Source organism: Streptomyces sp. NPDC048650 (assembly GCF_043199095.1).
Taxonomy (GTDB): domain Bacteria; phylum Actinomycetota; class Actinomycetes; order Streptomycetales; family Streptomycetaceae; genus Streptomyces.
This window is the reverse complement of the sequence record NZ_JBICVM010000021.1, coordinates 1-55,827: the sequence shown is the minus strand read 5'-3', so window position 1 is coordinate 55,827 and position 55,827 is coordinate 1. Positions and strand designations below refer to the sequence as shown.

Genomic DNA, 55,827 nt, shown 5'->3' with positions numbered 1-55,827 from the left:
GTCAGGCCGTACAGCACCGCACGGAATTCCAGATTGCCACGGCGCGCGGACGTGCCGTGTGCAGTGACCCGCGCGTCGCCCTTGACCGCGGCGCTGCAATTCTCCTGGTGCCACCCTTCTCCGAAGCCTTTCTCCTCCAGGCACAGCTGATGCAGGTATCCGGCGCTGTCATCGCCGCCGTGCGCCTTGACCGTGATGGTCTTGCCGACATGGGCCGTGTGCGGCGCCGTGATGTCCACGGCACCTTTGGCGAACGCCGGCGCGGCGGCCAGAGCCACTGAGGCCAGACCCAGCGCACCGATCACAGCCACACGGCCGCCCCTCGTCAGTACCCCGGTATTCTTCGTCCTGGTCATGGACTTCCCTCCCGCGGATCCCCCACCTGGTCAGACCCACCCCTTCACGAAGGCGCCCGGTGCGCCTCGCTGACTGTCCAGATGAGCCGGCCGCCCCGCGCGTTGCCCCTCGCCCGGCACCGTTACTAATTCACGACATAGCCTGCTAACAAGGGCCTGATCCCCGTGAACGGCCACCACATCATTTCTTGGGAAAGGCAGCCCGCCAACCTGCAGCGGTAAGTGCTTCTGGACTGTCGAACACCAAATCCAGGCGCGGCAAGTTCAGCTCTGACACGCCACCAGCTGGCGGGCCTGGGACTGGAATGGGCGTGAATGGCACGGCCCAGGCGTACCGTTCCGCATGAACTGCCGTCCAGAAGGTGCGGTGTTGCCCGTCCCTCGTGGAGACACCCAAGGGTCTGGAACCTTTCGATTCCAGGCCCTTGGGCGTGCGGTGGGGTCAGGTCTGGGGCAGCGGCCAACGGGTAGCGCGATCCGCGGGGCCTGCTGTAGCGCCGGGCGGCTGTGTGGATCAGGTGGTGGTGGAGGCAGGCTGCGACCCAACCGAAGACGCCGCCAGGACACGCCCATCACGCGCCTACCGTGACCACTCCCCCAGCGCCGCCGACTCTCCGCCAAGGAACGGGACATCAGAGCGGAGCAGCCAAGCTGTGGCTCGGGGACTGGGGCCGGAACCGTGGTGGACGGTGAGCTCGATATTGGCCCCGTTGCCGCAGGTCCAGGCATTCCTCGGAACCCCATCGCAGAACCGGACCGTTACCCCGTCGCAGAACCCGACCGTTGTGAGAGGACTTCTGCGACCGGCGACCGGCGACCTGACGAAGCGCCGCGAGGACTCCGCGCGGCGGACGACTCTCTCAACTGGCCACTCACAACTGGCCATTCTCACGTGGTCATCTATGCGGGCGCGGGATGCTGCGGTCCTCGCGGTAGAGGACGTTGGCAAGGGCGATGGCGGTGTGGGTGGCGGGGTGCGGGTCGTGGGTCCGCCAGATGAGGTGGACGGGTATGGGCTGCGCGTCGCGCAGGGGGCGGTAGGCGATGCCGTCGCGGCGGTACTGGGCGGCGGTGGCCTGCGCGGTGAGGCCGATGCAGCGGCCGGTGGCGATGGCGGCCAGCCAGTCGTCGATGTCCTGGGTGTACTCGACGGCGGGCCGTTCGTGTGCGGGCCAGAGGTCGAGAGTGGTGGTGCCGGTGCGTCGGTCGATGGCCAGGGTGCGGCCGGAGAGCTCGTCCAGGCGGATACTGCGGCGACGGGCCCAGCGATCGTCGGACGCCATGGCGACGCAGCGGGTCTCGTGGCCGATCAGGGCGTGGGACCACGGTTTCAGGTCGATCGGGGCGCGGATGACGGCGAGGTCGCACAGCCCTTCGGCGAGGCCGCCGGTGGGGGTGTTGTGTCGGATGAGGCGCAGTTCGGTCTCGGGGTGCTGGTCGTGCCAACGGCGCTGGAATTCGGTGGTGTGGTGGCCGAAGGCGGACCAGGCGTGGCCGATGTGGAGGCGGCTGTGGCCGGTGGTGGCTTCGCGGACGAGTTCGTCGGCGCCGGTGAGCAGGATGCGGGCGCGGGCGAGGACCTGGACGCCCGCGGTGGTGGGGGCGACGCTGCGGCTGGTGCGGTGCAGCAGCCGCACCCCGAGGAGGTGCTCGAGGGCGGCGAGGGTGCGGGAGACCGCGGCCTGGGAGATGCCCAGTTGAAGGGCGGCGTCGGTGAAACTGCCGGTGTCGATGATGGCGACCAGGCACCGCAGGTGCTTCAGCTCCAGCGTCGCCGAGTTCTCCCACTTCGCGTCCATACGCTCAGCGTATAGGTAGCCGTGTGAATGCATTTTGCGTATCGGGGTGAGGCTTCCATCGTGAGGGTATGCATCTCGACTCCTCGCCCTCTCCAGCCGTCGTGGCCCAGGCCGCAGCGCCTCAGGCCGCCGTGTCCGCTGGTTCTGCCGCTTCCCGGCAGTCCGGGCGAGGGGGCGGAGTGGCGCTGATGCTGGGTAGCGGTCTGTCCAACCAGATGGGCGCCTCTTTGGCGGCGCTGGCGTTCCCGGTGCTCGGCCCGGCCGGGGTGGTGGCGGTGCGCCAGTGGGTGGCCGCCGTCGTGCTGGGCGTCGTGGGCAGGCCGCGGCTGCGGCACTTCACCGCGGCGCAGTGGCGCTTGGTGTGGGGGCTGGCGCTGGTGTTCGCCGGGATGAACCTGTCCCTGTACGCGGCGATCGAGCGGATCGGGCTCGGCCTGGCGGTCACGCTGGAGTTCCTCGGCCCGCTGACCGTGGCCCTGGTCGGCTCCCGCCGTCGCCTCGACCTGCTCTGCGCGGCGGCGGCCGCGGGCGCGGTGGCCATGCTGATGCGGCCCACGCCCTCCACCGACTACGCGGGCATCGGTCTGGCGCTGCTGGCGGCACTGTGCTGGGCCTGCTACATCCTGCTCAACCGGGCCGTGGGTGCCCGGCTGCCCGGACTGGAGGGTTCCGCCGCGGCCGCGGCGGTCTCCGGCGCCCTCTACCTGCCGGTCGGCGCCTGGGTGCTGTGGCGACACCCGCCCACGACCGCGGCTCTGGGGTGCGCGCTGGCGGCCGGGGTGCTCTCCTCCGCGGTGCCGTTCCTGGCCGACCTGCTGGCCTTGCGGCGGGTCCCTGCGCACGTGTTCGGGGTGTTCATGAGCGTGAACCCGGTCGTCGCCGCCCTGGCCGGCCTCGTCGTTCTCGGCCAGCACCTCGATGTCCTCGCCTGGCTCGCCATCGCGGTGATCGTCGGCGCGAACACCGCCGCAGTGACCACCGCACACCGTCCCACTACCCGCCGGAGCACGACGGGAAGGTCCTGATCGTCCACGGGCAGCTGCCGGACACATCGGCCAACCGCGTCGCTCCCGTCATCACGCGCGCCTTCAACGGCATGGTCTACGACGCCACCGAATCCGGCGTCGTCGTCCTCGATGCTCGATGCCCGAAGCGGACGCGACGCCGAAACCTCCCCGGAGCTCGCGCCAGTGAGCGCAAACGGCCACCCGGGAATCGCCCTCGGCAAGGACTCCCACACGTTGACGGCCTACCCCGCACGACAGGCTGAAGGTCTCGCCCGGTACCAGGGTCTCTGGTGGTCAGCCGCGCGACCGGCATGTCCAGGGAGGGCACGGCGATGCAGAGACCGGCCGAGGAATCTCGTCATCCGCCAGATGACATCAATCCCCACTTCGCCAGGAGCGACGGGTCCTTCAGGTGCTTGTCTGCGCTCAACCTCAGCGAATCCCAAGCGGCGGGCGACGGCTCCGCTGGCAGAGTTGGCAGCATCGTGATGGATCTCGATGCGGTCGATGCCCGCCAACTGGAAGCCCTGGCGGACAAGAGCAGCAGCGGCCATCGTGGCCAGACCCTGCCCGGTCCGATGAGGGTGGAGCCAGTAGCCGATATCGAGGCCGCCCGCACCGATGCGGCGCATGAGACCGCAGCTGCCGATCACCGCAGCATCTGACGTGATCGCATAGCCGAAGGCTTGCCCGGTCTCCCATTCTTCCTGGTTCCGGGCGAGGAAGACCGAAGTTTGCTGTCTGCCAGGGTCGGCCGCCCAGGGCATCCACGGCACCAGATGGTCCAGGGACTCGTAGATCGCCCGTTCCAAAGCGTCGAGATCGCTCATGCGCCACCGGCGCAACGCAACCTGGTCAGAACTGAGGCATTCGGCAGGCTCTTCCATGCACCGGATGCTCTCGCAGCCCAGCTGAGACCGACAACGCATTATCAGCTGCCCGTTACCCAACCGGGCACGGTCGAAGCCCCTCAGCCAAGAGTGACGTCATTTCTCGTGAACATCTGCGGAGGCTCAGCCCCTCCCTCGCCTCCCAAACCGGTGGACAAACGCTGCTACTTGAAGGGTTCTGGCTCAATTTCTGTGACGCGACCACTCTCAGTGATCCGAGTGGTCGCGCGTGTTCGTCGCCAGCGAAGGGCCGCGAAGTTCATGGGGGCGTGTGCCAGGGTGCTGGCATGACTTCGACACCGGATGGACGCCCTATCCCACCTGCCCACGCTGGCGAGCGCGCCATGCTGGAATCGTGGCTCGACTTTCACCGTGCCACTCTCGCCCTGAAGTGCTCGGGCCTCAAAGACGACCAATTACGGCTGGCCTCGGCTGCGCCGTCGTCGATGACACTGCTGGGCCTCGTCCAGCACATGGCCGAGGTGGAACGCAACTGGTTCCAGCGTGTGTTCGCAGGACTGGACATGCGCGCAGTCTTCGGGGACAGCAACGTCGACGGCTTTGCCGTTGAGGATGGCCGAGGACTCGACGAGGCCATGGCGATCTGGCAGACAGAAATCGTTCGGGGGCGCGAGCTCATCGCTGCCGCCTCGCTGGACGACTCCGGCCGGCTGTCTGATCAGGAAGCCAGCCACGTAGGTGACGGAGGGGTCTCGTTGCGCTGGATCATGGTCCATATGATCGAGGAGTACGCACGTCACAACGGCCATGCCGACCTGATCCGAGAGCGCATCGACGGTGTCGCCGGGGCGTGAAATGCGGCTGGTGACAGTTCATTCGGCTGGCTTCATTCACCAGTAGTGTCGTGACACCATCACCGGGGCTGTTACGACAATAGGACTCTCTTTCTGAGCAGTTGGAAGCCTGCCCGGCCGAACATTTGGCGCTTGAGCATCTTGATCCGATTGACGTGGCCCTCGACCACACCCGAGTTCCAGGGCAGGGTCAGGCCGGCGATCCACAGCGTCGCGGTCGCGATCGATGCCCGCGGCGAGCGTATGGAGGCTTGGCGGGTCGTCCTGGCGAACGGCGTCGAGCCACTCGGGGAGCCGTTCGCCCTGGCGCTCTGTGAGCATCTGGGCGAAGGACCGGACGTGTCCGGTGAGGGCGTCGAGCTCGTGGCAGTTGGCCAAGACAGCTGTGAGCCGGAGTTGCTCGATCTCGTTGAGCGATTCCGGGCGGCTCAGAATCCATCTGGTCACCAGGCGAGGTGCCGGGGGCTGTGCGGTGATCGGCCGGGGTGACGTGCGCTTCCTCCTGATGTAGGCGCTGACAATGCCGTAGCTGCCCTTGTAGCCGAGTGGGACGATCTCTTCCCAGAGCTTCCAGGCGTTGGTGCAGCCCTCGTTCCAGCGGTCGTCGAGGTAGGGCTTGAACTCGTCCAGTGCGGAGGTCCGGTTGTACTGCCACTGCCCTCGGAAGAGATCTTCCGGCCTGGTGGCGTCGGCGAGGCTTTTGACGGTGCGGTGGGTCATGTGGAGTTGGCGGCCGATGGAGCGGCGGCTGTGACCGGCTTCCAGCATCGCGTGGACGGTGGCGTGCCTGGCCCGGATGCGATTGGCGAACCGGTCGCTCTTCCAGGGCGAGGCCGGGGTCTCCTCGGACGGTGCGGGCTCGTCGACTTCCTCCTTGACCGGTTCGGGGCCCAGGACGCGCAGGCACTGGCGGTGGCGGGCGACGGCCCGCTCGGCGGCCTCGCCGAGGTTGTTCCACAAATGCCAGCGGTCGGCAACCTGGACCGCTTGCGGTGCCCCGGCCTTGGCGCCTTCCGCGAAGAACGGAGCTCGGTCACGGCAGACGACCTCGATGCCGGGCCGCTTCGCCAGCCATTGGGCCAGACTGGACGCCTCTCTATCGGGCAGCAGATCCACGGGCCGTCGGCTCTCGACATCGACCAGTACGGTGCCGTAGACACGCCCCTTGCGCGTGGCGTACTCATCTGCCCCGACCACCCGCGGAGCCGGCAGATCCGGCTCAGGCAGCATGCCGACCAGCCGCAGCACAGTACTGCGGCTGACGGACACCCCGAAGACGCACGCCATCCGGGCACCGGCCCGGCCAGCGAGCGCGAGACCGACCGTGGCCAGGGTCGAGCGCAAGCGTTCGGTCCACCGGCTGTATCTCCGGGTCAGCCCCGGCAACTGCTCGACGAACGTCCGTCGTCCGCATGAAGCGTCCGGACAGAAGAACCGACGGACCCGCAGGCATAGAACGACCCGCCGCCCTGCGCTGGGCACATCTGCGGGGAACCGCAGGTAGGAGCTGTGTATCCGGCTCGACTGACACCCGCAACCGGGGCATGCGGCCCCGACCGCCGCGCTGCACGCCTCGATGCGTACCGCCTCGTCGTTCACGTCCACCGACAGCACCGTCACGTCCGCGACCGACGGGAACAACAGCTCCTCCAGCCGGAGCACTTTCTCGTCCACGGCGCCGAACTGTCGGCAACACGAGCATCGTCGCTGACCATTTTCAGGCAACTTCCCGAAGACCGTTGCAAGCGTCAGCCGTCACTCACCGTGCACGCCTCACGGAAGTTGAGCCAGAACCACTTGAAGCGAACGAAGCCACCACGAGGTGTTCACGAGTACCGCTGACCAGGGCACCCCAGAGACCGATGAAGATCGCTTCCCGTCTGGCTGGAGATCGTTTCCCAGCGCTGCGCCGATACCGCTCGTAACGGGTTGGCATTCAAGCGGCTGCGCACGGTGGAGTGGCGTGGTCAGCGAGTGTGGCATGCACCCCGAGCGGGCGGTAATCCGCGCCGACACCGCGGCGGAGTACCGCCCGATCTCCTGGGGGCAGTCGTGAACGAACGGGACGTCCTGCGCAACGAACTTGCGCAGGGGCTACGCCCCATGTCCGAAGGTATCGAGTGGTTCGACGGACTCGGCTTGGAAGAACGGTCCGACGTGCTGCTGTTCCTGCGTCATCACTGTGGCCAGGCGCGCTCTGTCGCCGTGGATGCGCCAGAGACATCCGCCGTGCTGGGCTGCGTCCGACGCAGACGCCCGCAGTGCTGATCTCACGGGGCCGGATCGACATGCAACTGGGAAAGATCGCCGGTCTCACGCCTGTCGACGAACGCCGGAAGGCGTTCAGGCTGCTGATCGCGGTGCTCACAGTCGCCGACGGGCGGCGCCACGAGCGCTTCTGCTCTGGCGGCTGTGGTCACTGGTGGCACCAACTGTCTGCTGCTGACTGACTGCTCACAGCCTGCTTCCTTCCTCACGCCTCACTTCGACGAGCCCATGGACATACTCGGCTGCTGTCGAACCGCGCAGGAGACGGGCGATTGGTGGCCACCCCGCCACCGCGTTTGGCGAGCACGAGCGAGGGTGGCCGCTGTGGTCAGCGGCGCCCCCAGGCGTACTCGAGGTGGGTAGTTTCAAAGGTGGTTTACAAGCCACTGCGCCAAGCCCAGGTTCACGGCGGCAGCCGTGATCAGGGCACAGAGGCGATAGGTCCGGAGCCAACTTCTCATCGCGTGCCGGACCGTAGGACCGCACAATCAGAGCATGACCAACCCTGTCGAAGCGGCCTGGCACAAGATCCTCACCACTGCCGGCTCACCCTGCCTGCCGGAGGGATCACTGCTCCTGGAACCGTTTGCCGAGCTGGTGCGGGTGGCACATGCCGAGCCGCTGCTTCGCCAGCTCTACCCCTGGACCGGTATGTGGGAACTGCACTTCAGCAGGTGCACAGTGATCCGCCCAACCTGGGACATTCCCTACATCGGCACCCGGAGAGACGGCCGGTACTACGTCGAAGGACCGAGTCGGAGCAGCTCACGGATCGCTGAGACGGGCAGCGCATCGGCCGCGGTAGCGATGGTCGTCGATCGCCTGCCGCCACACTGCGGCCCGGCCTTCATCGGTAGTGCGGACGAACTGGCCGCATACGAAAAGGCACGAGACCGCAGGTAGATGCGGGTCCATCGACTGGCAGAAGTAGAACCGGGACCCTAAGCGGCTTTCAGGATTGGCCCGGGCCTGTCTCTTTGATGGGTTCTACGGAATCCACTCCTGGCGGTAGTCGGGGTGCTCGGCGTACGACTGCGCCAGGACATTGAGCGCGTACGCGAGACCTGCATGGCGTGCATCTGCCGGATCCATTGCCTCGTATTGACTGGCAAGCATGTCGATCAGGTCGAGCATCGGCAGGTGGCTGTCGAGGAGGGCCTCGCCGCCGAAGCGGTGGGCCACCTCGGCATAGGCATGGTTGTCCGCCATGTTGCGGTCCCGAAGGAATCTGATGGTGTCGTCCATGAGCTCATCTTCGTGCCCAGGTGAGTACGGCGGCGAGGTGGAGCGCGGCCTGGTAGGCGATGCCGAGCTTGTCAGTTCGCGTGGCCAGACCGCGGCACTGCTTGAATCGGGTGATGCTGCGCTCTACCGCGTTGATCGACCGGGGCTGCCAGCTCCAGCAGCTCGTGCTCGTTCGTGCGGCACCCCGGGGCCGCTGCTCAGGCGATCCATCTCTCACCGTGTCGCTGACGATCCAATCCCACGGCGGAGAACTCGTCCTCTCCGACGCTCGCCACGACGCCCAGCCGTCGAAGTGCCTGCGAGATAGCGCTGCCAGCAGGCGGAAAGGGCCGGCCCTCCGGTGCGTGGAGCGGTCCCAGCGCGATGGTGCCGGCGATCCACACGGCAGCCTGCAGCTCGCCCACACCGCCGAAGTACTCGGCTTCCACGTACGCCACCGGCCCAGCGGTCGACCAAACAGCCAGGGTCTTCTCGAACCGTTCCGGCAGTCGCCAGAACCCCAAAGCTCCTGTTCCGCTGCCGTCCGCGACGGAGTCATAGAGGGCGTCTGTCATCGGCATCAGCGACAGCCCCTGTCCGAGCGACGCCAACCGGGCGGCAGGCAGATTCCGTGAAGCGGCGCGCAGCACCTCGTCACCAGCGATCACCGCTTGCAGGTCATAGCCCACCCCAACGCCCCCCACCGACGGAACCGATATCTTGCCGCACGCGCCCCGTTACCGTCAGGCGACGAGGTCGAAATCCATTCCTGCGAGGACGACTCCTGACTGATCGGGAACCAGCGGAGGAAAGCTCCCACCGATGCATCGCGTTCGTCGGCGACTGAGCGTGGGTGCAGGGGCTCAGCAAGCCTAGGCACGGCGACATCAGGGAAGTCCCTCACCACACTGCGCTCGCGGCAGATCCGCTGGAGCTCGCCGTCCTTGGCGGCCAGGGTGGACAGACGGAGACGGTGATTCTTCTGGAGCCCGTCGAACTCCGCAGGTATCCGCGCCAGTTTGCTGGTGAGCCACGGGTGGAGACTGCACAACCGGGCGATGCGGGCCTCGCGCGGATCGAGGTGCCGGCCCACCAAGACCAGCAAGACCAGCAAGACCAGCAAGACCAGCAAGACCAGCTTCTACAGTTTGGCCGGCGTCGGCATGAACGGCGTTTCCACCTCAACACTCGTTAGACCCACATCAGGAACGCGGGAAGCCGGGTTCTATGCGGTGTGCGTGGTCGCCGGGCGTCGAATCTCAAGGACGACTGCCGTTCCGGCCACGGACCGGTCTTCGTGCATGGTGATCACTTGGCCGGGCTGAAGACGCTGCCACTGCGAGGGGGCGAAAGGCGCGAGTCGCACCGAGGATCGCTCACCAGGTCCCAGGAAGGGCGTGGACTCCGCCCAGAGCGCAGCGATGTTGAGGGCCGGCTCGCCGGTCGGTGTCCGCAATCCGATGTTCCACATCGATCGCAGGACGCCAGCTCCGGAGAAGGACGTTTGCCGGCGGGTCTCGTTGGCCGGGCGGAGGGTGAGGTCTGCTCGGATGATGCCGTTGCGGGTTTCGTAGCAGCGCCAGTGACACCAGGCCGCGCTCTTCTCCAGCTGCATCTGCTCAGCGGCGGTGGCCATGGTTTCCCAGAAGGTGAGCGGAAGCGGGTGGACGTCGCCGAGTTCCTCCAGTAGTTCGAGGGCCACTTCCCACTCGTCATGGGTGAGGTACTCCCAGACGTCATTCACCGTGATGTCGTTCTCGGTGGCGATCTTGTCAGGGACAAGCAGGGAAGCGGCTTCCAGCAGCTTGGGGACATCCATGACCTGATTCTGGACCATGGCCCCCTGATCGCGGCAGGAGGTGCCGGCCGAGTGGACACCGGAACCGGCGCAGCAGGTCGTACCCGTAGCTGCAGCACGACAACGCGCTCGCGTCACCGAGCGACAGATCCCGCAGTACCGCCGGCTCACCGGCTCGGTCTCCCGGTCGGCCGCGATCACGGAGAGAGCCACTTTCACCCGCAGCTGGTGAATCCATCGATCTCCCGTTCAGCCAAGGTACGCGGTGAGCGTCTCTCTTCATGCGTCGTGGTTCTGGCTCAGATTGCGTGGGTCGCGCACCGTGAGTGACGGATGAGCTCCCCTTGGCAGCTTGGGAAGTTGTCACTCCTGCTCAGGTGCCTCGACCGCGCCGTGATCGCGGTTCGTGGAACGGTCACGGTGACGGTTCCACGAACGCTCTCGCTTGCTTCATTGCTCAGCCGGCCGTCGGAGGCAGGTGGCGGCAGAGGTCAGTCGGCGTGACGTGGCGAACGGTGCGAAAGGCGTTGGACTCGTCCTGGCCGGAGCCGCGCCAGAAGCTCCCGCCCCCGACCATCACTACCGCATGTGACCCGCAGCGCCTTTCAGAGCGCCCTTGTCATGAACGTACTGTTCGGATCGGGCTGGTAGTCCGCGAATGGTTCGCAGTGCTGGAACCCGAACCTTTCGTACAGCCTTCGGGCGGGGAGGAAGGACTCAGCGGCGCCGGTCTCCAGGCTCAGCCGTGTGAACCCCATGCCTCGAGCCTCGGCGATGATGTGCTCCAGCAGCTGGGATGCGATTCCGCTCCTCTGCCGCGTCGACCTGGTACGCATCGACTTCAACTCCGCGTGGCCCGCGTCCAGTCGCTTGATCGCACCGCAACCCACCAAGCTGTCACCTTCCGAGACCGGCCAGAACATGATGTCGGGCCTCCGGAGGCTGTTGAGGTCGAGGGCGTGCTTGCTCTCCACCGGCGTGAGGGACCGCATCTGCTGGACGTGTTCGTCAAGGAACCTGGCGATCTCCGGGCCGGAGAGGTCGTCTACCACGATCTTCAACGTGCTCACCTCTCTACGACTCCCGTTGCCGCGGGGAGTCCCACGATCGCGTCGACTGTCAGATCTGCGTGCCGGTGTGCCGTACACCGAGGCTATGTTGATCTTGATGGGTGAGCCAGATCTTTTCGGATCGTCCTGCCGGGCACGGCGTGGACGGGCTACCGCGGAGTGGTGTAGCGATGGTTTCGTCCCTGTGTCCAGCAGAACCGGCAACCGTCACTCGGCGTGCGCGCTCCACTGAAGTTGAGCCAGAACCCGAGTCGTGACGTCAGTTGTTCATGAGATGGGGTGCTGGGCCGTGAAGCCGTGAACGAGGTCATCTCGCCGTCTGGAGGAGTTACTGTTCCGGTCGGCTCCGGAGCTGCGGTGGTGTCGTCGGTCGAGCCGGCTCCTAGAGGCAACTAATGGGTCCGCCAGGCGCCGGCTGGTACACGTACCAGATGACGAACAGTTGCAAGGCCAGCAGTGGTATGTCCAGTGCAAGGGCGCCCAGCGCCAGTTTGCCTTGCCAGCCGTGGCCCACCCATGTACCGCCTCGCCGGGTCCGCCTGGCCACCCACGAGAACAGTGCGAGGGTGAGAATCCCGCAGGTCAGTGAGCCATAGGCAGTCAGGTAGATCTGCCACGTCAGTGGCAGGTCGCCGCAGTGCGCCCACTCTGCGGCGGTGTGCGCGTCATCGGCCCTTCCGTACGCCGCGAGACCGCACAGGCCGAGCAGCGTGAACAGCGGGACCAGCAGTGTGGAGGGCTGGGAGCTGGTGGGTTTGTCGGCCATCAGTACCTATCCCGCCCCTTCCTCAGTTCGTCGTTCGGGCCGGCCTGGTCGTAGTAGATGGTGATGGTGAGGGTGTCGCCGGGTCTGGCTTGGGAAACGATCATTGCCTTCGGCCGGTGTGTGGTGGCCGGAGGCGGCATGGGTCCGCCCCGTTCCCCGAAGCCGGCCCCATGATGTGGCGGGACCGCAGAGTGGCGTCCGGGCGGACCGGAAAGACGAGCGCCGGCACCTCCGGTGCCATCGGGCAACCTTCGGCAACCTTGGGCGACCTTCGGCAACCTTCGGCGCACAGAGCATTGGCGCTACGCGTCCTCCTTGGCGACCATCGCCCTATCGACCGCCAGCTGCTTCGCTGCGACCTTGGCGACCTCGGCGCCGCGTTTGCAGGACAGGTCCAGCTGCGCCAGGGCGGTGGGCGTGGCGATGCTGGGCATGGTGTGGCTGAAGAAGATACGGAGTCGATTGCTCAGATCCTGGCGTCCGCTGACGGCCTGACTCATCATCTGCAGGCCCGCGAATGCGCCGACGTACATCTCAGCGGTCTGTTGTATGTCGACGCTGACCAGTAGTTCTCCGCGTGCGCGTGCTTCGGTGAGCAGCCCGATGACGAAGTTGGTCCAAGCGCCCATGGACTCGGTCCGGTCGAGGTGTTGGGAGGCTTGTTCCGTCGACATGCGCGCGGCCGCCTGCTGGAGGACGTCGTCCCGCAGCTGATGGGCAAGTGCCTGCCCTGCGTCAACGAACTCCTGGAGCTTGCTGGACTGAGGGGCGACCTTGATGTCTACGACCTGCTCTTTCATGACGGCGACGGCCAGTTCCTCCTTCGACTCGAAGTGGTAGTAGAGGCTCCCTTTGGTCAGTCCGGACTCGTCCAGGATCTCTTGGATCGTGGCGGCGTCGTAGCCGCGTCGGTTGAAGACAGCCGCGGCGCCTTCGAGAAGCTGGCGTTTGGTGCGGATTGCACGGTCTTGCAATGCCACGGAGGACTCCCTGATGGTGGGTGGTGCAGAGCCCGCCGGCTTCAGTGACGCCGAGGTGTTCGCGGAGCAGCCCAGGGACTCCCGTGGAACGAGCGATCAAATGTGAACCGGGCGGTAGGTATTTTACAGACTGCCTCTCGGCGGCCTCATTGGGCCTGTGGTGATCGGGACCTGCCATAGCGGCATTGCACCGGACGCACCTCCTGGAGGGAGAGCGCTCGGCGCTGATGTGCCGTCAAGTCGGCAATGACCGATCTTGACGAGCGGGGGCATGTCTTGACGAGCGGGGGCATGCTCAGCGCGGCGTGGTCGCACACGCCGGCTGGTGCACTCCAGGCTTCTCAGGGTCGACCTGATGTGCAGGGCAGGATTCACGACGGGTGTTCCCTGGGGGCGGCCACCCCCCTCTGCGCGGTGTGGATGCCGGGACCGGTCGCCACGATCCCTGACGGCAGCACCGCCCAGCGGCCCATAGCAGCACCCCCGACCACCGCCAGGACGTTGGCGTTGACCGATCCGCTGTCGGCCGGGTTCTGGTTCTGGAGGGCCTGGGCAGACCTGAGAGGGCTGCACGGGGCGGCCGATCGGTGTGAGATGGGTATGACGCGGCCTGCGGCCGTCGCGGTGACCGATCTCCCGGCACCACCGATGAGCTACAGACGCACGTCACACCCTCCCCTGAACTCAGACCGTGTGGTCTGTTTCTTGCAAGCCTCATCCTGAGTGAAGATTGTTTGATCAATCAACGGCGAGTGATTACCTGCATTGGCAGTGCGGACATTTCGGTGGCTGCACCGAGATCGGTGCAGCCACCGAGAACGGACAGGGGACGGACGTGAAGCGGCATTGGGCGTTCAGGGAGTTGTGCAAGGCCCGTCGAGCGGCGCTGCAGCCGGAGGATGTCGGCCTGGAGCCCAGGCCGCCGCGCCGCGGGCCGAAGGTCAAGGGACTGACCCAGGCCGAGGTCGACCGCGCGATGGGCGGCGGCAGCGGAACGTACGGGAAGGTCGAGGCGGGTCTCATACGCCCCTCCCCCGAGTACCTGCTCCACCTTGCCCGGCTGTTGCGGTTCAAGGCCAGCGAGTTCGAACAGAGCCACCTGGACCTGTTCGGGACGCCGACGGGGCTGATGCTCAACCCGGACGCGCACTCCGAGATACCCGCGGCCTACCAGCGGAAGGTCGATGCCCAGCCGCATATGTGCTATGTCCAGAACCGCCGTTGGGAGCCGATCTACTGGAACGATGCGTTTGTGCGGCTGTTTCCCTCACGGCGGGTTCCGGCGAATCTGGCCGAGTGGTGGCTGCTCTCCGACGAGGCCCGGGATCCTGAGACCGGCGTCATGCCGAACTGGGGCCCCGATTGGGGCAGGTTCCTGGTGCCGCAGTTCAGGGCCTCGCTCAGCGCCTTCCCCAAGGATCCCGTCCTGCAGCGCGTCAATGCCCTGGTCACGCGCGATCCTCTCGTCCAGAAGCTGTACGAGTGCGGCGAGAACGCCTACATCCACCCGGATGGCGACCGGCGTCGGCTGCGCCACGGCGAGCTGGGGCTCGGATGGGCGACCCTCTTGTCCGTGACCCCTCAATCGGCGCCGGGCTGCCGCGAGATGACCGTCATATTCGACCCGGACGACCATCCGGCGGCCGACGATTCGTAGGAATTGCCGGTCACTTCACGACGAATGCGCGGTGCCCTTGGGGTGTCCGCGCCGGGCTGTTCCGCATTGTGCGAGCAGAGGGCATGGGCCGGCGTGGAGTTGACCCGCCCTTGGCCCCGATGACCGCCGCACCAGTTCCCACCGACGCCCCGGACCGAATCTTGTCCGGGGCGTTTCCGCTTCCCGGAATCCGACCGCTCCACGGGGCCGGAACGCAGGTCCGCACCTTTACAGATGCGAGCGCACCGCAGATTATCGGAGCGGCGAGTTTCGGACCCCGACAGAGGGCCGCCCGGCTGCCGCCCTGCGCGAGGCGCTGCAGAGCGGCGATGGAAAACGACTCGCACGTGTGCTACGCACCTTCTTCACCCGATCTTCATGAGTGGGTCAAGGGGAGCCTAGCCACCACTCAAGGAGAGCAAATTGGCATTTGTACATCCCCCTGGTGTAGGGGAAGCCCCCTATCTTGTCGAAACCGAGGAACTCGTCGACGTCATTCTGAGGGCGCACCCCGACTACCCCAGGAGAAAGGGGCTGCCGCGGTTCGCGGCCCGGACCGGTGTCAAGACACGGCGATTCATCCGGCCACTGGAAGAGGTGGCGGAGGACGCGCCCTTCGAGGTGCACAACGATGCGGCCGTGGCCGGTGTACTCGATCTGGTTCTCCAAGCCTCACGCCAGGCAATGGAAAACGCATGCGTGAGACCCGAGGACATCGCGACGTTCGTCACCATCCACGCGACCGGGCACGAGCACCCCAGCCTCGCCGATCACGCGGCCGAGCCACTCGGCCTGCGCAGTGACGTGGCGATCGTCCCCATGACGGAACTCGCCTGCGCAGGCGGCGCTCACGCCCTGGCCCTGGCTGCCAGACTCGCCCGTCCTGGGGAGCCGGTCCTCGTCGGCGGAGGAGAGGTGCTCAGCTCGTCGTTCCAGTTGCAGCGCGACGTCGAAGTGGGGCACATGGGGTTCAAATTCCTCTTCGGGGACGGTGGGACCGCCGCAGTGGTCACTGCGGAGCGGCCTGCGGGGCCGTGCCTGGAGATCCTCGATTCCTGGCAGTACCGCCTCCCCGGCTCGCTGGACTTCTACCGCAGTCGCGCCGACCGGTGGGGTATCCACTTCGACTCCACTCCGGAAGCCCTGGCGGCGGTCGGCAAGGTCGTGCCCGAGATCCCGTGGCTGGACGACGACTGGGATCCGCAGTTCGGCATCGTGCACCCGGGCTCGAAACTCATCCTGGACGAGGTCACCGCCCACGGCGGCGCCCCGTACGACGCCCTGCGGTACTCACGGAACGAGCTGGAGAACAGCGGAAACTACGGCGGCCCCACACTGCTCGGCGTGGCCGCACGCGCCTTCGACGACCCGCCCCCGTCCGGCGCCGACGGCGTGGCCATGAGCTTCGGGCCCGGCTTCCGCCTCGAAACCTCGAGACTCCGCTACCTGGCCTGACTGCGCACCGCGCCGAGCCACCGCACCCGCCCGGGGCCCCAGCAGCACTCGACCACCCCGCCCTACCACGCCGGCAGCAGCCGTCCTTTCTGCTGGAGGCACACCCGGCCCAGGCCGGCTCCGGAAACTCTCCCGGAGCCGGCCGCACGCAACATCTCCAGCCGCTACACGTATCCGCTGCCCGCTGTCGCCGGTCCCGGCATCCGCAGGAGTGACAACTCGGCTATTTGACGGCCCACTTCAGCGGGGCCTCGTAGTAGCCCCGGGAGTAGAGGACGTGCGTGGCCTTCTCGCCCTTGGGCACGAGAAACAGCGCGCACCTCGTGTGGTCGTCGCCCTTCTTCCACTGTTGGTCGGGGTCGTCCTCCTTGCAGTCGGCAGGCATGCTGCTCAGGTCGGACCCCATCACGAGCAGTTGCTTGACCGGCTGGGCCCGTTCGGTGAGGACACCCACGTCCGACATCACGTAGGCGCCCTTGATCGGCGAATCCCCGCCGACGAGCTTGGCGTTGACGTACACCCAGGCCGGCACCAGATCCGTGTACTGCATATCGTCCAGCTCTTTGAGGTCGGATTCCTTGCCCATCACCACCCGCTGCGGGGTGATGCGGAACATGCCGTCCTTCCCCCAGCGGGAGAGTTCCACCAGGTGGCGGCTCGGCTGCCCGAGATGCAGCGACTCCTCGGCGGTCTCCGAAGGCTTCCCGGCGGTGTCGCCGTTCGGATCGAAGCCGCTACCGCAGGCAGACAGAAGCAGCACGGCGAGCGCCGTTGCGGCGCTTCCCCGCCGGGCCGCCGCCCGTATGTCCGTGACCATGTGTTCCCCCTCGTCAGACCAATGTCCGGACTCATGGACGGCAAGAGCGCCGACCGAGCCCGCACACATTCTCGACTCTCCACACGGACCCCGGCTCGCCACTGTCGAGTGGAGCCGTAAGCGCGAGGGATATCCGAGCTTCCTGCGCACCCGCATCAGCCGACCGCACCGCGGGTCCCTCTCCGAGGTCCTCCACCACCAGGACGAAGAGATCGCCACTCGTACGGCACTGTCGCCCCTGGACGTGGCAGGTGATGCCGACGCCCTGTTCTTCCTCGGACTCCCTCTGCGCGACGCCTGGAATACCTGCTCGCCGATGCTGACGACGACAACGGAGAACCCACACTGTGGGAAGAGAGGTCGCTTCGATCGGCGGGGTGGACGCGGGCTCAACCGACAAGATCATAAAATCGCGACCCGGTGGTCTCCGTGGGGCCGGTGTCAGAGGTAGGCCCTAGCCTCGTGCTCGAAGGACCAACACCAGCACCCGGAGGGCAGCACCATGGCCTCGATGCCACAGAAGATCACCACTTTCCTCATGTTCGAGGGCAGGGCGGAGGAGGCGCTGACCTTCTACATGTCGCTGTTCGAGGACGCCGAGGTCGTCGACATCTCCCGCTACGGCGCCGACGGCCCCGGCGAGGCGGGCACGGTCCAGCACGCCACGTTCTCGCTCGCCGGACAGCGGTTCATGTGCATCGACAGCCACGTCAAGCACGGTTTCGGGTTCACTCCGGCGGTATCGCTGTTCGTGGAGTGCGACACCGAGGCCGAGCTCGACCGCCTCTACGGCGCCCTCGCTGAACAGGGCGCGGAGCTCATGCCGCTGGGCTCGTACGGCTTCAGCGCCAAGTTCGGCTGGGTGAACGACCGCTTCGGCGTCTCCTGGCAGCTGAACCTGCCCAAGTGAGTGAGTCACCGCTGCTCATGATCAGCCGGATGCGCTCGGACAGCGCTCATGGTCATGTGCGAAATGGCCCTTGGTGGAGGAGCTCATCGTCAGGCTGGGGACGCATGACGTGCACGGCTGCCGGCCAGGAGCGCCGCTCGGTGGACCGTACTGCTGGAGGCGGCCAGCAACGGCATCCGGACGGCCGGGCTGGGAATGCGCTCCTGAGCGTGCAGCACTCCCTTGATCACTGTCGGGTTCGGTTCGGCGAAGAGGGCAGCGGAAAACCGGGCCAGCTCGGCTCCGAGCCGGCGGGCGGATGCACCGGAGCCACGACGCCACAACGAGATCATTTCGGCGTAGTCGGCGGTGCGCACATTGGCCGAAGCGACGATTCCGCCGTGGGCTCCCGCCGCCACGAGCGGTGATATGACGACGTCGTCGCCGCCGAGCACGGCGAAGCCGGGTGGGGGGCAGCCGAGCAACTCCATCGTGGTCGCGTCGATCGCGCCGGTCGCGTGCTTGATCCCGACGATCCCTGGTAGGCGGCTGAGTGCTGCGATCGTGCCGACGCTGAGAGTCTGTCCCGTGCGGTAGGGGATGTCGTACACGATCAGCGGCATGCCCCCGTGCTCGGCCAGCGCGGTGAAGTGCGCCAGTGTCCCCGCTTCACCGGGCCGGATGTAGGGCGGCGCGGGAACCAGCGCCGCAGCCACGTCGCCGGTGGCCGCCAGCTCACGCAGTGACTGGATGGCGGTGGCGGTGTCGTTGGTGCCGACCCCGACGATCAGCGGGGCGCCATGTGCCTGGCAGGCGGCCGAGCAGATGCGCACCACAGTCTGCTTCTCCTCCGCGGTCAACGTGGCCGATTCCGCGGTGGTGCCGAGGGCGACGAGTCCGGAGGCGTCGGCCGACAGCGCATCGTCGGCGAGTCGGGCCAGCGCATCGGGAGCCAGACGCAGGTCGTCGGTGAAAGGGGTCACCAAGGGGACGTACAGGCCGTTGAAGATCGGATCGGGGTTCATGGTCCTAGCCTGGCTCACACCCACCCGGTAGATCCATTTCTGATTTCTACCTTTACGCGTAAGCTGAGCTTATGCTCGATGTTCGTCGTCTCTACCTGCTTCGCGAGCTGGACCGGCGGGGCACGATCGCGGCGGTGGCCGAGGCGCTGACCTTCACCGCATCCGCCGTCTCCCAGCAGCTGGGTGTGCTGGAACGCGAGGCAGGCGTGGCCTTGCTGGAACGCAGCGGCCGGCGTGTGATCCTCACGCCGGCAGGCCGGTCCCTCGTCGAACACGCCGACGCCGTGCTGCAACGCCTCGAGCTGGCGGTCGCCGAGCTGGCCAGCGCGCGGGACGGCATCGGCGGGCCGCTACGCATCGGGACCTTCCCCTCCGCCGGCCACACCATCGTGCCCGCCGCGCTGGCCGAGCTGGCCCAACGGCATCCCGCGCTGGAACCGATGGTGCAAGAGATCGACTCTGCCCGCGTCTCCGACGGTCTGCGAGCCGGCGAACTCGACGTCGCCCTTGTCCACGACTACGACTTCGTACCCGCGTCACCGGACACCACGGTGGACGAGGTACCCCTGCTGGAAGAGCCGATGTACCTGGTCACCAGCACCTCGGCCAAGGACGCCGGCCGCAGCGACACGCTGGCAGAGCTGCTCGGGCCCTATGCCGACGCCCCGTGGATAACCGCACGGGACGGCACGACCGGTCACGCGATGGCCGTACGCGCCTGCCAGGCAGCCGGGTTCCAGCCGAAAATTCGCCACCAGGTCAACGACTTCCGCACAGTGCTGGCCCTGGCCGCCACCGGGCAAGGGGCCGGATTTGTGCCGGAAATAGCCACTGCGCAAAGCCCCGCAGGTGTGGTGTTGACCAAGTTGCCGTTGTTCCGCCGGTCGAAGGTCGCCTTCCGCGCGAGCGGCGGTACTCATCCGGCGATCGCCGCATTCGTGGCCGCGGCAAGAGTGGCAGTGCGCTCTGGGCCCGAAGTTCCACACGCAGAAGGTGACAGGGAAGGACAGCCCTCCCCTCACGCCACCTCGGCCTTGTAGCTGGGCCGGCACAGGATGGCGGTGGCTTCAGCCCGTTCGTCGCGACGGCCGGATACGGGTGCCGGGATCAGAGTGAGCGCGCCTGGTGACGAGTTGCCGGCGAGGTGGAAGTAGCGGGCTAGGAAGTCCCCGGACCGCGCAGGCGGTGCCGTGCTCCCCCACAACTCCCTACGGCCGTGCAGTGGGTTGGTGTCACTTGATGGTGGTGTCGCCGAGGGAAATGAGCATGAGGCGCAGCTTTTGCGCCAGTTCGTCGCATTCCTCCCGGTCGAAGAACTCGAGCATGCGCGCCTCGTTGGCGAGATGGTCGGCCATGTAGGCACGAGTGATCTCGTGGCCCCGCGCAGTGAGACGAATCTTCACCGAGCGCCGGTCCTCGGCGCCCCGCACCCGCTCGACCAGACCCTTGGCCTCCATCCGGTCTATGCGGTTCGTGATCGCTCCGGAGGTGACCATGGCCGCCTTGCGGAAGGCTCCGGCGGTCAGTTCGTACGGGGGGCCCGAACGTTGCAGGGTGGTCAGGACGTCGACTTCGCCAAGCTCCAGGTCTCGTTGGGCCGCGAAGGATCGGAACTCCTTTTCCAGTGCGGAACCGAGACGCTGGAGCCGGCCGAGCACCTGTACGGGCCACAACGCGTCGGCCAAGTCGGGGCGCTCCTGCATCCACTGCTCGACGATGCCATCCACCGCATCGTCACCCGCCCCGCCGTTCACTTCCTTCATGACCTGTCCCCTTCGCGCGCCGAGCCTCCAGAGTATCTCAACGTTGAATCACTTGACGTTGAACTAGTTGCGATGTTTTTATCTCAACGTTGAAATTCTCAACCTTGAACGGATGGAGTCCCCCGTGTCCGCGCCCTTCCTCACCCTTGACGCCGCCGCCCAGGACCGCCTCTTCCGTGAGGCCCGCACCGCCCACACGTTCACCGACGAGCCGGTGACCGACGAGCAGGTCCAGGCGATCTACGACCTGGTCAAGTTCGGCCCGACCGCCTACAACCAGTCGCCGCTGCGCGTCGTCCTGGTCCGTTCCCCCGAGGCCCGCGAGCGTCTGGTCAAGCACATGGCCGAGGGCAACCAGGCCAAGACCGCCACCGCCCCGCTGGTCGCGATCCTGGCAGCGGACAACGAGTTTCACGAGGAACTCCCGGCCCTGCTGCCGCACTTCCCGCAGGCCAAGGACATGCTCTTCGCCGAGCGTCCGGTCCGCGAGCGGTCCGCCCTGCTGAACGCCGCCCTCCAGGCCGCCTACTTCATCGTGGGCGTCCGCGCCGCCGGTCTGGCCGCCGGACCGATGACCGGCCTCGACTTCGCCGGTGTCCAGAAGGAGTTCCTCGACGACGACCACACCCCGCTCATGGTCGTCAACATCGGCAAGCCCGGCGAGGACGCCTGGTACCCCCGCTCCCCGCGCCTGGCCTACGACGAGGTCGTCACCACCGTCTGAGCCAGGACATCACCGTCCGAGTAGACCTGTACCGCTTCCCGCACCGTCCACCGCTGCCTACACGACCGAACCGGGGGTCCTCGTGTCCGCTGCCGTCTCCGCACCCCGTATCACCGCTCCGACACCGCTCCGCCGACCGCCGGCTCTGTGCCTGGCGCTTCTGGCCGCACCCATCGCCACCGGAGCCAACGCACCCGTCCTCATCCTGCCCGACATCGCCCGCTCCCTGGGCGTCTCCACCGCCCATGCGACATGGGTGGTCACCGCCTTCGCCTGGGCCATGACAGTCGGAACACCCTTGTTCGCGGCCCTCGTTCGGCACCGTGGGCTGCGGACCACTCTCCTCGCGAGCGCGGTCGCCGCGCTGGCCGGTACCGCGCTCGTCGCGGTCGCGCCATGGCTGCCCTTGACGCTCCTCGGCAGAGCGGCACAGGCAGCGGGCGGCGCGGGGCTGATCGCCGTGGCGATGAACCTCGCCGGCTCGGCCCGTCGCATGGGGGCGATCACCGCCGGGTTCGGGATACTCGGCGCCGCCGGGCCCCTCCTCGGCTCCACTCTCGCGGGCATGGTCAACTGGCGTGCCCCGCTCGCCCTTTCCGCCCTTGCGCTCCTCGCGGTGCCTGCCGTCTGGCGCCACACCGCGAGCACCGCACCGGAACGCCCCACGCACGCCGCGCCGTTCGACACGGTCGGGGCCGGGCTCGTCGCGGCACTGGCGTCCGCCCTGGTGCTGATCCCCATGGCCCCCTTCGTGGGCGCGCCCGCCGCCGCGGCCGTGGCCCTTCCGCTGGCCCTGCACGTTCGACGCCGTCCGGACGGTTTCGCTCCCGCCGCCGTGCTGCGCTCACGAGCGTTCGTCAGCTCCGCCCTGCTCGCCTTCTCGTTCTCCACCTCCTACTTCATCCTGTTGTTCGCGCTCCCCGAGCTCGCACAGCGGCGGACGAACTGGAGCACCGAGTCCATCGGTACGGGCCAGCTGGCGGCGCTCCTCACCGGCTCCGCCCTCTCCTGGCTCCTCGCCGCCGCGGCAGCACGCCTGGGTCACCGTAGGGTCCTCACCGTCCTCATCGCCCTCGGCACGGCCGCACCCCTCACCGCCGCCTTCGCCTCCTGGGGGCCCGCGCTGCTCCTGGCCGCGGCCGCGGCCGTGTTCGTCGCCACCGGCAGCAACGCCGTCCTGTCCGTGCATGCGGCCCAGCACGCCCCTACTGCCCAACGGCCGGCCGCGATCGGCCTTTTCGTCCTCTGCTATCAACTCGGCGGAGCGCTCGGCCCGGCCCTCGCCACACTTCTCGTCCTGACCTGAACGTTCGACCTGCTTGTCCCACGAGGCGGCCGGCACGACCTCCCGCACCAAGCGCACCGGGCCGGTCGTCAGGTCGGTGGCCAGGCCGGTGGCCAGGGGGAAGGTATCGGCGGCCAGGAGAAATGCACACTGCGCGTTGCCATGGCGCCTCGGATGGACGATGCCCCGCGGATCGGGACACCGCACGGAGAACACCCCGCCGACCGCCCGAGACCTGACAAGATCAACGGCACGTCGGGGCAAGGGACATCTCACTCAACGCCAAGCCCGTCACTATCACGTGGTGACTGACTGATAGGTGATGCAATGCATCGGCCGGGAGCGCAACTGTGCTCCCGGCCGACTTCGTTCGGCTCGCGGGAAGCAAGGGTGGCATGTCTCTGCAATTCAATCGGTGTTCCTTCCGGTACGGCCGGAAGGCCCCCGTCCTCAATGGGCTCGACCTCTCGATCGGGCACCGGGCAACTGTCCTTCTCGGACCGAACGGTGCAGGTAAGTCGACCCTGCTGGGGATCGCGGCTTCCTGGATCTCCCCTTCTGAGGGCACTGTGACCTGGCGGGGAATCAATCCCGCTCAGCCGAAGGCGCAGGCGGCCTACCGCAAAGCGGTGGGGTGGCTTCCGCAAAACGTCAAACCGATGCCGGGGCTCACAGTGCGGGAGAACGTCGCCTACATCGGCTGGTTGAAAGGCATGTCGCGCTCCGAAGCCTGGGACGCATCACGCGATGCCCTGGAACGCGTGAAGCTGGGCAGTCTGGCGGACCGGAAGAGTCACCAACTCTCCGGCGGTCAGCTGCGACGCATGGGAATAGCCGGAACTCTGGTCCACAGCAGTGAAGTTGTGCTCCTCGACGAACCGACCGCGGGTCTCGATCCCTCGCAACGGCAGACCTTCCGCGACCTCGTGACGAACCTGCTGGCCGACGTCCAGGTCGTGGTCTCGACCCACCAGACCGAAGACCTCGACACGATGTACGACCACGTCGTCATCCTCGACCAGGGGCAGGTCCGCTTCGAAGGCGACACCAACAGCTTCCTGTCGCTTGCCGCGCCGAGCATTCCCGAAGGCCGGCGCGCCGAAGGCGCCTACACGCAGCTGATCGCTCAGGAGGTGTGAACGTTGCTCTGGCGTACCGTTCTCCGCTCCTCCTCCGCTACGTGGCTTGCTCCGCTTCTGGCTGCCTTCGTTGCGCTGCTCCTGTCGGATGACCTCACGAACGGGGTGACCCTCGGCTACTGGCCCAGTGCACTGGGGGCCGCCGCCTTCGCGCTGCCCTTCGTGGCCCCGGCGTGCGCCACCGCAGGCGCCTGGGAAGGATCGCGCTTCACGCGTGGCAATGCGGCCCACTGGGCCCCGACCCGTTCCGAGCTCGGCATCGCCCTGCCGCTGCTGGCACCTGTCTTCGTGCTGGGAGCAGTGGGCATGGGGGTGGCTGCCGCCCTGACGATCTCCGCCGGCCGGCCTGATGGCGGCATGCCCCCGGTCGGTATGGCCCTGGTCTGGCTTGTCATCCTCGCCGCTCACGCCATGGCGGGCTTCGTCCTCGGCAAGCGCCTGCCCCTCGTCGTGTCCACGCCCCTGGCCCTGGTCCTCAGCTTCGTACTGACGGCCTACCCTGCGGCGTTGGAACCGCTGTGGCTGCGCCACATGGTCACCGGTGGCACGTCCTCGTGCTGCTCCCTCGATCAGGCCCCGAGCTGGCAGGCCGCGGCAAGCGGTGTCGTCCTGGCTCTCGGCGTCATCGGCGCCTGCGCGCTGGCGCTGACCTCCCTGCGCCGGCGAGCACGCACCTACCTGATCAGCGCAGCGCTGATCGCCGGCCTGGTCGGCAGCGGCTGGCTCGCCTACGGCCTTCCTGCCGACCCCGTCTCCGCCCGGGCCACCGATCAACTGCAGTGCACTGGGACCGAGCCGCGGGTGTGTCTGTGGCCGGAGCTGGCCCAACAGGCAGCCATGATCCGCGAGAACGCCTCCGATGCACGAGCACGCCTCCAGCGGTCAGGCCTGACCGTTCCCGGCATCCTCACCATGAACGCGCACCCCGAACGCGGCGCACTGTACATCGGTTCCTGGCCCGCCCCCCGGCCCTCAGAGGTGCGCGCAGGGGTCGGCATTGCGCTTCTGCCGCCCGGCCCACCCGCTTGTGCCCGATCGGGCGGCTCCTCTCCCGGCGCCGACGCTTACGAACCGACCGCTGCCTGGCTCGCCCTGACCGCGGGAGCCGAGCCCCAGGTGGCCTCCGACCGCTACGGGCAGAAGGCGGCCGCGATCGCGGCACGCGTACGGAAGTCCACCCACGACCAGCAGCTGTCCTGGTTCAACCGCAACAACAAGGCTCTGCGCGACTGCACCACCCGTCCCGCTCCGCTCCCCTCGTCCCGCGCCCTGGAGACATCGCGATGATCTGGTGGCTCAAGGCCAAAGGCGCCCCCACCGTTGTGACGGCGACGCTCGCGGCGTACCTCATGGCGATCCTGGTGCGTCAGGAAGCCATTCCCGTGCCCGCGGTCGTCGGACCCTCGGGACAACTCCTTGTCACACAGATCCTCGGCGTCCTGCCTGTCGTCCTGCGCCTGCACGGCATCGACCGCGGGGACACCGTCACCGAAGAGGTCGCGCTGCGCCACCAGGGCCGGCGCAATCTGGCGCTCTGCTGTGCCTTCGCCCTGTTGGCCATCGCGCTGGCGACTGTCGTCCATCTGCTTTGGGACCGACCGGAAGCTCTCTCACTGGCCCGCAACTGCGTCGGCTTTCTCGGAGCCGCTCTTGTCCTCCGCGCGGTTCTGGGAGCCGGAGTCGCAGCGATCGGAGTGGCCGCCCTCCCCCTCGCCTGCGCCGCCGCCGGCCGTAGACCAGGCGGCTCCGCGCAGCCCTGGGCATGGCCCATCCACGAACCCACCTCCTCCCTGGGCGCCGGCGAAGCCGCCGTCCTCTTCGCGATCGGCTGTGCACTTGCCCTCTGGATGAGACGCCCCCTGCTCAACCCTCTCGCCCGCACGACCTGAGCACAGGACCGCGCCCCACTTCGTCCCGGGGCGTGATCCGCCCCCTCTGAGGTATCGGGCGGGCACGCGGCGGACCCTTGGGATCCCCGGCCGCGTGCTGGTGGGCACGAACCGAGGTGGAGTCGACGTTGACGTTGACGTAGACGTAGACGTAGACGTTGACGTCCCGGTCGATCTCCCAGTCGGCGTCACCATCGATGTCCCCATCGATTTCGCCTGCGGTGTCAGTGACGGCCTGGAAGTGACGGCCTGGACATGCTGGAGCGGCTTCTCCCAAGTGCCGTCTGCCGACCGAAGCATGTGTCGCTTGCGTACGGTCTGCCAGGGGTCAAAGCGCTCGACACAGCCGATCGGGTACATCATTGCTCTGGATGCCCGATGGGACCGGCGCGGAAGAGCGGAGTGGCACGTGACACGCATACTGGTGATCGGCGGCGGGATCGCCGGAACGGCGACCGCGATGGCCCTGCACAAGGCAGGATTCGACGCCACCGTGCACGAGGCGCACCCCGACACGGCCGACGACATCGGGGCATTCCTGACGTTGGCGAGCAACGGAATGCGCGCGCTGGCACAACTCGACGCCTCGGATGCGGTCACCGCGATCGGCTTCCCGCTGCGCACGATGCGTGTCCTCGACGACCAGGGCGGTGAGGTGGCCCACGTGCCGCTGGGCGAAGCCGACGACGCGCTCCTGCAGTACCGGTGCCTGCGCCGCGGCGAGTTGAACGCTGCCTTGCAGGCCGAGGCCATCCGCCGGGGAATCGGGCTGTCGCACGGCGCGCGACTGGTGTCCGTCGAGAACGGCCCGGAGACGGTGACCGCACGTTTCGCCGACGGCAGCGTCGCGACCGGTGATCTGCTCATCGGCGCAGACGGCCTGAGCTCGACCGTCCGGCGATCGATCGCCCCCGGCGCAGAACCCGTCTACGCGGGGCAGAGCGTCTTCTACGGCTACACGCCCGGCACCCCGGTGGCGGAGGACACAGGGCACATCACCATGGTGCGGGGAAGCGCCGCTGCCTTCGGCTACGCGGTCTCGCCGGACGGGGAGACCTACTGGTTCGCCCGCGTCGCCGGTCAAGCCATCCCGGCCGAAGAACTCGCACACCCCGCGCCCTCCCGCCGGCGGGAGCAACTCGTCGAGTTGCTGCGCAAGGACGACTCCCCCGCCGCGGACATCGTCGCGGCCTCCACCGACGGCATCATGGCCACCAACGCCACCGAGATGCCGCTCGGGACACCCTGGCGCTCCGGGCGGACGCTGATCATCGGTGATGCCGCGCATGCGGCATCACCGGCGACGGGACAAGGAGCGTCGATGGCGTTGGAGGACGCCGTCATCCTCGCCAAGTCCCTGCGGGACTCGCCCGATCCGGAGAGCGCACTCTCCCTCTACGAGGCATGCCGGCGCCCACGCGTGGAGCACAACATCACCGCCAGCGGAGAGATCTCCCGCGGCACCCGCACCCCGTCGCGCCCCGGCCGGGCACCATCCCCTCAGCGTCCGGGTGACGAAACCCTGCTCCGCCAACTGGCCTGGGACCTCGACATGCGCACCGTCTCCGGCAACGCGGACTAGCGGACTAGGGGGCGTCCGACGGGGCGTGGTTCGTAGGCGACTCGCCCGACAGCGCCCGGAGCCGAGGTGGCACGGTCGGTCGCTCTCAGCCTACCCCGCAGTGCGGCCGTCCGGACCGCCACGGCGCCAAAGCCACCCACACGGAGGCAGCGCGCCCAGGCCGGGCTGTGTGCCACCGCGTTGGTCGGAATGGCCAAGTCATATCGACCCATCGGACAGGTCCTAGGGTCCCTCCGACGGGTTGCTCGCAGCCCTTGCGGGAGCGCGGTGGCACTCGTCGCCCGGTGACCGGTCGGCGTCCGCCGTCTGCCCCGCGGTGGACAGCTCGGGGAGGGCGCACAGCGCCCGTTCGGAGAGCCAGGGCCAGTCGGACGCTTCCCTCACTGCGGCGGTGGAGCCGCCCCGCCGGAGGTGGCTTCCACCGCCGCAGCCCGCCGGACCTGTCCTCGTAGCGCTGGCCACGGGCCGGCGTGGAGGCGATGGCCCCGGACCGATCCGGGTGCACTCCCCACGAGCCGTTCGCCGCCACCGTGGCCGCAGTTGGCCGCGACGGCTGCCGGGCCGCCGAAGCCGGCCGCCGTCTCGCTGCGCCGACCCAGGGGCCACTAGCCGAAATCGGGACGGGCGGATGCGGGGGGGGCGCCCGTGCGGCTCGGCCATGTGTAGGGGCCGAGCTGCACAACCAGCGCCCGTCAGGCTGTGATGATGCGGTGTTTTTCAGGGTCGGCTCTGTGAGCCACCGTCTTCGACGGGTTCCGGTGTGACCTCGGCGCCGGTGACGGCATCGAGGAAGACTGTGGATTCCGCCGTCCGGCCCGGCCGCGGCGCGATGATGATCGCCCATACCGGACGCCAGGCATGGCCGACTCGCCGAGCGAGCAGATTGACTGGCGTTGCCACTGCGTTGGCTGCATCACGCTCAGCGCGTTTCTTCGCCGCAGCCTTCGTCATCGCAACCGTGGGGAGCTTGGGGTCCGCGGTACGTCGTGCGGTCATACCCACGATGCGACCGGCAGTGGAGACGGTCAGGTCGAGGCGCATCGGCATCATGACCCCATCCACATAACGACGATAGCTCAGCATGCGCGGGCCGCGTTTCCCATGCACAGCCGTATCGGTGACCTTGGATCCTGCTGTCTCCTTGGGGAACCACTTTCTGGCGAATCGATCACCGGCAGCCCGAATCCGGTCGGCGGACAACGACCCGGTGCCGGTGGGTCCCTTGGGGGGATCCAAGCGTTCCAGTTTTCGATCCGGCCATAGTGCGACGACAACACCCTGCGCCGTTTCTGCGGTCAGGCGCCGATGTCCGTTCTTGAGAATTTCGCTTTTGGTCTGATCGATCCGAGTGTTCCTACCGTAAAGGTCGACCACTGTTTCCTGTAGCCATGCATCCTGCGCCCGATCATCACCCGCGTTCGCGCGCAGGCTTTGCGACTGCGCCTCCAGATTCACCGGACTGACGCCAAGGGAGAAGGCCACAGCGAGGATCAAGCACCCAGACGCGCCGGCGCACACACCCCGCACTGCTTCCTTGCGTGCGAAGGGAGAGTGCCGCTTGAGGACCCACAAGACCGTGGTTCCGACCAGGACGCCCAGGATGCCTCCCACCGCGTTCGCTTTGACGTCGTCGTAGCTACACGCGCGCCCCAGGTCCGTCCACGACTGAAGCAGCTCCACGCCGCATGTCAGCATCAACGTTCCTGCAAGGACGGAGATCGGGCGCCGAAAGAGCAGTACAGCGAGACAGCTGACGGGGACGAACAGCAGAACGTTGAGACGCGCCGACTCGGAGGCCAGGAAAGCCCGCGCGGGCAGGCCGACATCGCAGATGCCGACCCGTCCCGAGCCTCCGCCGCCCGGCATGAGGGTCACGGTGAGCACGCCGGCCAGCGCCACCGCGAAGAGCACTGAAAGACTGACGGAGTTCCCCTTCCCCTTCCCCTTCGCCACTACGGCCGACGGAACACCCAGCATTACTGCGATGACAAGAAATGCTGGAATCAGGCCAGGAAGTGCGCCGACAGATACTTCAATCACCAGGGGATCTTTCGGAATGACGGAGAGTTTGATGGTTCAACAGAGGGGGCCATCCAAGGCGTCTCGCGCCACGTGCCATCGGCAACCATGACGCTGACGGCCGTGCCGTTTGGAGTGCATCACTCACTGGCACGTTCCACGAATCCGGCATGGACTGCCTCTTCTTGGCGGTGGTCTTCACACTGCCCTTCACGAGGATTTTTCGTGTGCACCGTGAGCTGCCACCAGTGACAACACTTCCACCGTTCTTGCGGTACTTCATTCCCGTGCGTCTTCGATGGCGGCTGACCTACCCCCACACCCGTGGTGGGCGTCGAAGTACCGACGGCCATAGCCCACCTTGGCGTTCGTCGATCCCCCCCGCGTGTGCCGCAGTGGAGCCCATTGCCGCGAGCGGCGCTCCCCCTACAGCAATTCTACGCACGGCGTCCCGTGACTCGAGGCTGGCTCATGCGCCTGCTCGGGCGTACCCCAGATGCGTCCTGCGGAGTCACAGCACAGTTGCTTGACGCCACGCTCGGACCGACTGATTGCCGCCTGGTTGCCGCCTGGTTGCCGCCCGCGCAGCCGACTGGCGGCGTACCACCCAGGAGCGGAGGACATCACCGTGCTCACCGAATAGGGATCTTCAGCTGTGCTCATCGATCCAAGGGCACGGGGACCGCGGACATCTCCAGCTTGGCGGATTCAAGCCCCCACCCTCGACAGGCATAAACACGGCTGCGAAACCCGAATCACCGAGCTGATGGGTCAGTTCGGCTGACACGGGGAACACAGGTGCCACCTGCTTGCCGATGAGATGGAGGGGCATGGGGTTAATTGCGGAGAAAGACGAGTAACATCCAGCCAACCACAGACCGACCAGGACACAGAGAGCAGGTGTGCCATGTCAGACGCAGAACTTGCTGAGCACGTAGCTACCAAGCTGAAGAGCATCGCGCAACAGGTCGACGACCTGCAGAAGCTCAAGGCGAAGCTGGAAGACCTCCAGCAACACCTCGGTACCGATACCGGCGACGAAGTTGTCACGCCACAGCTTTCGGAAGCCGACACCGAGGTGAGGGAGCCGGCGACCGTGCCTGCCGCACGACGTGCGACAGCGGCCGTCGCCAAGGCCCGGCCGAAGAAGGCTGCGGCCAAGGCCAAGAAGGCAGAAGGCACGAAGAAACCGCGTGCGGCCAAGCGGGCTGGAGGCACAGCACGGCGCAAGAGCCCCACCCGCGTCGACCTCCTCCTCGAACTGCTCAACGAGCAGCCGCGCACGGTGGCGGAGTTGACGAAGCTGCTGGCAAAGGAGCATCCGGACCAAGCGGGGCCCGAGACCGTCGTACGCAACACCCTGGAAAACTCCCTCGTCGCCAAGGGCCTGGCACACCGCAGCAAGCAAGGACGCAACGTCTTCTACTCCCACCCCACACCGGCGCTCGAGAGCGTCACCGACGGCCGAGCCCCCGACTCTGTCGAAGCCAACGAGGCAGCCGCGCCTGCATCAGCCTGAGCGACACCGCGCCTCCCCACCACCGCCCCACCAACGTCCCAGCGCCTCGCCGGCCTCTGATGGGGCTGGTTGCACCGGCACTGGTCGCTCACCGACGGAGCCTTTGCGGCCGCCGTGCTCTTCTTCAACGCGCTCGTCCGCTGAAGGACGTGGTGGGGTCTTGGTGTGGCCCAGCAGGACGACGAACGGGCCCCCTCACTCCGGGCACTGTCGAGCTGCGTTTCAGCAGGTCGATGGCGCGCTACGCATGGCTGGGCACCAGCGCCTCGTGATGTGGGTGGGTGGGTGGCTCACCGATTTGTCAGTTGACGCATTGCCAGGCCAAGCTGCATGACGAGCCGCTAGTTGGCCATTGAGCACCTTGAGTGGGCCACCTCGGCACTCAGTGCCGGTCTCTGAACTCCGAAACTGCAGGTCAAGCTACGGCCACCCGAAAGGCGGGGATCGTCGAAGGCGTTCGTGGAACGGTCACGGGTGACCGTTCCACGAACAGACGTCATGGAGCGGGTGACGCACCTGAGCAGGAGGTGCCAGTCACCGAGGTGACCTCGACCGGCGGCTCATGGAGTCTGCTCGTCTGCGATGAACGCGGTGATCAGGCCGTGGGGTGCGTTGTCGCCAAAGAGGAGCTCGTTGAGTTGGGCGCCTTCGGCGGCGGCTTCCGTGCCGCGGGGGAACATGGCCTGTTCGTATTCGGTGAGGGCGACTTCGACGTCGTCGGGGTGCGCGGCGATGGCCTTGCCGAGTTCAGCGCCGTCATAGATGGCCAGGTTGGCACCTTCGCCACCAGCGCCGGAGCGTCGGTGACGTGCCGACCGTCGAGGTGTCGCTCGGGGGCCGGCAGCGGCCGACCGGCGCCCTGACGGGTGGGCGGCAGCGAAGCCTGCCATGGCGTCTCCGCCAGGGCACGTGTGGCACACACTCACCAAAGGGTGAGGGGAAGCGGAGTCACACCGCTGAGGGCAGTGAGCCGGGGCCTGCGTCAGGCATCGCCGAGAGTTCGCGGCCCAGAGCTTGGCGCGCCGCGGTGACAAACTGCGCGCTGCTGGCGAACCGCGCACGGAGCGCTTCCGTGCGGGCTGACGGATCGAGTGCGGCGGCACTACTCGTTGTCTCTGGGTGGGAGCTGACGATGCGTGTGTGCCGGCGAAATTCGTCGCCTATGCTGCGGACCACTTTGGCCCCTTGCTCCGCGACCTCTTCGGGTCCCACCAGGCGAACGCGGATGTACGCCTCGTCCAGTGCTCTGCGTGCTGCGAATCCTGCTTCCCATCGGGGTATCTCCGCGAAGGGCACTACGAACCACCCTTCATCCAGCACTCGGTAGGCCGCGTCGGCCTGAGACAGGAACCGCTCGTACGCCTCGCGGCGCATCTCCCGATAGTCGATCGCTCGTTTCTCGCCCCGCTCCTCACGTGCGAGGGCGACCTGATGTCGTAGTTGCCTGCTGGTGACCCATGCGGAAGCCGCGCCCGCCAGTGCGGCGGCAGACAACGTGGACAGGGAGGTGATCAAGGCAACGGCGACCGTGTCGTTCATGACGGTCATTGTTCCGCCTCAGCCCGGCCTCCTCCATGAGGAGACGGGTGCCCCCTGGCCAATGTCCTCGATCACTCCGAAGGACTGGCCACACCGGCTCTGTACGGGATCGAGGTGCAAACAGTCATCGACGCGCTCGACCACGAGGCCACGAGGCCACGAGGCCACGAGGCCACGAGGCCACGAGGCCACACCCTTCTGACTACCTACTGCGTTGGTCACCCGCCGGCGGGAAACACACGCACGGCGTCCGCGAGGGCAGCTGGAGCTCGGCCCCTGGGACGACGGCGCACACCTCCGACCGGATGCGGGGATAGGCGTCATCGTCGACCTGCATGAACTCGGCCGGTCCGGTCGCTCCGGTGGCTCGGCCACCCCGGTGGCTCGGCCACCCCGGTCGCTCCCTTCCCCACTTGAAAACCAGCGGTCCCGAACCCTCGACGCGGCGATCGTCCAGAGCGCCAGTGGTGGCGATCGCGGCGGGCGCAGCAGGCGTTATCCGGTGAAGGTCCACAGCGGATCGATCGGGCGGATGCCACGGACCCAGGAGCGGTGGACCATTGGCAGACATGCCTGAATGCGGCACGCATCCGGGTCGCTCTCTTCGTCCGGCGCTATGGACCAGTTCATGGCCGGTGGCCGCTCCCCGGACAGGAACCCGAAGTGCACCTCGTTCCAGGAGGCGTACGAACTTCGCAGCACATACTCGTCCGGAACATCCAGATCCAGGACAACGGCTCCCCTGTCGAAGTCGTTGTCGCTGAGCAGCAGCCGGGCCGTCTCCAGTACCCGGATGTCGCGGGTGTCCGGTTCAGCCCAGGCCCACACCGGCGGCCGGCCTTCACAGTCGATCCCCCGCCGCAGCATTTCGGCGACCATCACCTGGTAGACGGGGCACAGTGACGGCTCCACGCGGTCCCACTCACCGACCAGTCGACCTGTCTCCTCCAGTACCTCAACGACGGCACGGTGCTGCGCTGTCCACAACTGCATGCCGCGACCGTGCCACACACCGGCAAAACCGCCAACTGGCCCATGGAATCCGGACCGCGGTCACCCACCAACGCGTCAACCGGCCACCGGTCCCCTCGGTCCCCTCGGTCCCATCGGTCCCCCGCAAATACCCACGGCCGACTACCCATTCTGCGCCATCGGCCACGGCAACGGGCTGGGGACGATCGCCTACGAGTGGACCGACGCTTTCCCCGTGTCCCCCGGGCATGAGGACCTCCACGGGCTGGTGAGGGCGGCAGGGCAGAAGGACGCAGACGAGAGCGGGATGGAGGGGGCACCTCTCCTGCGTTCATCGTGCGTGAGGGAACGGGCGTGACAGCTGCCGCCGGATACCACGTGTGGCCGGCCTCGACCGCGCACATCAGCGTGCTGACAGCCCCGCGTCACCGCGGTCGTGGACTGGCCCGGCAGGTGGCATCCGCCGCGGTGGCGCATGCGCTCGCTGCGGACCTGATGCCTCAGTGGCGGGCGCGGCCGGTGGAATCCCGCCGGGTCGCGATCGCACTCGGCTTCCGGGAGTTGGGGACACAGCTGAGCGTCCGTCTGCACCAGGGCTACTGGCGGAGGGACTGATTCCGGCCGTGCACCATTCCTGGCTACTCACCCGGCTGGCGTGGCTCCAAGGCAAGCGCCTTGAGGGTGCCTCTGGTCGTGACGATCATCTCTCCAGTGCCAAGACCTCGGAAGGCACTGATCCTGTCCGCGTGGGGTGATCTCTCCATGATCTGTCCGTCCGGTCCGAGGCGGAAGAGTGCGCCCTCGCTGGCCACGACGAACCCGTCCTCTGCTCGAATCACACCGCTCACCAGCGGCTGTCCGACATCCACCCGCCACAGTATCGATCCGGTGTGGGGGTCTACAGCGAGGTAGCCGGCGCGCGACTGCCGCACCCACACAACGCCGCCGACGAACTCCGCGTCCTCGGCAACCGAGTCAACATCATGCCGGATGAGCTCATCGACGGCGCCTGATGGCTGAAGGCGCATCAAGGACCGCGAGCCCAGGCGCGCGAGACAGTGATCAGGGCCGACGACAGTGAACGCCGGGCGAAGCTCACTGTCGGCCAATGGCCCGGGCAACTGCCAGCGAGCCATCTCACCGCCGTCGCGCGGATCGATCAGCCACGCCTCCGGACCATGCCCCATCAGCACACCGCCGCCCCACGCCACTGGAAGCACCGTATGCACAGGCAACGGCGTCTGCCACAGAGGCCGCCCGTCCCGGAGATCGAACGCGGCCAGAGGGGTGTAGCCGCGCCAGCCACCGACGAGAACGGTGTCCGTGGACACGACGACATGCCCGGAGAAGCGAGGCAGCTCCACGTGCCACAACGCTGCCCCCGTGCTGAGATCGAGGCAGGACAGCTGGTGGGGACTCTGCGGCAGGACCAGGCAGCGGCCGTTGGCTATCACGAGGTCGCGCAGCCATGTGCCGATGGGGGCATCCCAGCGGACGGAGCCGTCTTCACGGTCCAAGCAGACGAGGCGGGTGTGTCGCTCGTGCACGACGACGCGGTCTTCCGTCACAAGGAACGACGAAGCGGAACCCCTTTGATGGAGATCTCGCTCCCACAGAGTTTCCCTGATCATGCGCCTAGTGGACCAGGCAAGTCCCCGTTGCGGCAAGCACGTCGAGGGCAGGGGATGTGCCCACACGAACAACGTTTGATGGCACGTCGGCGTCAGCTCGACCAGGGACTTTCCTGCCGGCGATTGCTGCGGCGTAGTGGGTGTTCGGGCGCCTGTGCCTTGGTGTCTGTGGTCGGCAGCGGCTGATCGGATCGAGGCGCCCCTCGATGGAGGAACGTTCGCTCGGTTGGTACGCGCGGCGGCACCTGCGGCACCGGCCTGTTGGGCCGAGGCTCAGCTCCATCGGACACGGAACTCGGTGGACATCGACGTCAGAGCGTCCAGCTCAGCCGCCAGCTCGGGCGCGGACACCTCGATCCGCCGACCCTCCACCAACGGCGCGGAGCTGTAGATCTTGCGCAGTGAGAAGCCCCAATCGGGACGATCCCCGGGAGCGCGTCCGGCCGTGACCTGCAACAGGTGCAGCTCGTACCGGATCATGGCGCTCTCCGCCCGCGTGGCGGCGCAGGAGTCGAACGCGGACCACAGCTGCGCATCAGTCATCCGGGCGAGCTGGTCCGGGGCGAGGGTCGTGTCGTCGAGCAGCTGGCAGGCCAGGCGCCGGACCACCGAGACCGGGCACACGTTGTCCCAGGAGGTGTGCAGTCGTGCTTCCGCGCAGATCAAGTCGACAAGTGCCGCAGCGGTCTCGCGGTCGGCTGACACCGCGGCCTCCTTGATGTCGAGCCGGCTCAGTAGGACGGCTGGATCGGCATCAAGACGCCCGGCGGTACGCCCGCTGCGCACGTAGGAGTCGAGATGGTCGAGGTTCAGCAGGCCAGAGCGGTTGGTCAGTGGCGAGGGTGGTTGCACGCCGAGGGCGGCGATGACGGCCTCGACGCTGATGCCGTGCTTCTCCAGCGCAGGACGGACGGGGTCGGTCCGCAGCAACTGCAAGCCGATGGCGTGATGGTCGAGCCCGGAAATGCCTTCGAGGGTGTGGCTCAATGGCAGGTGACCGATGTCGTGCAACAGCGCCGCGACCCGTAGAAGTTCGTCCTCCGGACGGAAGTGCGCGACCAGCGCGAGTACGCCGAGGGTGTGCTCGAGCCTGGAGTACGACTGCACGGTACTGATCGTCGAGGCCCCGCCGTGTGCGACGAAGTGCAGGCGCCGTAGCGGTTCGGTACGCAGCAGGGCGACTTCCACGGGGGTCAGGCGGACGGATATCCGCCACAGTGGGTCGATGAACACCGGGGACAGGCCCACAACGTTGGTCGGGACGGGCCCTGCGGCGCCGTTCCCGGAGTCCGGCGGCGAACCCTGATCCCGTTGGTTGTCCATCAAGGCACTCTAGGGGGTGTCGTCACAGTCCCGCCTGGCCTTCGGGCGAACGACGTGAGTGTGACGACAGCCCTTGGAACCTCTGTCGGAATGGGCCTTCAGGTCACGAGTCGATCTCCCAGTGGAGGGCGCCGGCTTGGGCGGGCGGGCGCTTCCCGTACCTCGACGAGAGCTGCCGATTCGATGCCCGGTGGCAGGGGCACTGCGAGGTAGGTTCCCTGAAACCACTCGTGGGGCAGGCCGACTTCGGTGACCTTGCCGTCCTTGCCGTCCTTGCCGTCCTTGCCGTTCTCCGCATTGAGGCAACCGCGCGTGTAGGGAGTGACCTCGACCGACGGAAGGTCACCCGTTCAGGAACCTTCTTCGCTCAGTCAAGCACTCTGCTCGACACGACAACGGGTTGTCAGTTCGCGGACCGCGCCGGGGTAGGCGTGTCGTCGGCCTTGACGTTGAAGTTGACCTGGGATCCATCGACTGAGGACACGGTGACCGACACTCCCAAGGTGCTGCCGTCGGCTGCTGTGAGCTTGCACCGGGTGGTGTTGCCCACCTTGCCCACGAGGTCCTCGGGGCAGGTGATGTGTGGCGTTGGCTGGCCCGTTGTGGCGGCGAGCTTTTTGGCGACGGTGGTGGCCAGCTTGTCCGCAGACAGTTTTGGTGTGGACTCTCCCCCATGGGTCGACGCAGAGACCGAGCAGCCGACAAGCAGCACGCCGGCGGCAAGGGTTGAGACGATCGAAGCTGCTGCGGACAACCGGGTTATGGGCATGGTGGACTCCGGTCCAGGTGATCAAGGCAGGAAGGACGCCGGAAGCATACTGACCGGCTGCGCCGTGCATGACGGCGGTCCATGGCATGGACACGGCGGACAGCTCGGAGGGTACGCGCCGACAGAGATACGGGGGCCGGCTCTGGTCGACTGGACCCCCGGGCGACTCCGTATCGCGCTGACCGTCGTCAGCGGCCACGTTAATCCCCCACCACTCACTTTCCCGCGATCCTCCAAGGTCCCCCGCGATCCCCGCAATCCCCCGCGGTGCCGCCCGTTCGCGCAGCGACCTCGCTGCTCGTCGGCCTCGTGCCCGTCGGGAACTGGTGCGGCTGGTTGGTCGTCTCACTGGGCATGCCTTCTGCTCTCGTTCTTGGAATCGACCCGCACACCGTGCCCGGTATGGACGGGGATGCCATTCGCGCTGCGCTCGACCAGGAGCTGGCGCGCTTCGACGGCCATGCCATCGATGCCTCCATGACGCTGCTCGCGCTGGACGAGTCGGCCGAGTCGGCCGAGTCCACGCTGATCGCCGCACTGTCCGAGCGTGAGTGGGACGTTGTCGTCATCGGGGGCGGGATCCGCAGACCGGAGCCTCTTCTGCAGCTCTTCGAGCAGATCGTGAACTTGACGCGACGTCATGCGCCGCAGGCCGCGATCGCGTTCAACACCAGCGGGGGCGACAGCGTCGAAGCGGCCGAGCGGTGGGTGTGAAGGCGGGTCACGGCACGGGAGGCGACCGCAGTCCTCATCCACCGATCCAAACCGGTGGGGTCTGGCAGCGCGCCCTCATCGTCCAGGCATACCTGCTGACCGCGTTCCTCGCCGGCACCTTGCTGCTGCGCACCGTCTGGTGAATTCTCTGCGGCTCCGTGGCGATCTGGCTGATCATGGGTGCATGACTACCTTCTACCACGTGTGCTTTGCGGTCCCTGATCTCGAACGGGCGATGCGGGACTTCCAGCGTTCAGCCGGGGTCGAGTGGAGTGCCCCCGGTGGCCGACAAACTTGGCGAGTGGGACTACCGCATCGTGTTCAGCACCGGCGGGCCCCCCTTCATCGAACTCATCGAAGGGGGCACGGGCAGCCCATGGAATGCGGCGGGAGGAGCCAGGTTCGACCACATCGGCTTCTGGTCCAGCGATGTCCGTAAGGGCTCCCGGCGATTGGAGGAGGAGGGCCTGCCCGTGGACTTCTCCGGCTGCCCCCATGGCCGACCGTTCGTCTATCACCGCATGGACAGCATCGGCGCACGCATCGAGCTTGTTGATACCGGCCGACAGGCGGCGTTTCTCGACGCATGGCATCCGGGTGGAGAGCCGATGCCCGATGTCGACGAGACGTTCGCGGGCTGAGCAGTCGAGCAGCTCGGGGGTGTCGTGCCACACGGGGCGGGCCGCGCCGCTGCACGGCCGCACATACCCTGTCCTGTCACGGGGCCAGTGACCGCCAGATGCGGTCCGGCAGGATCCGGGCGGCCTCGTCGAGATCGACGTCTTCGATACCCGAGAGCCAACGGCGGGCGACGCCGACGACCGGGCCGAGGGCCAGGGATTCGATCAACGGCAGGGGCAGCGGGGCGAGTTCGCCGGCCTCGACCCGGGGCTGGATCCACTGGGCAAAGCCCGAGAGCCGGGCCTCCTGGGCGTCGCGGAGTTCCTTGCCCTGGGCCATGCTGTAACGGTCGGCCATGGAGGAGTGCAGGAGCAGGGCGGCGTCCCGGTGGTCCTGGATGAACGCCAGGTAGGTCCGGACGAGCGCGCGGATGCCCGTTCGGGCGGTGCGGGCACTCCGCAGTGACATGACCAGGTCGCTCAGCAACCGGCTCAGCCAGCGGTGCGTCAGGGCGGCGGCAAGGTTGTCGATGCTGCCGAAGTGGTGGTAGAGGCTGCCCAGACTGACCCCGCTGGCTCGCGTGACCGCGCCGACGGTGAAGCCGCCCTCGCCCTCGGCGACATAGACGCGCAGTGCGGCGTCGAGGAGCAAGTCGGCTGTCGCCTCGCCCCGTTGTTGTTTCGGGCTCATGGGTTCCTCCTCTGCTTCTAGAGTAGATTTCTAGAAACTGATTCCAATTCTAACGGGGCGGGCTGACGTGGTGGAGCTGAGTGGGAGCGGGGCCGAGCCGCTGGAGCCGGAGGATCCGCGCCGGATCGGGTCGATTCCGCTGGCGGGTCGGCTCGGAGCCGGCGGTATGGGGCGGGTGTACCTCGGGGTCCGCGAGGGTCGGTATGTCGCCGTCAAGCAACTGCTGTCCTCCGTCGTCGGCGAGGACGGGGACTTCGTACGCCGTTTCGGGCACGAGCTGGACAACCTCGCCCGGCTGCCTGCGGAGGCCACCGCACCGCTGCTCACCAGCGACCGCACCGCTCGGCCCCCGTGGTTCGCCACCGCGTACGTGCCCGGACTGACCTTGCGGGAAGCCGTCGAGCTGCACGGCCGTCCCCTGCCCGCGCACGCACTGTGGCTGCTGCTGCGAGAGGCGGCCGCACGGCTGGCATCGGTGCATGCACTGGATATGGTGCACCGGGACCTCAAGCCGTCCAACATCATGCTGACCCTCGACGGTCTCACCCTCATCGACTTCGGCGTCGCCCGGGCCGCCGAACAGAGCCAGCTGACCAGAACCGGCATGGTCGTGGGCACGCCCGCCTACATGGCGCCCGAACAGGCCTCGACCTCACGGCGGTTGAGCGGCGCCACCGACGTTTTCGCGCTGGGCTCGGTACTCGCGTACGCGGCGTGCGGCCGGCCGCCCTTCGGCGACGAGTCGGGGCACGGCGTGCTGTACCGCATCGTCCACGAACAGCCCGATCTGGAGCCGCTGCGGGAGCTGGAACCGGAACTCGCCGACGTCGTCGCCGCCTGCCTCGACAAGGCTCCCGAGAGCCGCCCCACCGCCGCCGAACTTCTCGAACGCGCCTCGCAGCACGGGCCGTTCCCCGCCCCGCTGTGGCCGGCGGCCATCTCCGAGTGCCTGTCCGAGCGGGCCGCCTTCGCCGCGGACGTACAGAAGATCGACCTACCGACGACCCCGCTCGCCGAAGGAGAGCCGGAACCGGAGAAGCGTCTCGAGCCGGAGCCCGGGACCGCGTCCCGTCCGGAGCGACCCGAGCGGCCGGAGCGCCGCCGCCGTACCCGCATCCTCTTCGCCGTCCTCCCCGTCGCGGTGGTCGCCGGCGGTACGACACTCGCCCTCCAGAACCTGCCGTACACGTCCTCGCCCCGGGCCGAAGGTCAGGCCACCCCGTCCGCCTCGGCTGCGGGACCGGGCGGCCCGCCGACGTCGACGGCCGGCGGGAACCCGTCGGGCACGGCATCACCGGCAAAGCCACAGACCAAGGGCAAGGGGCAGGGCAAGGGGAAAGCCGAGGAGGATGACGACGGCAAGGGGCACGGAGGCAAGGGCGGGTCCCAGGCCGCGGCCGCCGGGGGCGCCGGGACCGGCGCGCAGGACGGCACGGGCGGAAGCGGCGGCTCCGGCAGCCCGGAGGGTTCCAGCGGCGCGGGCGGTTCCGGCTCTTCCGGCGGCGGGGCGTCCACCCCTCCCACCTCCGGCACCCAGCGCTATCGCAACGGCGACAACGGCAAGTGCATCAGCCAGGTCTACGGCGCCGCGGACTACGGCGACTGCTCGGACTCCACCACCCGTTGGACCGTGCAGAGCAGGTCGGACGGCAGCTTCACACTCGTCAATCGGCAGACCGACCAGTGCCTGTACTCCAACGGTCTCGGCCAGGCCGTCTTCGTGGGCGACTGCGCCCAGAGCACCGGCCGCCTGTGGCATACGGGTTCAGGCGGCAGCCTCCGGAGCGATGACGGCGGCGGCTGCCTGGACCTCGGGATGAGCAGCGGCCTGGTCACGCAGAAATGCACCGGGGAAGCATCCCAGCGCTGGACGAGGCAGACCTGAAGGGTGTTGCCGTTGCTCGATCCGTGAGCCTGCTGAAAGAGTTGACGTGCCGTCCGTCCTCACTGCCCGCGAGTCAGCAGGAAGAGGCCCACGAAAACCATCACCACCACCGCTGCGACACAGAGGGCCGCGCCGGCACAGACCGCGAGGATCACAGCCCATCCGAGACGAGCTATCCGGCGCGACCGCCTCAGCTCCGCCTCGCAGGCACCGTCGTCCCACCAATCCGAACCCACGACCACCACCCCGCCCCGGCACCCCAGCCCCACTCCCCCACATTCAAACCCCACCGCAGTACGCCGCCCTCAAGTAGATCCCGTTCGGCGGCCGACGTGAGGGCACTGAGGGCGCGGTCAGCGCAGGGCCGTGGGAGCGCAGAGCCGCCGGAGCGCAAGGCCGACCGAGCGGCGTCATCGGACTGGCCTCGACCGCGGGTGGCAGCTGGATGGGCAGGCGGGGACGAGGAAGTGCTTGGCGTTGCGTTCGTAGTGCTCTGACCGCATAGGTTGGCCGGTTTGGTGATCGTGGCGGTTGGACCGGTGGTGACGTCCGATCCAACCGCTGGAGGTGCGGTGGCCGAGCCTGTCCGTGTGCGCAGACTGACCGACCAGGAGGGCAGAAGCTGCAGCAGATCGTGCGTCGGGGCAGCACCAGCTCGGTGCGCTATAGGCGCGCGATGATGCTGCCGGCCTCGGCCGACGGGAACCGGGTGTCCGTGATCGCCCAGCTGGTGCAGGCCGGCGAGGACACTGTCCGGGACGTGATCCACCGGTTCAACGAGATCGGCCTGGCCTGCCTGGACCCTAGGTGGGCGGGAGGCCGTCCCCGCCAACTCAGCCCTGACGACGAAGACTTCGTCATCCAGACGGCCATCACCCGCCCGGCCAAGCTCGGCCGGCCCTTCACCCGCTGGGCCCTGCGCAAGCTCGTCGCCTACCTGCGCAAAGCCCACGGCCACGTGATCCGCATCGGCCGCGAGGCGTTACGCCGCCTGCTCACCCGCCGCGGCATTACCTTCCAGCGCACTATGAACGGACCGGCTGTGGTCGGGCGACGGCACCTGGGAACGCCTGCTCCAGCAGGTCCGGGCCGAGGCCGACGCGGCGGGTGAGATCGACTGGGACATCTCGGTTAAGAACGCCCGAGCCGGCGCCACCCGATACGACAAGCACGGCTACGTCTACCTCGGCACGGCCACCGCAGCAGCCCTCGCCATCTGGCTCCGCACATGATCTCGCGGTTGCGCGACTGGACCGTGACCTGACCTCAGTGACGGACCAGGCAGAACGGATGCCCTGCGGGATCGGCATAGATACGCCAGCTCCGTCCCTCGGAACCGTCGTCCAATACGGTCGCAACCATGGCCAGCACCTGTTCTTGGGCTTGGTCCAGGTCCGCAACGCCGAAGTCCATGTGGAACTGCTGGGGACGGGCGGGGTCCGGCCACAGAGGCGGCCGATAGTCCACTGACCGTTGGAAGGCGAACACGAGACCGGAGGACGTGTGCAACGTCGCCCAGTCGTCGCCGACTGCCCACCGCCGATCCTGCTGATTGACGGTCCCGCCGAGCAACGATTGGTAGAACTCGGCGAGTCCCGCCGGATCCGAGCAGTCCATCACTACACATTGAAGACCAGCGATCATGCACAGATCCTAGGTGTCCGTCAGCGGGACCTGCCCCTCGGTATCCAAGATCGCCCGGACAAGTCCTAGCCGGGGAAACGGCCGCAGAGCCAGTTGCCAGGTTCCACCGGGTCGTCACTGATCCAGAACTGGCGCCACAGCAGCGCGAACTCCTCGCGGCTGAGGTGGCCGTCGCCGTTCAGGTCGAGTAGCTCGAAGATGCCCGTCATGTCCACGGGCTGCCCGTTCCAGGTCTCGACGAGCCTGCGGTGTTCCTCCGGGGAGATACGGCCGTCGCCGTTGGCGTCCACGGCGTCGAAGACGGTGTCGGCGGTCGCGGTGACGTCCGCGACCATGGTGGGCAGCCTGTCGACGAGCGAGAGCAGTTCGCTCATGTCGACCACACCGTCCCCGTTGGCGTCCCCGGCCTCCAGCAGCGCCGCCCACCAGCCCATCAGCAGCGTCTCCACCCGCGTGTGCAGCTCCGTCCCCGGGCCCACTCCCGGCAGCCGGCTCCAGCGGGCGACGAGCGCCCTGAAGTCCTCCTCGCACAGATAGCCGTCGCTGTCTGCGTCGAATGCGGCGAACATCCCCTTGAGCTTGCGCTCCTGAAACGCGCTGGCCATCAGCCGGCCTCCTCGACGCCGAACCGCACCATGAACCGCTGGCGACCGCCCTACCGGGTGGCGGACAGCGTGTCACTATAGGTCGGCGCGCGCCCCCGCCTCCACGGGTACATGTGCACGAACGGGCCCGCGACGCACGCCGGTTCGCGGAATCCCACGCCCGAAGCGGGGAACACCCACGTCGTCACGTCGTCACGTAGTCACGTAGTCACGTAGTCACGTAGTTCCGGGGCGCGGTCGCAGACGGGTTTGTCGGTGACGAGAGCGCACGCCTGAGAAGGGCAGCGGTATCGGACTGCACTCCCCGGCCGCCATGACCTGCGCCGGGTCATGGCCGCAGCCGGGCGGTCATCTTCGCGTCGGTATCGGCGGACCCGGGGCTGGGTTTGCAGGCGAACGCGAGTCCTTCAGACAGCTGATGACGTGCGGTCAGCGGATGCACACCACGCACAGCCGTCCCTCGATTCAGGCGCGGGGCTCCGTCGCCGTTGTCCCGGCCGTCTCGGTCGTCGCGGTCGTCGCGGTCGTCGCGGTTGCCTCGGTCGTCGCGGTCGGCTCGGTCGGCTCGAACGTCTCGCCGTTGCGCGGCACGCCGATGCCCCGCCAAGTGAAGGGAGTGCCGTTCGCGGTGTCCGGGTCGGCGCCGTCCATGAGCTGGAAGTGGACGTGCGGCTCGGTGCTGTTGCCGGAGTTGCCGCACCGGCCGACGATCTGTCCGGTGCGCACCCGGTCGCCCACGCCGACGGTGAGCGAACCGCGCTTCACGTGGGCGTAGAGCGCGTGCGTACCCTCGCCCAGGTCGAGGATCACATGGTTGCCGATCACCCGGCGGGCGCCGCCCAGTGAACGGACGATGGCCTCGACGACGAAGAAATAGAGAAGCGCGAACCAGGACGTCCGGCTGAGGTGGTCGCGCTGACGGTCGTCGGCGCGGACGACGGTGGCGTCGGCGACGGCGAGCAGCTCCGCTCCGAAGGCCGGGAATGCCTCACTGCGCCGGGCGAGGGGCCACCAGCCGAAACCGGGCCGGGCGCCCTCGTGCGGCTCCGCCGCGATGTCGATGGCGTACGCCTGACCGTAGGCCCGCGTGCCATGGCTGGGGACCTTGTCGGCGGGGCTGTTCAGCGCCCTCCAGCGGCCGGTGACTGGCACGTCGACCTCCACCGCTTCGGCGCCGGAGCCGGTCACCGGCCGGTCGTCCGCGCCGGCCTTCCGGCGGTTCACACCGAACCCGATCAGCACCCACAGGCCGAGCGGGATCCATGTCCACCAATAGGAAAAGTCGGCGAAGAAGCTCGCGACGAACATCACCAGGAACGCCAGCAGGCAGGTTCGGGCGGCAAGCTCGGATATCTTGCGCAGGGTCAGGGACCTGGGTTTCATTTCGTTTCCCCCTGGAGTCGGCCGGGCAGCGTCAGCGCCCGGCGGCGGTCAGCATCACCAGCAGCGGTACGACCCGGTCGGCCGGCACCTCGTAGCGGCCACGGGCAGCCGTGTGCAGCCAGCCGACGGCGGTCAGCTGCCGAAGATGGTGGTAGATCTGGCCGGTCGTGCCCATGCCGTCGAGCTCGGTGAGTTCGACGGCGGTGCAGCGGCCACCGAGGATCTCGCGCAGCAGCCGAAGCCGTACGGGCTGGCCGAGCGCCGCGAACGACTCGGCCGCATCCGCCCAGTCACCGTCCAGCACCGTGTCGGTGACCAGGCCGTACTGCCACTCGTAGCGCTTCCCGGACGGCGTCCGTACAGCGCCGGTGAACAGCACCCCGCCGTTGTCGGCGCCCAGCCCGGCGAGCTGGTCCTTGAGCCCGTGCAGGGCCCACAACTCGTCGTCGGGCTCGCGCTTCGGCGAGGGGACGGGCATCCCGCTTCCGGCCGCTTGCTCGGTCACCTGCTCCAGCGCGGCCAAGCGGCGTTCCAGCGCGGCAACGCGCCGCTCGAGATTCATGACTAGAGATTACGTAATTACGTAATCTCTAGCAAGCGGTCGGCCCCGTGGGCTTCCACGTTGAGTTCCTGCGCCGGCGCGAGCGGGATCGGCTGAGGGAAGACGGCTCGGAGGTGTCGCCGAAGGCCATGACCACCGGAGCGGGATGCTCACGCGTCACGCCGTGCGCGCCGTCTCCACCACATGCCCGACGCCGCCTCTGGCACAAGAGAAGATCGCCCAGCTCGACGCCCGTCAGGAGCGCAGGGCATCGGAGGCGTACCTCAAAGTCGCCTCGTTCGACCGGATCGAAGCTCGAACGGCGGTGAGCCCTGATCACGAATCGACGCCTGAAGCCTGACGGATCCCCGTCCGGCGGGTGGATGCGCTCATCCGTTCAGTGAGGCAGCCCCTGACTGGGCTTTGCGGGCGAGCAGTTGAATTTCCTTGAACTGCCGTCGGTCGGTGGGCTGAGGCTCGCGAACCATCCGGGCCACCTCGGCCAAGCCGGACGTGCGCAGCATTGCGGCGAGGTGATCGGGCCACCACCGATAGGCCGGCGCGACTGCGTGGTCGAAGACCTGCGTCGGGTGAGACGGATCATCGGTTGCCGAAAACCCGACCAGAAGGTGGCCGCCAGGTGCCAGCACACGATGGAACTCCGCGAGGATGACGGGCAGTTCCTGCGGCGGAGTGTGGATGACGGACCAACGTGAGAGTACGCCGCCCAGCGCGCCGTCAGCGATGTTCAACGCGGCCATCGAGCCCACGTCGAACCGCAGGCCCGGATAGGCCTGCCGAGCCAACTCGATCATCGCTGGAGAGGCATCAACACCGAACGCCGCCAGCCCCAACTCGCCCAGATGCGCGGTGATATGGCCAGGCCCGCACCCCAGGTCCGCGACCTCACCGTCCCCACTCGCATTTACCACCTCGGCGAAGGCACCCAGGATCGCGCGGTCCAGGGGACTGTCACGCAACGTGTCGCGGAACAGCTGCGCATAGGTGGGGGCGGCAGCGTCGTAGGCCTCGCGGGTGGCACCGAGGGCATCGTGTTCGACCATGCTCACGACAGTAGTTCCTGGCCCGAGGCGAGCCAAAGAATCACGGTCTTCCCTTCCCTTCCCTCCCCTCCCTCCCTCCCCTCCGCCCGCGTTCGCCCGGGCTGCCGCCGGTTCAGGGATGCCTGCGTCCGCTGTCCGGACTCGGGAGGGGTCGTCTCCGTAGGTGCGGGCCCCGGGTCGGCAGGCTGCCGTCAGGAAACGCGGTGAGGGTCCTGGCCGCGCTCTGGTCCGGAACGGCGGGCAACCGGTGTCATCGATCAAGCAGTTCCAAGTCACCTTCGACTGCGCAGAACCTGCGCGCCTCGCCGGCTTCTGGTGCGAGGTGTTGGGGTACGTCGTACTGCCGATCCCGAAGGGGTTTGCCACTTGGGAGGACTACGATCGCACGCTGCCGCCTGAGGAGCAGGTCACCCACTTCGCGTGCGGTGATCCCTCGAGTGTGGGCCCACGCCTGCTCTTCCAGCGCGTTCCCGAGGGGAACATCGTCAAGAATCGGGGGAATCTCTGTGTACGTCTCCTGAGAAAGTCCTCGGCTTCGTACGAGCAGCCTCCACCGCGGCGAACAGGCCCGGCACAAGGGGTTCCCTTGGGCGTTCCACGGTCGTGCTCGACCGTGCCGGCGTCTGTCACCCCTCCAGCAGCGGGCGCAACTGCGCATGAGCCCACCCACTGAGTGGGGTGGGGGTGGTGGTGAGCAGGTCGCGCGGCTGCTCGGGCACCAGGTCGCGCGATCCGGCGGTCATCCCGACGATGCCCTCCACCGCCGGGGGAGGCAGCCCGGCCGCGCGCAGAGCGTCCCGCACCGCGTCGTCGGTGACGAGATTGAGCCGGACCGGGTGCCCGAGCGCCTCGGTGAGGATCTGCGCGACCTGGTGGAAGGTGAGGTCTTGTGGCCCGTGGACGGCCTGCACCGACCGGCCCCGCCAGGTGTCGCTCAGCAGCCGGGCCGCGACCACGTCGCCGATGTCGCGCGGATCGACCCATGGCATCGGCTGTTCGGGATCGAACGCGGTGGTCAAGACGCCCTGGGAGAGCCCTTCGAGGTCCAACAACAGGTTGGTGAAGAAGTACGCGCACCGCAGGTGCAGCACATCCGCCCCGGTGGCATCGAGCCGTTCCTCGATCCCGGCCAGTGCGTCGATGTGGCCGACCCCGTGCCGCCTCTCCGCCCCGATACTGCTCAGCAGCACCACCCGCGCCACATCGCCGACCCGGGCGGCCTCCACCAACGGTGCCGCGGTCCGCAGCGAGATCTCGATCGGATCGGCCGCCGAGTGTGGAGTGGGATCGACCCACAGGACAGACCGCGCCCCCACCACCGCGTCGCGGACGAACCCGGCGTCTGTCAGGTCACCCCGGCACACATCGACCCGCGCACGGGTCGCCTCATCCAGGCGGGCCGGGTCACGGACCAGAACGCGGGGACGGACGCCGGCCTGGAGCAGCAGCCGCACCACGCGCGATCCCACGTGTCCGGTCGGTGTGGTGACCACGATGCTCATCGGGACCTCCCTTTCCTGCAGTTCACTGGCGTTCCACGCACTCTAGGGACCCGCGTGACCGACAGCAGTCGCCTCACCGCTCCCGGCACGCCCACACTCGCGAACCAGCCATTTCCCACACGGTCCAGCATTCCGGTGCGGCTTCCGCGGACGAGACTCGTGACCACGAGACTCGTGATCACCAGGCTCGTGACCACCAGGTCCGTGCCGTCGAACGTCGGGTGGCCGAGGGCCTTCGGTGCCAGGGGTGGCCGCTCGGCAGTGGACGTGCATGTCGTCGCGGTCCCCGCTGCGGCGCGGGAGGGAAGTCGCAGGTCAGGCGCTCATGTCACATTCTGCCGAGCTTCTCCGTCATAAGTGTGCAAGCACCGACAACGACAGAGGAGATTCACCATGAGTGCTCGTTTGGACGCCTTCGGCAGCCCGACCGTGGGCAAGGTCTTCAAGCACATCATCGCGGCGGGCAAGGTGCTCGAGGACTCGACGCTGCCGGCCGCGACGCAGGAGCTGGTGAAGCTCCGCGCCAGTCAGATCAACGGGTGCGGGTTCTGCACCGACATGCACAGCAAGGACGCCGCCGCGGCCGGTGAGACCTCGGTTCGTCTCCACCTGGTCGCGGCGTGGCGGGAGGCCACGGTCTTCACCGAGGCCGAACGGGCCGCGCTGGAACTGGCGGAGCAGGGCACCCGCATCGCGGATGCGGCCGGTGGGGTCACGGACGAGGCCTGGGCGAACGCCGCCAAGCACTATGACGAGGAGCAGTTGGCCGCCCTGGTGTGCGGGATCGCCCTGATCAACGCCTTCAACCGCGCGAACGTCATCATCCAGCAGCCCGCCGGCGACTACCAGCCCGGCCAATTCGCCTGACCCTGGGCGCCTGGCCGGACTGCTGGCGCCTTCGCGGCGGCAGCATCACACGCCCCGGGCGCCCCTCACCGGGGCCCGGGGCGTTGCGCCGCGCCGGGGCGGATGAACCCGCACGGCGGCTCGTTCGCCCTGGGGATCCCTACGGCGCGGCCGGGGCCCGGCTGACCACCACCGCACTGACCACCCTGCGCCACAGCGGCCGGCGCCTCAACCGCGCGGAGGTACGCCTCCAGCTCGGCGGCCCCGGTCAGCATCGCGCGCCCGCGGGCGGACAGCCGACTGTGCCAGTCGTGCAGGGGTCCCCGAGCAGGTCGGGGAGCCGCGCCCATCCCCTCGCGTCGGCGCCACTCCCCCGCGCGGCACGGGGTTCGTCAGTCTGCTTTCGGCCGGGGACGCCGGGCGTAGGCGCGGGCGGCGCGGGCGCGGTCGCCGCAGCGGGTGGAGCACCAGTGGCGGCGGCCGTGGCGCAGCAGGTAGCGGTTGCAGGGGGGAGAACCGCAGTCGGTGAGGCGTTCGGCGTCGGGGCCGGTGAGAAGGTCGGCTGCGTTGGCCGCGAGGTTCGCGAGAGCGCGGTCGAGGATCTCGTTGGTGGGGCAAGGCGCCGCGCGGTAGGGGCCGTTCCTCTCGTCCCAGTACAGCAGGGCGGCTGTGGGAGCTCTGCTCAGCGCGTCGTTAACGGCGGACAGTGCCGCGGGCAGGGCGGGCACGGCGGCGACGCGGGCGGCGAACAACGCCCTGAGGTGTTCGCGCAGGGAGCGCAGCTGCGTCGCGCACATCTCCTGCACCCCGGCGTCGGCCGGCGCGAGGCCGTGTTCGGTGAGCCACCGATTCGTGCCCTCGGGGGTGCCGAGGAAGTCGATGAAGTGCCCTCCGGGCAACGCGATGGCGCTGTTGACGAAGTCGAGGGCGAGGTAGTCCTCCGCCCCCGGCGCGGGCGGTGGCACGGATTCGGCGGTCGGGGTCTCGCTCATACCTGTCATGGTACGGCTTGCATCCATCCGTGAGACACCCGTAGTGTCCCTCACGAATAAAACGCTCTCTATCCGTGAGGTTTTGATGGCTGGTACCAGCACGACCACTGAGCAGATCCCCATTCGCGTCTTCGGCGGCCCGACCGCGCTTCTCGAATACGGGGGCCTGCGGTTCCTGACCGACCCGACCTTCGACACACCCCGCGAGTACCACGTGCCGGGTGGCCGGCTGACCAAGACGGCACCCGCCTCCGCCTCGCCGGCCGACCTTGGCCGTATCGACGTGGTCCTGCTCTCTCACGACGAGCACCCCGACAACCTCGACGAATCCGGCCGGGCGGTGCTCGCCGACGTCCCGCTGACCCTCACCACTCCTGGTGGTGGGCAGCGCCTGGGCGCGGGGGCCAGGGGGCTGGCCGACTGGGAGTCGATCGCGCTGGACCGCCCCGGTGGCGGCACGATCACCGTCACGGGCGTGCCGGCCGTCCACGGGCCCGGCGCGCGCGAGGAAGTCGAGCCGATCACCGGCCAGGTCGTCGGATTCGTTCTGACCGGTGAGGGTCTGCCCACGGTCTACGTCAGCGGCGACAACGCCTCGCTCGACCTGGTCGAGGAGATCGCCGAACGGTTCGGCCCGGTGGACACCGCCATCCTGTTCGCCGGGGCTCCCCGCTTCTCCGTCCTCTTCGACGGCGCGCTGATCGTCCTCGACAGCGCGCAGGCCGCCGACGCCGCCCAGATCCTCGGTGCCCGCAGGGTGGTTCCCGTCCACTACGACAGCTGGGCGCACTTCACCGAGGGCCGTGACGAACTGGTCGCCGCGTTCACCCGCGCCGGACTGCTCGACCGCCTGGACCTGGGTGACCGGGGCTGACGGCGCAGCGGGCAGACCGGACGCCGACCGATGCCCCGACAGGGCCGGTCGGCGTTGGCCGATTGCCGCCGAAGGGTGCCGCGGAGATCTCGGCTCTCGCCGCATCCGGCCCCCGAACGGTCATGGCCGCCATGGGTTTCTTCGACCCTGGACATGCTTATGGGAGAGACTGGTTCGCATGACCACTTGAAGAGCACATGCCGGGCGGCAGGGATGGGTGAAGGTCAGTACCTGGGAGACGGTATGGGACGGAGAGCAGCAACTCTGCGCGGATTGCGGGACGCCCGTCCGCTCGTACCAGTACCGCTTCCATCCGCCTGAGGACTCGGTGTTCGAGCGGCGCGTCGGCTTGGCTTGGTGTTCGGCATGCCGGATCTACGTGGGCGCGATGGTTCACGTTCCCCGGACGCGAGTCCTCGTCGACGCCTTGTCCGCGCTCCCCGAGGACCAACGGGACCGGCTGCGACGCAAAGAGGCAGCGCTGGTCGAATATCTGGACGGCCAGGTCGATGGAGAGCAGCCGCAACCGATCAGAGCGGGGCGAGGAGCATGAGGACCTCGTCACGGGTGTCGTCAGGAGCCAGGCGGAGGGCTCCTGGCCAGCGACCGATCTCACGCCACCCGAGCCGCCCGTAGAAGTCCTCCAACCCCTCGCCCGCCCGGGCCGCGAGATGCAGCTGTTCAAGGCCCAGCTCATCGCGGGCGACCCTCCGCAGCTCACGCATGAGGGCAGAGCCGATGCCCCGGCCGCGGAAGTCCGGGTGGGTCTGAAGGTGGTTCACCGTGCCCCAGTGCCCGATGAGCCGGTAGGGATCGCGGTGGAGGATGACCCATCCGGCCAGAACTCCGTCGCACTCAGCGGTGAGAAGACGGCTGTGCTGTGGGTCGAGGCGGTCGAGCAGCTTGTCGGCGACGGGCGCGACGTCCTCCTCTCGGACCGGCGGGAACGGGAATCCGGCGGCGCCACCGGAGTTGGTGACCGCGATCCAGCAGTCGATCACCTGGCGCCGCAGTTCGGGGGTGACCGTGTGCGGAGCGGTTGTCCGGCCGAGGTCCAGTGCGTTTTTGTGGGGCATGAGGGGGATCATGCCAGCGGTGTCCGACACCGTTGCAGGTGTCGGGCTTTCGCGTTGGGGGGCGAGGAACCGTCGTCGTCGGTCAGCTTGCGGTGGCCAGCTCGGCGAAGACCTCGACGGCGCGGTCGAGTTCGCTCTCGGTGTTGTAGTAGTGGGGCGAGAGCCGCACCAGCGGGTGGACTCCTCGCTCCTCGGTGTCGAGCTGGGTCTCCATCGGGAGGGTGACGCTGACGTTGATGTCGTGCGCGGCGAGCGCGGCGGCGACGTCCGCGGTGGGCATGGCGTCGACCTTGGCAGTGACGATCGCGCACCGCTGTCGACCGAGGTCGTACGTGGTGACGCCGGGTACGGCGTCCAGCCGGTCGCGCAGGGAGGTGCCGAGAGCGATGGCGCGTTGGCCGATGTCGTCCATGCCGATCTCCAGGGCCTGCTGGACGGCGGCGCTCAGGCCGAGCACGTTGGAGTAGCTGCGCTCCCAGGTCTCGAAGCGCCGGGCGCCGTCGTGCCAGGTGAAGCCCCGCCTGCCGTCCCAGGTCGACGCGGCGATCTCGTTGACGTACGGCTCCAGGTGATCGAGCGCCTCGGGGCGCACCCACAGAAGCCCGGTGCCGCGCGGGCCGCGCAGGAACTTGCGGCCGGTGGCGGTGAGCATGTCGCACGCCCGCGGCCCGGGTGATGCGGCCGATCTCGGCGGCGGGGTTGACCAGGCCGCCGCTGGTGGGGACATGGCTGATGCCGACCAGCCTGGTCCGGTCGTCGATGAGGTCGGCCAGGGCGGTGGTGTCGACCTGCCCGGACGCGTCGTTGGGGACGACGACGACCTCGGCGCCGGTGCGCTCGGCGATCTGCAGGTAGGCCAGGACGTTGCTGCCGTATTCGGCTCGGCCGGTGAGGATGCGGTCGCCCGCCCTGAACGTCATGGAGTAGAACGCGGCGTTCCAGGCATGGGTGGAATTGTCGAACAGCGCGATCTCGCCGGGCCCGCCTCCCACGAGCTGGGCGATGTGCGTGTGGGCGGCGTCGATGCGGTCCCGTTCCCGGGCCGCGGCCTCATAGCCGCCGATGGCAGCCTCCAGCTCCAGATGGGCGGTCACGGTCTCAAGGATCCGCCGGGACAGCAGGCCGGCCCCCGCGTTGTTGAGGTGGATCCGGTTCGCGGTGCCCGGGGTGTCCCGGCGGAGCGCTTCGATGTCCATGGCCTGTGTCCCGTCCGTAGGTTCTGCGCGCGCGGCGCTTCTCTGCTTCAACGCTCCCAAAACGCCGATTTTCAGAAAAGTGAATGCTTCTGGACTTGATAGGTCACAAAATTTGATGGATGGAGAGAGAGGCATGCACAACCTGCGCCGTCTGGAGGTGCTGCGCGAGCTGAAGCACCGCGGCACCCTGGCGGCCGTCGCGGCGGCCATGTCGTACAGCCCGTCCGCCGTCTCCCAACACCTGAGCCTGCTGGAGTCCGAGGTCGGCGCGCCGCTTCTGGAGCGGGACGGCCGCAGGGTGCGGCTGACGCCTCAGGCCGAGATCCTGGTCGCCCACACCGAAGCGGTGCTGCAACAGCTCGACCGGGCCCGGACGGAGATCGCCGCCTCCCTTCAGGAGCTGGCCGGCACGCTGCGAGTGGCCGCCTTCCAGACAGCGATGCTCACCCTGGTGCCCACCGCCCTGACCTGGCTGCGCGACACGCACCCGGGCGTACGCATCGAGGTGACCCAGGCCGAACCGGACACCGCACTGGCCGCTTTGCTGGCACGCGATGTCGACCTCGTCATCGACGAGACCTTCCCCGGCCATGCCCGCCCGCCGCAGCCCACCGAACTGAGCCATCACGTGCTGGGCGAAGACCGGATGCGCCTGGCCGTCCGCGACACCGCCGTGCGGTCACTGTCCGAACTGGCCCAGCATCCCTGGGCGATGGAACCCATCGGCACCCCGGCCAGACAGTGGGCCGTCTCCGTCTGTCACGCGGCCGGCTTCGAGCCCGACGTCGCCTTCGAGTCCGCCGACATGCTGGTACACGCCCGCCTGGCGGCACAGGGCCACGCCGCGGCCTTCCTGCCGGATCTCCTGTGGTTCGACCGCGCCCCCGACGTCACCCTGCTCGCCCCCGCGCCCACGCACCGGCGCGCGATCGTGGCCACGGTCCGCACCTCCGCGAACGACCATCCGCTGGTCCGCACGGTCCTGTTCAGCCTCCGCCACGCGGTGCAAGAAGCGACCACGGTCGTAGGCCGGCACCTGGGGAACGACCGCCCTGCGCCGCCTCCTCGCTGATCGACGGCAGGCTCGTCGTTCCGCGGCCACATCCGCAGGCCCAGGGAGGTGCTCCTCGCCGCCGGCATCCCCGTACGCGACGCGTCACCGCTTTGCGAACCCGGGAGGAGATCGTCCGTCCACAGCGGACGACAAACACAAAGGCAAGGAGTACTCACTCCTTGCCACTTTCAAGATATAGCGCACCGGGGGCCTTGCGACAAGGCCCGGGTCGTGCCGCAGAATGCTCGACCAAGGCCAGGACCTGCGGAAACAACAGATGTGCGAAGTACGTGTGGTGTTGTCGACGCAGGCGTTGCTCGCGAAGGTCGATGGGTTGCTCGCGAACGTCGAACCGCCGGTGGGCCGCGCGGTGCGGTTGCGCTGCGGGACTCGGCGCGGAGCTGCGGGTGCGCCCGCCGCCGGACTGCGCGCAGCGGCCGGCCGGATTCCCTTCTCGTTGAATGGGCGTTTTGATGATTGACGTGATCGTGGTCGGCGGCGGACCGACCGGCTTGATGCTGGCCTGCGAGTTGCGGCTGCACGGTGTGCAGGTGATCGTGCTGGAGAAGCTGGCCAACCCGACCGGGGAGTCCCGCGGGCAGGGCCTGCACGCGCGCAGCGTCGAGATGATGGACCAGCGCGGCCTGCTCGACCGGTTCCTCGCGGTGAGTGAGAAGTTCCAGGCCGGCGGTCTCTTCGGCGGCATCGTGAAGCCGTGGCCGGGCGGGTTGGACACGGCGCACCCGTACGGCGTCGCCACCCCGCAGCCGCTCACCGAGCGACTGCTCGACGAGCGCGCCGTCGAACTCGGTACCGAGATCCGGCGCGGTTGCGAAGTGGTCGGGCTGAGCCAGGACGAGGACGGGGTGACCGTCGAGCTGGCGAGTGGGGGCACCCCCGGCAATGAGGGCGTAGCCGACGAGGAGGGGGGCGGCACACAGCTGCGCTCGCGCTACCTCGTCGGGTGCGACGGCGGACGCAGTGCGGTGCGCAAGCTGCTCGGCGTCGGTTTCCCCGGCGAGCCCGCCACGGTCGAGACGCTCCTCGGCGAAATGGAGGTGACCGAGGATCCGGCGACGATCGCCGCCGTCGTCGAGGAGGTCCGCAAGACCCAACTGCGGTTCGGCGTCAGCCCCGGCGAGGACGGGGTGTGCCGTGTCGTGGTGCCCGCCGACGGCGTGGCCGAGGACCGTGCGACCGCGCCGACCCTCGAGGAGTTCAAGCAGCAGTTGCGGGCGGTGGCGGGCACCGACTTCGGCGTGCACTCGCCGCGCTGGCTGTCCCGGTTCGGCGACGCCACCCGGCAGGCCGAGCGCTACCGGGTCGGCCGGGTGCTGCTGGCCGGCGACGCGGCGCACATCCACCCGCCGACCGGCGGGCAGGGTCTCAACCTCGGCGTGCAGGACGCGTTCAACCTCGGCTGGAAGCTGGCCGCCGCGGTCAACGGCTGGGCACCGGAGGGGCTTCTGGACAGCTACCACGCCGAACGGCACCCGGTGGGCGCCGGCGTGCTGGACAACACCCGCGCGCAGATCACGCTGCTGGGGAGCGATCCGGGTGCGACCGCGCTGCGGGAGCTGTTCTCGAAGCTGATGGACTTCGAGGAGGTGAACCGGTACGTCACCGGGATCGTCACCGCGGTCGAGGTCCGCTACGACTTCGGCGAGGGGCACGAACTGCTCGGCCGTCGGATGCGGGACGTGGAGCTGCAGCGGGGGCGCCTCTACGAGCTGATGCACGACGGCCGCGGACTGCTGCTCGACCGGACCGGCCGGCTTTCGGTGGCGGGTTGGGCGGATCGGGTCGATCACATCGTCGACATCAGCGAGGAACTGGACGTGCCCGCGGCACTGCTGCGGCCGGACGGCCACGTGGCGTGGGTCGGTGACGACCAACAAGATCTGCTCGGCCAACTGCCCAGGTGGTTCGGTGCTGCCGTCAGCTGAGTGGTGCCGTACCGCCACGTCGTGCGCGACACCCGTACAAACCCGAGCGTTGTTGATGGACGACAACGCCGCAGATGTGCGTGCCAGACCTCGCGAGCCCGACGTGATCCACATGACACACCCTAGATCTATTGATCACGAGCGTTGTTAACGGTTGGGTCTTGATCACGGCGAAGGCCTCCGTGTGTGGTGGAGGTGTCGAATCTTCACCGCACGGAGGCCTT

At 68.0% G+C, this 55,827-nt stretch carries 53 protein-coding genes and 5 pseudogenes (1 of these 58 only partly in view); 28 read left to right on the top strand and 30 right to left on the bottom strand.

Annotation, left to right across the window (positions count from 1 at the left end; translation table 11 throughout):
- Positions 1–356, bottom strand: partial view of a hypothetical protein gene (locus ACGFML_RS35640; RefSeq protein WP_393549826.1) — the 5' portion only. The gene continues 67 nt to the left of window position 1, outside the view; 356 of the gene's 423 nt are visible here — the first part of the coding sequence; the start codon lies at positions 354–356; its stop codon lies beyond the left edge, outside the window.
- A gap of 896 nt (positions 357–1,252) precedes the next feature.
- Positions 1,253–2,155, bottom strand: coding sequence for a LysR family transcriptional regulator (locus ACGFML_RS35635; protein ID WP_393549825.1), 903 nt, complete (start codon positions 2,153–2,155; stop codon positions 1,253–1,255).
- Positions 2,156–2,343: 188 nt separating this feature from the next.
- On the opposite strand from ACGFML_RS35635, the gene ACGFML_RS35630 reads away from it, so the two are divergent.
- Complete coding sequence (locus ACGFML_RS35630) at positions 2,344–3,180, top strand: DMT family transporter (RefSeq protein ID WP_393549824.1); 837 nt, start codon at positions 2,344–2,346, stop codon at positions 3,178–3,180.
- Positions 3,181–3,404: 224 nt separating this feature from the next.
- On the opposite strand, the gene ACGFML_RS35625 is transcribed toward ACGFML_RS35630, so the two are convergent.
- Positions 3,405–4,049, bottom strand: a complete 645-nt coding sequence (locus ACGFML_RS35625; protein WP_393549823.1) for a GNAT family N-acetyltransferase — start codon at positions 4,047–4,049, stop codon at positions 3,405–3,407.
- A gap of 290 nt (positions 4,050–4,339) precedes the next feature.
- Here ACGFML_RS35625 and ACGFML_RS35620 point away from each other — a divergent pair, with 290 nt between their 5' ends.
- Positions 4,340–4,867: a DinB family protein gene (locus ACGFML_RS35620; RefSeq protein WP_393549822.1), complete on the top strand. Its 528-nt coding sequence runs from the start codon at positions 4,340–4,342 to the stop codon at positions 4,865–4,867.
- A gap of 36 nt (positions 4,868–4,903) precedes the next feature.
- Here the strand turns inward: ACGFML_RS35620 and ACGFML_RS35615 are convergent, their stop codons facing one another.
- Positions 4,904–6,541 carry an ISL3 family transposase gene (locus tag ACGFML_RS35615; RefSeq protein ID WP_393549821.1) on the bottom strand — a complete coding sequence of 546 codons (1,638 nt, stop codon included), beginning with the start codon at positions 6,539–6,541 and terminating at the stop codon, positions 4,904–4,906.
- A gap of 378 nt (positions 6,542–6,919) precedes the next feature.
- Between ACGFML_RS35615 and ACGFML_RS35610 the strand changes: the two genes are divergently transcribed.
- The 3 genes from ACGFML_RS35610 to ACGFML_RS35600 all read left to right on the top strand — a co-directional run bounded on the left by ACGFML_RS35610 (position 6,920) and on the right by ACGFML_RS35600 (position 8,038).
- Positions 6,920–7,135, top strand: coding sequence for a DUF5958 family protein (locus tag ACGFML_RS35610; RefSeq protein ID WP_393549820.1), 216 nt, complete (start codon positions 6,920–6,922; stop codon positions 7,133–7,135).
- Positions 7,129–7,317: a DUF5958 family protein gene (locus tag ACGFML_RS35605; protein ID WP_393549819.1), complete on the top strand. Its 189-nt coding sequence runs from the start codon at positions 7,129–7,131 to the stop codon at positions 7,315–7,317. The genes ACGFML_RS35610 and ACGFML_RS35605 overlap by 7 nt, the downstream gene beginning before the upstream one ends.
- Before the next feature lie 313 nt (positions 7,318–7,630).
- Entirely contained in the window at positions 7,631–8,038 is a 408-nt protein-coding gene (locus tag ACGFML_RS35600) for a DUF6193 family natural product biosynthesis protein (RefSeq protein WP_393549818.1), read from the top strand.
- 84 nt (positions 8,039–8,122) lie between these two features.
- Here the strand turns inward: ACGFML_RS35600 and ACGFML_RS35595 are convergent, their stop codons facing one another.
- The 6 genes from ACGFML_RS35595 to ACGFML_RS35570 form a co-directional block, all read right to left on the bottom strand.
- On the bottom strand, positions 8,123–8,380 hold the full coding sequence (locus ACGFML_RS35595) for a DUF6221 family protein (RefSeq protein WP_393549817.1): 258 nt from the start codon (positions 8,378–8,380) through the stop codon (positions 8,123–8,125).
- 197 nt (positions 8,381–8,577) lie between these two features.
- The gene (locus ACGFML_RS35590) at positions 8,578–9,048 is read right to left on the bottom strand and encodes a hypothetical protein (RefSeq protein WP_393549816.1); all 471 of its coding nucleotides are present in this window, start codon (positions 9,046–9,048) and stop codon (positions 8,578–8,580) included.
- Positions 9,049–9,584: 536 nt separating this feature from the next.
- Positions 9,585–10,178 (bottom strand): hypothetical protein, encoded by a 594-nt coding sequence (locus tag ACGFML_RS35585; protein WP_393549815.1) that lies wholly within the window; start codon positions 10,176–10,178, stop codon positions 9,585–9,587.
- Positions 10,179–10,762: 584 nt separating this feature from the next.
- Positions 10,763–11,218 (bottom strand): GNAT family N-acetyltransferase, encoded by a 456-nt coding sequence (locus ACGFML_RS35580; RefSeq protein ID WP_393549886.1) that lies wholly within the window; start codon positions 11,216–11,218, stop codon positions 10,763–10,765.
- Between the two features lie 391 nt (positions 11,219–11,609).
- Positions 11,610–11,993, bottom strand: a complete 384-nt coding sequence (locus ACGFML_RS35575; RefSeq protein WP_393549814.1) for a hypothetical protein — start codon at positions 11,991–11,993, stop codon at positions 11,610–11,612.
- A 302-nt stretch (positions 11,994–12,295) separates the two neighbouring features.
- Complete coding sequence (locus tag ACGFML_RS35570; protein WP_393549813.1) at positions 12,296–12,973, bottom strand: ScbR family autoregulator-binding transcription factor; 678 nt, start codon at positions 12,971–12,973, stop codon at positions 12,296–12,298.
- An 835-nt stretch (positions 12,974–13,808) separates the two neighbouring features.
- Here ACGFML_RS35570 and ACGFML_RS35565 point away from each other — a divergent pair.
- Both ACGFML_RS35565 and ACGFML_RS35560 read left to right on the top strand, forming a co-directional pair.
- Complete coding sequence (locus ACGFML_RS35565; protein WP_393549812.1) at positions 13,809–14,630, top strand: helix-turn-helix domain-containing protein; 822 nt, start codon at positions 13,809–13,811, stop codon at positions 14,628–14,630.
- A 597-nt stretch (positions 14,631–15,227) separates the two neighbouring features.
- Positions 15,228–16,085 (top strand): PhlD, encoded by an 858-nt coding sequence (locus ACGFML_RS35560; protein ID WP_393549885.1) that lies wholly within the window; start codon positions 15,228–15,230, stop codon positions 16,083–16,085.
- Positions 16,086–16,308: 223 nt separating this feature from the next.
- Here the strand turns inward: ACGFML_RS35560 and ACGFML_RS35555 are convergent, their stop codons facing one another.
- A complete protein-coding gene (locus ACGFML_RS35555) occupies positions 16,309–16,902 on the bottom strand; it encodes a hypothetical protein (RefSeq protein ID WP_393549811.1) in 594 nt (197 codons plus the stop codon).
- A gap of 511 nt (positions 16,903–17,413) precedes the next feature.
- Between ACGFML_RS35555 and ACGFML_RS35550 the strand changes: the two genes are divergently transcribed.
- Positions 17,414–17,812, top strand: a complete 399-nt coding sequence (locus ACGFML_RS35550; RefSeq protein WP_393549810.1) for a VOC family protein — start codon at positions 17,414–17,416, stop codon at positions 17,810–17,812.
- 89 nt (positions 17,813–17,901) lie between these two features.
- Here ACGFML_RS35550 and dapA read toward each other — a convergent pair whose 3' ends face one another.
- On the bottom strand, positions 17,902–18,816 hold the full coding sequence (gene dapA / locus ACGFML_RS35545; RefSeq protein ID WP_393549809.1) for a 4-hydroxy-tetrahydrodipicolinate synthase: 915 nt from the start codon (positions 18,814–18,816) through the stop codon (positions 17,902–17,904).
- A 71-nt stretch (positions 18,817–18,887) separates the two neighbouring features.
- On the opposite strand from dapA, the gene ACGFML_RS35540 reads away from it, so the two are divergent.
- Positions 18,888–19,856, top strand: a complete 969-nt coding sequence (locus ACGFML_RS35540) for a LysR substrate-binding domain-containing protein (protein WP_393549808.1) — start codon at positions 18,888–18,890, stop codon at positions 19,854–19,856.
- 192 nt (positions 19,857–20,048) lie between these two features.
- Here the strand turns inward: ACGFML_RS35540 and ACGFML_RS35535 are convergent, their stop codons facing one another.
- Positions 20,049–20,579 carry a MarR family winged helix-turn-helix transcriptional regulator gene (locus ACGFML_RS35535; RefSeq protein WP_393549807.1) on the bottom strand — a complete coding sequence of 177 codons (531 nt, stop codon included), beginning with the start codon at positions 20,577–20,579 and terminating at the stop codon, positions 20,049–20,051.
- A gap of 112 nt (positions 20,580–20,691) precedes the next feature.
- Here ACGFML_RS35535 and ACGFML_RS35530 point away from each other — a divergent pair, with 112 nt between their 5' ends.
- The 6 genes from ACGFML_RS35530 (at position 20,692) to ACGFML_RS35505 (ending at position 27,198) form a co-directional block, all read left to right on the top strand.
- Positions 20,692–21,303: a malonic semialdehyde reductase gene (locus tag ACGFML_RS35530; RefSeq protein WP_393549806.1), complete on the top strand. Its 612-nt coding sequence runs from the start codon at positions 20,692–20,694 to the stop codon at positions 21,301–21,303.
- Positions 21,304–21,385: 82 nt separating this feature from the next.
- Entirely contained in the window at positions 21,386–22,609 is a 1,224-nt protein-coding gene (locus tag ACGFML_RS35525; protein WP_393549805.1) for an MFS transporter, read from the top strand.
- A 374-nt stretch (positions 22,610–22,983) separates the two neighbouring features.
- Entirely contained in the window at positions 22,984–23,727 is a 744-nt protein-coding gene (locus tag ACGFML_RS35520; protein ID WP_393549804.1) for an ABC transporter ATP-binding protein, read from the top strand.
- Between the two features lie 105 nt (positions 23,728–23,832).
- On the top strand, positions 23,833–25,014 hold the full coding sequence (locus ACGFML_RS35515; protein ID WP_393549803.1) for a hypothetical protein: 1,182 nt from the start codon (positions 23,833–23,835) through the stop codon (positions 25,012–25,014).
- Complete coding sequence (locus ACGFML_RS35510; RefSeq protein WP_393549802.1) at positions 25,011–25,616, top strand: hypothetical protein; 606 nt, start codon at positions 25,011–25,013, stop codon at positions 25,614–25,616. Before ACGFML_RS35515 ends, ACGFML_RS35510 begins: the two co-directional genes overlap by 4 nt.
- 409 nt (positions 25,617–26,025) lie before the next feature.
- On the top strand, positions 26,026–27,198 hold the full coding sequence (locus tag ACGFML_RS35505; protein ID WP_393549801.1) for an FAD-dependent oxidoreductase: 1,173 nt from the start codon (positions 26,026–26,028) through the stop codon (positions 27,196–27,198).
- A gap of 717 nt (positions 27,199–27,915) precedes the next feature.
- Here ACGFML_RS35505 and ACGFML_RS35500 read toward each other — a convergent pair.
- Positions 27,916–29,238 carry a VanZ family protein gene (locus ACGFML_RS35500; RefSeq protein WP_393549800.1) on the bottom strand — a complete coding sequence of 441 codons (1,323 nt, stop codon included), beginning with the start codon at positions 29,236–29,238 and terminating at the stop codon, positions 27,916–27,918.
- Between the two features lie 886 nt (positions 29,239–30,124).
- Here ACGFML_RS35500 and ACGFML_RS35495 point away from each other — a divergent pair.
- Entirely contained in the window at positions 30,125–30,736 is a 612-nt protein-coding gene (locus tag ACGFML_RS35495; protein WP_393549799.1) for a hypothetical protein, read from the top strand.
- 560 nt (positions 30,737–31,296) lie between these two features.
- On the opposite strand, the pseudogene ACGFML_RS35490 reads toward ACGFML_RS35495, so the two are convergent.
- From ACGFML_RS35490 to ACGFML_RS35480, 3 genes and pseudogenes are all read right to left on the bottom strand, one after another.
- Positions 31,297–31,521, bottom strand: a pseudogene (locus tag ACGFML_RS35490) (FAD-dependent monooxygenase); the annotation flags it as partial.
- Between the two features lie 163 nt (positions 31,522–31,684).
- The gene (locus ACGFML_RS35485; protein WP_393549798.1) at positions 31,685–32,275 is read right to left on the bottom strand and encodes a hypothetical protein; all 591 of its coding nucleotides are present in this window, start codon (positions 32,273–32,275) and stop codon (positions 31,685–31,687) included.
- Positions 32,276–32,770: 495 nt separating this feature from the next.
- Complete coding sequence (locus ACGFML_RS35480; protein ID WP_393549797.1) at positions 32,771–33,268, bottom strand: DUF3841 domain-containing protein; 498 nt, start codon at positions 33,266–33,268, stop codon at positions 32,771–32,773.
- A 256-nt stretch (positions 33,269–33,524) separates the two neighbouring features.
- On the opposite strand from ACGFML_RS35480, the pseudogene ACGFML_RS35475 reads away from it, so the two are divergent.
- A pseudogene (locus ACGFML_RS35475) lies at positions 33,525–33,862 on the top strand (GNAT family N-acetyltransferase); the annotation flags it as partial.
- A 23-nt stretch (positions 33,863–33,885) separates the two neighbouring features.
- Here the strand turns inward: ACGFML_RS35475 and ACGFML_RS35470 are convergent.
- From ACGFML_RS35470 to ACGFML_RS35460, 3 genes are all read right to left on the bottom strand, one after another.
- Complete coding sequence (locus tag ACGFML_RS35470) at positions 33,886–34,878, bottom strand: PQQ-binding-like beta-propeller repeat protein (protein ID WP_393549796.1); 993 nt, start codon at positions 34,876–34,878, stop codon at positions 33,886–33,888.
- Positions 34,879–35,151: 273 nt separating this feature from the next.
- A complete protein-coding gene (locus ACGFML_RS35465) occupies positions 35,152–36,201 on the bottom strand; it encodes an HD domain-containing protein (protein ID WP_393549795.1) in 1,050 nt (349 codons plus the stop codon).
- A 403-nt stretch (positions 36,202–36,604) separates the two neighbouring features.
- Positions 36,605–36,970, bottom strand: a complete 366-nt coding sequence (locus ACGFML_RS35460) for a DUF4333 domain-containing protein (RefSeq protein WP_393549794.1) — start codon at positions 36,968–36,970, stop codon at positions 36,605–36,607.
- 354 nt (positions 36,971–37,324) lie between these two features.
- On the opposite strand from ACGFML_RS35460, the gene ACGFML_RS35455 reads away from it, so the two are divergent.
- Positions 37,325–37,684 (top strand): hypothetical protein, encoded by a 360-nt coding sequence (locus tag ACGFML_RS35455; RefSeq protein ID WP_393549884.1) that lies wholly within the window; start codon positions 37,325–37,327, stop codon positions 37,682–37,684.
- Positions 37,685–37,965: 281 nt separating this feature from the next.
- The gene (locus ACGFML_RS35450; protein ID WP_393549793.1) at positions 37,966–38,325 is read left to right on the top strand and encodes a VOC family protein; all 360 of its coding nucleotides are present in this window, start codon (positions 37,966–37,968) and stop codon (positions 38,323–38,325) included.
- A gap of 76 nt (positions 38,326–38,401) precedes the next feature.
- On the opposite strand, the gene ACGFML_RS35445 is transcribed toward ACGFML_RS35450, so the two are convergent.
- Complete coding sequence (locus ACGFML_RS35445) at positions 38,402–38,995, bottom strand: TetR/AcrR family transcriptional regulator (RefSeq protein WP_393549792.1); 594 nt, start codon at positions 38,993–38,995, stop codon at positions 38,402–38,404.
- Between the two features lie 67 nt (positions 38,996–39,062).
- Between ACGFML_RS35445 and ACGFML_RS35440 the strand changes: the two genes are divergently transcribed.
- Together ACGFML_RS35440 and ACGFML_RS35435 are read left to right on the top strand one after the other, a co-directional pair.
- A complete protein-coding gene (locus ACGFML_RS35440) occupies positions 39,063–40,880 on the top strand; it encodes a protein kinase (protein ID WP_393549791.1) in 1,818 nt (605 codons plus the stop codon).
- Positions 40,881–41,452: 572 nt separating this feature from the next.
- Positions 41,453–41,907: pseudogene (locus tag ACGFML_RS35435) on the top strand (transposase); the annotation flags it as partial.
- A 239-nt stretch (positions 41,908–42,146) separates the two neighbouring features.
- Here ACGFML_RS35435 and ACGFML_RS35430 read toward each other — a convergent pair.
- The 4 genes from ACGFML_RS35430 to ACGFML_RS35415 all read right to left on the bottom strand — a co-directional run bounded on the left by ACGFML_RS35430 (position 42,147) and on the right by ACGFML_RS35415 (position 45,074).
- The gene (locus tag ACGFML_RS35430) at positions 42,147–42,524 is read right to left on the bottom strand and encodes a VOC family protein (RefSeq protein WP_393549790.1); all 378 of its coding nucleotides are present in this window, start codon (positions 42,522–42,524) and stop codon (positions 42,147–42,149) included.
- 65 nt (positions 42,525–42,589) lie between these two features.
- Complete coding sequence (locus ACGFML_RS35425) at positions 42,590–43,129, bottom strand: EF-hand domain-containing protein (protein ID WP_393549789.1); 540 nt, start codon at positions 43,127–43,129, stop codon at positions 42,590–42,592.
- 465 nt (positions 43,130–43,594) lie between these two features.
- The gene (locus ACGFML_RS35420; RefSeq protein ID WP_393549788.1) at positions 43,595–44,512 is read right to left on the bottom strand and encodes a peptidoglycan DD-metalloendopeptidase family protein; all 918 of its coding nucleotides are present in this window, start codon (positions 44,510–44,512) and stop codon (positions 43,595–43,597) included.
- Between the two features lie 31 nt (positions 44,513–44,543).
- Positions 44,544–45,074, bottom strand: a complete 531-nt coding sequence (locus tag ACGFML_RS35415) for an ArsR/SmtB family transcription factor (RefSeq protein ID WP_393549787.1) — start codon at positions 45,072–45,074, stop codon at positions 44,544–44,546.
- A gap of 145 nt (positions 45,075–45,219) precedes the next feature.
- Here ACGFML_RS35415 and ACGFML_RS35410 point away from each other — a divergent pair, with 145 nt between their 5' ends.
- Positions 45,220–45,414 carry a hypothetical protein gene (locus tag ACGFML_RS35410; protein ID WP_393549786.1) on the top strand — a complete coding sequence of 65 codons (195 nt, stop codon included), beginning with the start codon at positions 45,220–45,222 and terminating at the stop codon, positions 45,412–45,414.
- Positions 45,415–45,442: 28 nt separating this feature from the next.
- Here ACGFML_RS35410 and ACGFML_RS35405 read toward each other — a convergent pair whose 3' ends face one another.
- A complete protein-coding gene (locus tag ACGFML_RS35405; RefSeq protein WP_393549883.1) occupies positions 45,443–46,117 on the bottom strand; it encodes a class I SAM-dependent methyltransferase in 675 nt (224 codons plus the stop codon).
- A gap of 247 nt (positions 46,118–46,364) precedes the next feature.
- Between ACGFML_RS35405 and ACGFML_RS35400 the strand changes: the two are divergent.
- Positions 46,365–46,634, top strand: a pseudogene (locus tag ACGFML_RS35400) (VOC family protein); the annotation flags it as partial.
- 109 nt (positions 46,635–46,743) lie between these two features.
- Here the strand turns inward: ACGFML_RS35400 and ACGFML_RS35395 are convergent.
- On the bottom strand, positions 46,744–47,619 hold the full coding sequence (locus ACGFML_RS35395; protein WP_393549785.1) for an NAD(P)H-binding protein: 876 nt from the start codon (positions 47,617–47,619) through the stop codon (positions 46,744–46,746).
- A gap of 393 nt (positions 47,620–48,012) precedes the next feature.
- On the opposite strand from ACGFML_RS35395, the gene ACGFML_RS35390 reads away from it, so the two are divergent.
- A complete protein-coding gene (locus ACGFML_RS35390; RefSeq protein ID WP_393549784.1) occupies positions 48,013–48,486 on the top strand; it encodes a carboxymuconolactone decarboxylase family protein in 474 nt (157 codons plus the stop codon).
- A gap of 371 nt (positions 48,487–48,857) precedes the next feature.
- Here the strand turns inward: ACGFML_RS35390 and ACGFML_RS35385 are convergent, their stop codons facing one another.
- Positions 48,858–49,457, bottom strand: coding sequence for a CGNR zinc finger domain-containing protein (locus ACGFML_RS35385; protein WP_393549783.1), 600 nt, complete (start codon positions 49,455–49,457; stop codon positions 48,858–48,860).
- Between the two features lie 85 nt (positions 49,458–49,542).
- Here ACGFML_RS35385 and ACGFML_RS35380 point away from each other — a divergent pair, with 85 nt between their 5' ends.
- On the top strand, positions 49,543–50,331 hold the full coding sequence (locus ACGFML_RS35380; RefSeq protein WP_393549782.1) for an MBL fold metallo-hydrolase: 789 nt from the start codon (positions 49,543–49,545) through the stop codon (positions 50,329–50,331).
- Between the two features lie 530 nt (positions 50,332–50,861).
- On the opposite strand, the gene ACGFML_RS35375 is transcribed toward ACGFML_RS35380, so the two are convergent.
- Complete coding sequence (locus ACGFML_RS35375; protein WP_393549781.1) at positions 50,862–51,407, bottom strand: GNAT family N-acetyltransferase; 546 nt, start codon at positions 51,405–51,407, stop codon at positions 50,862–50,864.
- Between the two features lie 82 nt (positions 51,408–51,489).
- Positions 51,490–52,603: pseudogene (locus ACGFML_RS35370) on the bottom strand (aminotransferase class V-fold PLP-dependent enzyme).
- Between the two features lie 133 nt (positions 52,604–52,736).
- Between ACGFML_RS35370 and ACGFML_RS35365 the strand changes: the two are divergent.
- From ACGFML_RS35365 to rox, 3 genes are all read left to right on the top strand, one after another.
- Positions 52,737–53,675: a LysR family transcriptional regulator gene (locus ACGFML_RS35365; protein ID WP_393549780.1), complete on the top strand. Its 939-nt coding sequence runs from the start codon at positions 52,737–52,739 to the stop codon at positions 53,673–53,675.
- A gap of 223 nt (positions 53,676–53,898) precedes the next feature.
- On the top strand, positions 53,899–54,138 hold the full coding sequence (locus ACGFML_RS35360) for a hypothetical protein (protein WP_393549779.1): 240 nt from the start codon (positions 53,899–53,901) through the stop codon (positions 54,136–54,138).
- Complete coding sequence (rox, locus tag ACGFML_RS35355) at positions 54,131–55,603, top strand: rifampin monooxygenase (protein WP_393549778.1); 1,473 nt, start codon at positions 54,131–54,133, stop codon at positions 55,601–55,603. Before ACGFML_RS35360 ends, rox begins: the two co-directional genes overlap by 8 nt.
- The last annotated feature ends 224 nt before the right edge of the window (positions 55,604–55,827 follow it).

Excerpts from the sequence above, each read along its gene's own strand:
- ACGFML_RS35635 (WP_393549825.1), bottom strand. The coding sequence starts at position 2,155 with ATGGACGCGAAGTGGGAGAACTCGGCGACGCTGGAGCTGAAGCACCTG.
- ACGFML_RS35630 (WP_393549824.1), top strand. The coding sequence starts at position 2,344 with ATGCTGGGTAGCGGTCTGTCCAACCAGATGGGCGCCTCTTTGGCGGCG.
- ACGFML_RS35625 (WP_393549823.1), bottom strand. The coding sequence starts at position 4,049 with ATGGAAGAGCCTGCCGAATGCCTCAGTTCTGACCAGGTTGCGTTGCGC.
- ACGFML_RS35620 (WP_393549822.1), top strand. The coding sequence starts at position 4,340 with ATGACTTCGACACCGGATGGACGCCCTATCCCACCTGCCCACGCTGGC.
- ACGFML_RS35600 (WP_393549818.1), top strand. The coding sequence starts at position 7,631 with ATGACCAACCCTGTCGAAGCGGCCTGGCACAAGATCCTCACCACTGCC.
- ACGFML_RS35595 (WP_393549817.1), bottom strand. The coding sequence starts at position 8,380 with ATGGACGACACCATCAGATTCCTTCGGGACCGCAACATGGCGGACAAC.
- ACGFML_RS35585 (WP_393549815.1), bottom strand. The coding sequence starts at position 10,178 with ATGGATGTCCCCAAGCTGCTGGAAGCCGCTTCCCTGCTTGTCCCTGAC.
- ACGFML_RS35575 (WP_393549814.1), bottom strand. The coding sequence starts at position 11,993 with ATGGCCGACAAACCCACCAGCTCCCAGCCCTCCACACTGCTGGTCCCG.
- ACGFML_RS35555 (WP_393549811.1), bottom strand. The coding sequence starts at position 16,902 with ATGGTCACGGACATACGGGCGGCGGCCCGGCGGGGAAGCGCCGCAACG.
- ACGFML_RS35550 (WP_393549810.1), top strand. The coding sequence starts at position 17,414 with ATGCCACAGAAGATCACCACTTTCCTCATGTTCGAGGGCAGGGCGGAG.
- dapA (WP_393549809.1), bottom strand. The coding sequence starts at position 18,816 with ATGAACCCCGATCCGATCTTCAACGGCCTGTACGTCCCCTTGGTGACC.
- ACGFML_RS35540 (WP_393549808.1), top strand. The coding sequence starts at position 18,888 with ATGCTCGATGTTCGTCGTCTCTACCTGCTTCGCGAGCTGGACCGGCGG.
- ACGFML_RS35535 (WP_393549807.1), bottom strand. The coding sequence starts at position 20,579 with ATGAAGGAAGTGAACGGCGGGGCGGGTGACGATGCGGTGGATGGCATC.
- ACGFML_RS35530 (WP_393549806.1), top strand. The coding sequence starts at position 20,692 with ATGGAGTCCCCCGTGTCCGCGCCCTTCCTCACCCTTGACGCCGCCGCC.
- ACGFML_RS35520 (WP_393549804.1), top strand. The coding sequence starts at position 22,984 with ATGTCTCTGCAATTCAATCGGTGTTCCTTCCGGTACGGCCGGAAGGCC.
- ACGFML_RS35510 (WP_393549802.1), top strand. The coding sequence starts at position 25,011 with ATGATCTGGTGGCTCAAGGCCAAAGGCGCCCCCACCGTTGTGACGGCG.
- ACGFML_RS35495 (WP_393549799.1), top strand. The coding sequence starts at position 30,125 with ATGTCAGACGCAGAACTTGCTGAGCACGTAGCTACCAAGCTGAAGAGC.
- ACGFML_RS35485 (WP_393549798.1), bottom strand. The coding sequence starts at position 32,275 with ATGAACGACACGGTCGCCGTTGCCTTGATCACCTCCCTGTCCACGTTG.
- ACGFML_RS35480 (WP_393549797.1), bottom strand. The coding sequence starts at position 33,268 with ATGCAGTTGTGGACAGCGCAGCACCGTGCCGTCGTTGAGGTACTGGAG.
- ACGFML_RS35470 (WP_393549796.1), bottom strand. The coding sequence starts at position 34,878 with ATGATCAGGGAAACTCTGTGGGAGCGAGATCTCCATCAAAGGGGTTCC.
- ACGFML_RS35465 (WP_393549795.1), bottom strand. The coding sequence starts at position 36,201 with ATGGACAACCAACGGGATCAGGGTTCGCCGCCGGACTCCGGGAACGGC.
- ACGFML_RS35460 (WP_393549794.1), bottom strand. The coding sequence starts at position 36,970 with ATGCCCATAACCCGGTTGTCCGCAGCAGCTTCGATCGTCTCAACCCTT.
- ACGFML_RS35455 (WP_393549884.1), top strand. The coding sequence starts at position 37,325 with ATGCCTTCTGCTCTCGTTCTTGGAATCGACCCGCACACCGTGCCCGGT.
- ACGFML_RS35445 (WP_393549792.1), bottom strand. The coding sequence starts at position 38,995 with ATGAGCCCGAAACAACAACGGGGCGAGGCGACAGCCGACTTGCTCCTC.
- ACGFML_RS35430 (WP_393549790.1), bottom strand. The coding sequence starts at position 42,524 with ATGATCGCTGGTCTTCAATGTGTAGTGATGGACTGCTCGGATCCGGCG.
- ACGFML_RS35425 (WP_393549789.1), bottom strand. The coding sequence starts at position 43,129 with ATGGCCAGCGCGTTTCAGGAGCGCAAGCTCAAGGGGATGTTCGCCGCA.
- ACGFML_RS35420 (WP_393549788.1), bottom strand. The coding sequence starts at position 44,512 with ATGAAACCCAGGTCCCTGACCCTGCGCAAGATATCCGAGCTTGCCGCC.
- ACGFML_RS35415 (WP_393549787.1), bottom strand. The coding sequence starts at position 45,074 with ATGAATCTCGAGCGGCGCGTTGCCGCGCTGGAACGCCGCTTGGCCGCG.
- ACGFML_RS35410 (WP_393549786.1), top strand. The coding sequence starts at position 45,220 with ATGCTCACGCGTCACGCCGTGCGCGCCGTCTCCACCACATGCCCGACG.
- ACGFML_RS35405 (WP_393549883.1), bottom strand. The coding sequence starts at position 46,117 with ATGGTCGAACACGATGCCCTCGGTGCCACCCGCGAGGCCTACGACGCT.
- ACGFML_RS35395 (WP_393549785.1), bottom strand. The coding sequence starts at position 47,619 with ATGAGCATCGTGGTCACCACACCGACCGGACACGTGGGATCGCGCGTG.
- ACGFML_RS35390 (WP_393549784.1), top strand. The coding sequence starts at position 48,013 with ATGAGTGCTCGTTTGGACGCCTTCGGCAGCCCGACCGTGGGCAAGGTC.
- ACGFML_RS35385 (WP_393549783.1), bottom strand. The coding sequence starts at position 49,457 with ATGAGCGAGACCCCGACCGCCGAATCCGTGCCACCGCCCGCGCCGGGG.
- ACGFML_RS35380 (WP_393549782.1), top strand. The coding sequence starts at position 49,543 with ATGGCTGGTACCAGCACGACCACTGAGCAGATCCCCATTCGCGTCTTC.
- ACGFML_RS35375 (WP_393549781.1), bottom strand. The coding sequence starts at position 51,407 with ATGCCCCACAAAAACGCACTGGACCTCGGCCGGACAACCGCTCCGCAC.
- ACGFML_RS35365 (WP_393549780.1), top strand. The coding sequence starts at position 52,737 with ATGCACAACCTGCGCCGTCTGGAGGTGCTGCGCGAGCTGAAGCACCGC.
- ACGFML_RS35360 (WP_393549779.1), top strand. The coding sequence starts at position 53,899 with ATGCTCGACCAAGGCCAGGACCTGCGGAAACAACAGATGTGCGAAGTA.
- rox (WP_393549778.1), top strand. The coding sequence starts at position 54,131 with ATGATTGACGTGATCGTGGTCGGCGGCGGACCGACCGGCTTGATGCTG.